Annotated in this window: 52 protein-coding genes and 1 pseudogene; 30 read left to right on the plus strand and 23 right to left on the minus strand. The window is 71.4% G+C overall.

The window, feature by feature from the left end:
* Positions 1-53 precede the first annotated feature (53 nt).
* Positions 54-854, minus strand: coding sequence for an MBL fold metallo-hydrolase (locus M8C13_RS36480; protein ID WP_252485360.1), 801 nt, complete (start codon positions 852-854; stop codon positions 54-56).
* Positions 855-927: 73 nt separating this feature from the next.
* Between M8C13_RS36480 and M8C13_RS36485 the strand changes: the two genes are divergently transcribed.
* A complete protein-coding gene (locus M8C13_RS36485) occupies positions 928-1,509 on the plus strand; it encodes a dihydrofolate reductase family protein (RefSeq protein WP_252485361.1) in 582 nt (193 codons plus the stop codon).
* Here M8C13_RS36485 and M8C13_RS45635 read toward each other — a convergent pair.
* Both M8C13_RS45635 and M8C13_RS36495 read right to left on the minus strand, forming a co-directional pair.
* Entirely contained in the window at positions 1,506-2,444 is a 939-nt protein-coding gene (locus M8C13_RS45635; protein ID WP_252485362.1) for an AEC family transporter, read from the minus strand. The two genes, M8C13_RS36485 and M8C13_RS45635, sit on opposite strands and share 4 nt — an antisense overlap.
* 79 nt (positions 2,445-2,523) lie before the next feature.
* Entirely contained in the window at positions 2,524-4,101 is a 1,578-nt protein-coding gene (locus M8C13_RS36495; RefSeq protein ID WP_252485363.1) for a S8 family peptidase, read from the minus strand.
* A gap of 407 nt (positions 4,102-4,508) precedes the next feature.
* Between M8C13_RS36495 and M8C13_RS36500 the strand changes: the two are divergent.
* A pseudogene (locus tag M8C13_RS36500) lies at positions 4,509-6,365 on the plus strand (glycoside hydrolase family 3 protein); the annotation flags it as partial.
* A gap of 27 nt (positions 6,366-6,392) precedes the next feature.
* Complete coding sequence (locus M8C13_RS36505; protein ID WP_308202895.1) at positions 6,393-6,782, plus strand: carbohydrate-binding protein; 390 nt, start codon at positions 6,393-6,395, stop codon at positions 6,780-6,782.
* Between the two features lie 50 nt (positions 6,783-6,832).
* Here the strand turns inward: M8C13_RS36505 and M8C13_RS36510 are convergent, their stop codons facing one another.
* Genes M8C13_RS36510 through M8C13_RS36520 form a run of 3 tightly spaced genes read right to left on the minus strand, consistent with a single transcriptional unit; the run spans position 6,833 to position 10,037 of the window.
* Entirely contained in the window at positions 6,833-7,282 is a 450-nt protein-coding gene (locus tag M8C13_RS36510; protein WP_252485364.1) for a response regulator, read from the minus strand.
* Positions 7,279-8,850 carry an ATP-binding protein gene (locus tag M8C13_RS36515; RefSeq protein WP_252485365.1) on the minus strand — a complete coding sequence of 524 codons (1,572 nt, stop codon included), beginning with the start codon at positions 8,848-8,850 and terminating at the stop codon, positions 7,279-7,281. The genes M8C13_RS36510 and M8C13_RS36515 overlap by 4 nt, the downstream gene beginning before the upstream one ends.
* Before the next feature lie 8 nt (positions 8,851-8,858).
* On the minus strand, positions 8,859-10,037 hold the full coding sequence (locus M8C13_RS36520) for a PP2C family protein-serine/threonine phosphatase (protein WP_252485366.1): 1,179 nt from the start codon (positions 10,035-10,037) through the stop codon (positions 8,859-8,861).
* Between the two features lie 123 nt (positions 10,038-10,160).
* Between M8C13_RS36520 and M8C13_RS36525 the strand changes: the two genes are divergently transcribed.
* Positions 10,161-10,418 (plus strand): hypothetical protein, encoded by a 258-nt coding sequence (locus tag M8C13_RS36525; RefSeq protein ID WP_252485367.1) that lies wholly within the window; start codon positions 10,161-10,163, stop codon positions 10,416-10,418.
* Positions 10,419-10,474: 56 nt separating this feature from the next.
* On the opposite strand, the gene M8C13_RS36530 is transcribed toward M8C13_RS36525, so the two are convergent.
* Positions 10,475-12,403, minus strand: a complete 1,929-nt coding sequence (locus M8C13_RS36530) for a SpoIIE family protein phosphatase (protein ID WP_252485368.1) — start codon at positions 12,401-12,403, stop codon at positions 10,475-10,477.
* Positions 12,404-12,540: 137 nt separating this feature from the next.
* On the opposite strand from M8C13_RS36530, the gene M8C13_RS36535 reads away from it, so the two are divergent.
* A complete protein-coding gene (locus M8C13_RS36535; RefSeq protein ID WP_252485369.1) occupies positions 12,541-12,930 on the plus strand; it encodes an STAS domain-containing protein in 390 nt (129 codons plus the stop codon).
* Positions 12,931-12,991: 61 nt separating this feature from the next.
* On the opposite strand, the gene M8C13_RS36540 is transcribed toward M8C13_RS36535, so the two are convergent.
* Positions 12,992-13,573, minus strand: coding sequence for a hemerythrin domain-containing protein (locus M8C13_RS36540; RefSeq protein WP_252485370.1), 582 nt, complete (start codon positions 13,571-13,573; stop codon positions 12,992-12,994).
* Positions 13,574-13,655: 82 nt separating this feature from the next.
* Here M8C13_RS36540 and M8C13_RS36545 point away from each other — a divergent pair, with 82 nt between their 5' ends.
* On the plus strand, positions 13,656-14,432 hold the full coding sequence (locus M8C13_RS36545) for a TetR/AcrR family transcriptional regulator (RefSeq protein WP_252485371.1): 777 nt from the start codon (positions 13,656-13,658) through the stop codon (positions 14,430-14,432).
* Here the strand turns inward: M8C13_RS36545 and M8C13_RS36550 are convergent.
* From M8C13_RS36550 to M8C13_RS36560, 3 genes are read right to left on the minus strand one after another with little or no spacing between them, the layout of a single operon-like run.
* The gene (locus M8C13_RS36550) at positions 14,429-14,749 is read right to left on the minus strand and encodes a DUF3817 domain-containing protein (protein WP_283660725.1); all 321 of its coding nucleotides are present in this window, start codon (positions 14,747-14,749) and stop codon (positions 14,429-14,431) included. The two genes, M8C13_RS36545 and M8C13_RS36550, sit on opposite strands and share 4 nt — an antisense overlap.
* Positions 14,734-15,138, minus strand: coding sequence for a hypothetical protein (locus M8C13_RS36555; RefSeq protein WP_252485372.1), 405 nt, complete (start codon positions 15,136-15,138; stop codon positions 14,734-14,736). The genes M8C13_RS36550 and M8C13_RS36555 overlap by 16 nt, the downstream gene beginning before the upstream one ends.
* 57 nt (positions 15,139-15,195) lie before the next feature.
* Positions 15,196-15,816, minus strand: a complete 621-nt coding sequence (locus tag M8C13_RS36560; protein ID WP_252485373.1) for a TetR/AcrR family transcriptional regulator — start codon at positions 15,814-15,816, stop codon at positions 15,196-15,198.
* 74 nt (positions 15,817-15,890) lie between these two features.
* Here M8C13_RS36560 and M8C13_RS36565 point away from each other — a divergent pair, with 74 nt between their 5' ends.
* Entirely contained in the window at positions 15,891-17,396 is a 1,506-nt protein-coding gene (locus tag M8C13_RS36565; RefSeq protein WP_252485374.1) for an NAD(P)/FAD-dependent oxidoreductase, read from the plus strand.
* A gap of 1 nt (position 17,397) precedes the next feature.
* Positions 17,398-18,216 (plus strand): SDR family oxidoreductase, encoded by an 819-nt coding sequence (locus M8C13_RS36570; RefSeq protein ID WP_252485375.1) that lies wholly within the window; start codon positions 17,398-17,400, stop codon positions 18,214-18,216.
* Between the two features lie 51 nt (positions 18,217-18,267).
* Here M8C13_RS36570 and M8C13_RS36575 read toward each other — a convergent pair whose 3' ends face one another.
* The 3 genes from M8C13_RS36575 to M8C13_RS36585 all read right to left on the minus strand — a co-directional run bounded on the left by M8C13_RS36575 (position 18,268) and on the right by M8C13_RS36585 (position 21,500).
* Positions 18,268-19,242 (minus strand): hypothetical protein, encoded by a 975-nt coding sequence (locus M8C13_RS36575; protein WP_252485376.1) that lies wholly within the window; start codon positions 19,240-19,242, stop codon positions 18,268-18,270.
* Between the two features lie 73 nt (positions 19,243-19,315).
* Positions 19,316-19,900: a GNAT family N-acetyltransferase gene (locus tag M8C13_RS36580; RefSeq protein WP_252485377.1), complete on the minus strand. Its 585-nt coding sequence runs from the start codon at positions 19,898-19,900 to the stop codon at positions 19,316-19,318.
* Between the two features lie 49 nt (positions 19,901-19,949).
* Positions 19,950-21,500, minus strand: coding sequence for a PucR family transcriptional regulator (locus tag M8C13_RS36585; protein ID WP_252485378.1), 1,551 nt, complete (start codon positions 21,498-21,500; stop codon positions 19,950-19,952).
* Between the two features lie 162 nt (positions 21,501-21,662).
* Between M8C13_RS36585 and uraD the strand changes: the two genes are divergently transcribed.
* From uraD to M8C13_RS36655, 14 genes are all read left to right on the plus strand, one after another.
* Positions 21,663-22,154, plus strand: a complete 492-nt coding sequence (gene uraD / locus M8C13_RS36590; protein ID WP_252485379.1) for a 2-oxo-4-hydroxy-4-carboxy-5-ureidoimidazoline decarboxylase — start codon at positions 21,663-21,665, stop codon at positions 22,152-22,154.
* Positions 22,151-22,477 carry a hydroxyisourate hydrolase gene (uraH, locus tag M8C13_RS36595; protein ID WP_252485450.1) on the plus strand — a complete coding sequence of 109 codons (327 nt, stop codon included), beginning with the start codon at positions 22,151-22,153 and terminating at the stop codon, positions 22,475-22,477. The genes uraD and uraH overlap by 4 nt, the downstream gene beginning before the upstream one ends.
* Before the next feature lie 2 nt (positions 22,478-22,479).
* On the plus strand, positions 22,480-23,352 hold the full coding sequence (pucL, locus tag M8C13_RS36600) for a factor-independent urate hydroxylase (protein ID WP_252485380.1): 873 nt from the start codon (positions 22,480-22,482) through the stop codon (positions 23,350-23,352).
* Between the two features lie 3 nt (positions 23,353-23,355).
* Positions 23,356-24,723 (plus strand): nucleobase:cation symporter-2 family protein, encoded by a 1,368-nt coding sequence (locus tag M8C13_RS36605; protein WP_252485381.1) that lies wholly within the window; start codon positions 23,356-23,358, stop codon positions 24,721-24,723.
* Positions 24,701-25,573: a xanthine dehydrogenase family protein subunit M gene (locus M8C13_RS36610; RefSeq protein ID WP_252485382.1), complete on the plus strand. Its 873-nt coding sequence runs from the start codon at positions 24,701-24,703 to the stop codon at positions 25,571-25,573. Before M8C13_RS36605 ends, M8C13_RS36610 begins: the two co-directional genes overlap by 23 nt.
* Positions 25,564-26,037 (plus strand): (2Fe-2S)-binding protein, encoded by a 474-nt coding sequence (locus tag M8C13_RS36615; protein WP_252485383.1) that lies wholly within the window; start codon positions 25,564-25,566, stop codon positions 26,035-26,037. The genes M8C13_RS36610 and M8C13_RS36615 overlap by 10 nt, the downstream gene beginning before the upstream one ends.
* Positions 26,034-27,401, plus strand: coding sequence for an 8-oxoguanine deaminase (locus tag M8C13_RS36620; RefSeq protein WP_252485384.1), 1,368 nt, complete (start codon positions 26,034-26,036; stop codon positions 27,399-27,401). The genes M8C13_RS36615 and M8C13_RS36620 overlap by 4 nt, the downstream gene beginning before the upstream one ends.
* Complete coding sequence (gene pucD / locus M8C13_RS36625) at positions 27,398-29,623, plus strand: xanthine dehydrogenase subunit D (protein ID WP_252485385.1); 2,226 nt, start codon at positions 27,398-27,400, stop codon at positions 29,621-29,623. Before M8C13_RS36620 ends, pucD begins: the two co-directional genes overlap by 4 nt.
* A 7-nt stretch (positions 29,624-29,630) precedes the next feature.
* Entirely contained in the window at positions 29,631-30,956 is a 1,326-nt protein-coding gene (allB, locus tag M8C13_RS36630) for an allantoinase AllB (RefSeq protein ID WP_252485386.1), read from the plus strand.
* A gap of 1 nt (position 30,957) precedes the next feature.
* Positions 30,958-32,088: an allantoicase gene (gene alc, locus M8C13_RS36635; protein ID WP_252485387.1), complete on the plus strand. Its 1,131-nt coding sequence runs from the start codon at positions 30,958-30,960 to the stop codon at positions 32,086-32,088.
* Between the two features lie 85 nt (positions 32,089-32,173).
* The gene (locus M8C13_RS36640; protein WP_252485388.1) at positions 32,174-32,602 is read left to right on the plus strand and encodes a DUF3592 domain-containing protein; all 429 of its coding nucleotides are present in this window, start codon (positions 32,174-32,176) and stop codon (positions 32,600-32,602) included.
* Between the two features lie 22 nt (positions 32,603-32,624).
* On the plus strand, positions 32,625-33,200 hold the full coding sequence (locus M8C13_RS36645) for an NTP transferase domain-containing protein (protein WP_252485389.1): 576 nt from the start codon (positions 32,625-32,627) through the stop codon (positions 33,198-33,200).
* A gap of 306 nt (positions 33,201-33,506) precedes the next feature.
* Complete coding sequence (locus M8C13_RS36650) at positions 33,507-35,504, plus strand: PEP/pyruvate-binding domain-containing protein (RefSeq protein ID WP_252485390.1); 1,998 nt, start codon at positions 33,507-33,509, stop codon at positions 35,502-35,504.
* Positions 35,505-35,518: 14 nt separating this feature from the next.
* A complete protein-coding gene (locus tag M8C13_RS36655; RefSeq protein WP_252485391.1) occupies positions 35,519-36,772 on the plus strand; it encodes an MFS transporter in 1,254 nt (417 codons plus the stop codon).
* Between the two features lie 343 nt (positions 36,773-37,115).
* On the opposite strand, the gene M8C13_RS36660 is transcribed toward M8C13_RS36655, so the two are convergent.
* Entirely contained in the window at positions 37,116-37,649 is a 534-nt protein-coding gene (locus tag M8C13_RS36660; protein WP_252485392.1) for a DUF1524 domain-containing protein, read from the minus strand.
* A gap of 377 nt (positions 37,650-38,026) precedes the next feature.
* On the opposite strand from M8C13_RS36660, the gene M8C13_RS36665 reads away from it, so the two are divergent.
* Complete coding sequence (locus tag M8C13_RS36665) at positions 38,027-38,326, plus strand: hypothetical protein (protein WP_252485393.1); 300 nt, start codon at positions 38,027-38,029, stop codon at positions 38,324-38,326.
* A gap of 1 nt (position 38,327) precedes the next feature.
* Here the strand turns inward: M8C13_RS36665 and M8C13_RS36670 are convergent, their stop codons facing one another.
* The 3 genes from M8C13_RS36670 to M8C13_RS36680 all read right to left on the minus strand — a co-directional run bounded on the left by M8C13_RS36670 (position 38,328) and on the right by M8C13_RS36680 (position 41,740).
* The gene (locus tag M8C13_RS36670; protein WP_252485394.1) at positions 38,328-38,909 is read right to left on the minus strand and encodes an alpha/beta hydrolase; all 582 of its coding nucleotides are present in this window, start codon (positions 38,907-38,909) and stop codon (positions 38,328-38,330) included.
* A 224-nt stretch (positions 38,910-39,133) separates the two neighbouring features.
* Positions 39,134-39,925, minus strand: a complete 792-nt coding sequence (locus tag M8C13_RS36675) for a response regulator transcription factor (RefSeq protein WP_252485395.1) — start codon at positions 39,923-39,925, stop codon at positions 39,134-39,136.
* A 486-nt stretch (positions 39,926-40,411) separates the two neighbouring features.
* On the minus strand, positions 40,412-41,740 hold the full coding sequence (locus M8C13_RS36680) for a helix-turn-helix transcriptional regulator (RefSeq protein ID WP_256510311.1): 1,329 nt from the start codon (positions 41,738-41,740) through the stop codon (positions 40,412-40,414).
* Between the two features lie 27 nt (positions 41,741-41,767).
* Between M8C13_RS36680 and M8C13_RS36685 the strand changes: the two genes are divergently transcribed.
* The 3 genes from M8C13_RS36685 to M8C13_RS36695 all read left to right on the plus strand — a co-directional run bounded on the left by M8C13_RS36685 (position 41,768) and on the right by M8C13_RS36695 (position 46,755).
* On the plus strand, positions 41,768-42,049 hold the full coding sequence (locus M8C13_RS36685) for a hypothetical protein (RefSeq protein WP_252485397.1): 282 nt from the start codon (positions 41,768-41,770) through the stop codon (positions 42,047-42,049).
* Positions 42,050-42,363: 314 nt separating this feature from the next.
* A complete protein-coding gene (locus M8C13_RS36690; RefSeq protein ID WP_252485451.1) occupies positions 42,364-43,587 on the plus strand; it encodes a nitric oxide synthase oxygenase in 1,224 nt (407 codons plus the stop codon).
* 54 nt (positions 43,588-43,641) lie between these two features.
* A complete protein-coding gene (locus tag M8C13_RS36695; protein WP_252485398.1) occupies positions 43,642-46,755 on the plus strand; it encodes a BTAD domain-containing putative transcriptional regulator in 3,114 nt (1,037 codons plus the stop codon).
* 10 nt (positions 46,756-46,765) lie between these two features.
* Here M8C13_RS36695 and M8C13_RS36700 read toward each other — a convergent pair whose 3' ends face one another.
* A complete protein-coding gene (locus M8C13_RS36700) occupies positions 46,766-47,422 on the minus strand; it encodes a DedA family protein (protein WP_252485399.1) in 657 nt (218 codons plus the stop codon).
* Positions 47,423-47,896: 474 nt separating this feature from the next.
* Between M8C13_RS36700 and M8C13_RS36705 the strand changes: the two genes are divergently transcribed.
* A complete protein-coding gene (locus M8C13_RS36705) occupies positions 47,897-50,212 on the plus strand; it encodes a SulP family inorganic anion transporter (RefSeq protein ID WP_252485400.1) in 2,316 nt (771 codons plus the stop codon).
* 271 nt (positions 50,213-50,483) lie between these two features.
* Positions 50,484-50,867, plus strand: a complete 384-nt coding sequence (locus M8C13_RS36710; RefSeq protein ID WP_252485401.1) for an STAS domain-containing protein — start codon at positions 50,484-50,486, stop codon at positions 50,865-50,867.
* On the opposite strand, the gene M8C13_RS36715 is transcribed toward M8C13_RS36710, so the two are convergent.
* Positions 50,868-51,926 (minus strand): glycosyltransferase, encoded by a 1,059-nt coding sequence (locus tag M8C13_RS36715; RefSeq protein ID WP_252485402.1) that lies wholly within the window; start codon positions 51,924-51,926, stop codon positions 50,868-50,870.
* A 190-nt stretch (positions 51,927-52,116) separates the two neighbouring features.
* On the opposite strand from M8C13_RS36715, the gene M8C13_RS36720 reads away from it, so the two are divergent.
* Positions 52,117-52,548 (plus strand): ATP-binding protein, encoded by a 432-nt coding sequence (locus tag M8C13_RS36720; protein WP_252485403.1) that lies wholly within the window; start codon positions 52,117-52,119, stop codon positions 52,546-52,548.
* Complete coding sequence (locus tag M8C13_RS36725; RefSeq protein WP_308202893.1) at positions 52,545-53,351, plus strand: SigB/SigF/SigG family RNA polymerase sigma factor; 807 nt, start codon at positions 52,545-52,547, stop codon at positions 53,349-53,351. Before M8C13_RS36720 ends, M8C13_RS36725 begins: the two co-directional genes overlap by 4 nt.
* On the opposite strand, the gene M8C13_RS36730 is transcribed toward M8C13_RS36725, so the two are convergent.
* From M8C13_RS36730 to M8C13_RS36740, 3 genes are all read right to left on the minus strand, one after another.
* Positions 53,348-54,022, minus strand: a complete 675-nt coding sequence (locus M8C13_RS36730) for a class I SAM-dependent methyltransferase (protein WP_252485404.1) — start codon at positions 54,020-54,022, stop codon at positions 53,348-53,350. The two genes, M8C13_RS36725 and M8C13_RS36730, sit on opposite strands and share 4 nt — an antisense overlap.
* Before the next feature lie 29 nt (positions 54,023-54,051).
* The gene (gene dacB, locus M8C13_RS36735; protein ID WP_252485405.1) at positions 54,052-55,632 is read right to left on the minus strand and encodes a D-alanyl-D-alanine carboxypeptidase/D-alanyl-D-alanine-endopeptidase; all 1,581 of its coding nucleotides are present in this window, start codon (positions 55,630-55,632) and stop codon (positions 54,052-54,054) included.
* Between the two features lie 76 nt (positions 55,633-55,708).
* Positions 55,709-56,572 carry a DUF4429 domain-containing protein gene (locus M8C13_RS36740; RefSeq protein WP_252485406.1) on the minus strand — a complete coding sequence of 288 codons (864 nt, stop codon included), beginning with the start codon at positions 56,570-56,572 and terminating at the stop codon, positions 55,709-55,711.
* Between the last annotated feature and the right edge of the window lie 31 nt (positions 56,573-56,603).

Consider the following 56,603-nt stretch of genomic DNA (forward strand, 5'->3'; position numbering starts at 1 on the left):
TCGGACAGGTTTTGAAAAGCCAACCCCCTGCGCCGCAACGTTTCCCGGTCCGTTCAGCTGTCGTCGCGCACATACTCCAAGTACCGCTTGGCCGAGCGCTGCACGATCTCGTGGCCGTTCTCCGGAATCGTCGAGTCCCACCAAGCCCCGTAGATCGCGTCAAAGTCCAAGTCCCGCAACAGTTCCTGCGCCCTGCGGACAACCGCCGGCCGCTCGGGAATCAGGTTCGGGTAGCTGTACATGAACGCCACGTGACTCCGGTCCGGGATGACCTGGACGATGTCGCCGGTGAGCAGGGCGCGGTTCCAGTGCAGCACCGTGCCGCCCGCGAAGTGCACGCCCAGGTTGACCAGGGTGAGGTTGTCGGCCAAGGGTTTGTGGGTGCCGGACCACAGCTGGATGGACGGGTCTGGGCGGCCGATCCACTCGGCGTCGTGCTCGTGCAGGTGGATGGGGACGTTGAAGGCGTGGGCCCATTCGACCATGGTGGTGTAGTAGTGCGGGTGGCTGATCGCGATGGCGGACAGGCCGCCCCGGTCCTGGACGGCGGTGATGATCTCGTCGGTCAGGTAGGCGGTGCAGTCCCAGAGGATGTTGCCGGTGGGGGCCTGGACCAGCAGGGCGCGCTGGCCGATGGCGAACCTCGGTTCGGTGCCGATGCCGGTGAGGCCGGGGCCCTCCTCCTGGATGCGGGGCTTGAGCTCCGGGTTGGCGCGCAGCGCGTCGAAGTCGGTCCAGCGCTGGCCGGCCGCGGGCACGTACTGGCGCTCATCGGTGCAGATGGGACAGTCCGCGCGGGGGGCCGCGTACTGGGTGCCACAGGTCAGGCAGATGGGTCTGGTGCTCGGGGCCATAAGGTTTCCTCCCAGTGCGCCGGGGACTTCTCCGGCGTGCGGACACGCTAACCGGCGCTGGTGGGGAGATGGTGTGGGACGGGTCATCGCGGAGATCACCGTGTCGGTGGACGGGTTCGTCGCCGGGCCGGAGGTGAGCGCCGCGCAACCCATGGGGCTGCACGGGTTGCGGCTGCACCACTGGCTCGGGTTCGGGGACACGCCACCGGGTGAGGCGGATCTGGCGGTGGCGGGCCGCATGTTCGCCAACACCGGGGCGTTTGTGCTGGGGCGGCGGCTCTTCGACGTCGGGATCGGCAAGTGGGGCGGGGACGGGGCCTGGCAGCGGCCCTGTTTTGTGCTCACCAACCGGGACCGGCCCGACCACATCCAGGGCGTCACTCGGTTCACCTTCGTCACCGACGGGGTGCGGCGGGCGGTGGACCGGGCGCGGGCGGCGGCTGGGGAGCGGGATGTGGTGGTGGCCGGTGGAGCCCAGGTGATCCGGGCGGCCATGCACGCGGGGCTGGTGCAGGAGCTGCGGTTGCACGTGGCTCCGGTGCTGCTGGGGGCGGGCACGCCGCTGTTCGACCAGGGGCCGCGGATGGAGCTGGAGCCGGTGCTGGTGGAGCACTCGCCCATGGTCACCCACGTCACCTACCGGGTGGCGGGCTAGCTCAGCAGGTAGGTGATCAGGGTCAGGCTGGCCATGGACAGCAGGGTGGTCAGCAGGATCGAGTCGCGGGCCAGCGCGCCCGCGCGGAGCTGGTACTGGCTGGCGAAGACGAAGGCGTTCTGCGCGGTGGGCAGGGCCGCGAACAGCACCGCGGCCAGCAGCGCCGGACCGTCGAGGCCGAGGGCGAAGCGGCCGATGAGGAAGCACACCAGGGGTTGCAGCACGATCTTGAGCGTGACCACCACCAGCACCTCGCTGCGGCGGGGCAGGTCGGCGGACTCGGCGCGGCCGAACAGGGACATGCCCAGCACCAGCAGGGCCAGCGGCACGCCCGCGCCGCCGAGCAGGTCCAGTGGCTGGGCGAGCAGCGGCGGGAGCTTCCAGCCCAGGGCGGCGATGGCCAGACCGCCCGCGGCGCCCAGGATCACCGGGTTGCGGACCGGGAGCAGCAGGACCCGGCGGATCGCGGCGTAGCGGCCGCCGCCACCGGCGTTGAGGTCGGTGTCGATCAGGGTCAGCACCGTGGGCATGACCACCAGCAGCTGGAACATCAGCGCGGCCACCACAAAACTCGGGTCGCCGAGCACGGTGATGGCCACCGGGATGCCCAGGTTGGCCGCGTTCACATACGCCGAGGACATGCCGCCGATGGCCTGGTCGGCCAGCCTGCGGCGGAACAGCCAGCGGCTGGCGGCCAGGCCGAGCGCGCCGACCAGCACCGTGCTCGCGGCGAAGGCCAGGATCGAGCCGCTGGCCAGGCCGTCCAGGGAGACCCGGCTCAGCGTGGTGAACAGCACCGCGGGCATCGCCAGGTAGAAGACCACCCTGGTCAGCGCGCGCTCGGCGGCCAGGCCGAACAGGTTGGTGCGCCGCACCAGGTAGCCCACCCCGGTCAGCGCCCAGATCGGCACAAAACCAGCGACAACGGTGGGCACCCGGTGAAGCTAACCCGGTGCGCGCCGGTGTGGCGGCGGTTGAGACCGAGTCAACAACCGCCGCCACACCGGGATCAGCTCAGAGCTTGATGGTCCAGCTCAGGATGGTGCCGGTGTCGGAACGGGCCACGTCCTGCACCCGCAGCTTCCACACGCCGTTCTTCACCTTGCCTGCCGCGTTGACGGTGAACGAGCCCACCACGTCGTCCGCGCTGTCGGAGCCACTGGAGCCCTTCAGGCGGAACGGGGTGCCGTCGGGCGCGAGCAGGTCGACCACCAGGTCACCGCGCCAGGTGTGCTTGATGTTGACGTCCACGGTCACGGTGGCCGCGTTGCCCGCGCAGTCGGCCACGGTCACCGGGCTCTCCACGGTGGCCAGGTCGGGCACCGGGATGTCGTTGTCGTTGGTCAGGGTGCAGCTCGGCGGCGGCGTGGTGCCGCCCTCGCCGACGAAGAGCAGCTTGTTCGGCGAGCCGGTGCCGGGGTTGACCACCTTGTCCGGGGTGGCCGCGTTCACCATGGCGTCCCGCACCTGCTGCGGGGTGAAGGCCGGGTTGGCCTGCAGCACCAGGGCCGCCGCGCCCGCGACGTGCGGGGCCGCCATCGAGGTGCCGGAGATGGTGCGGGTGATGGTGTCGTTGTCCTTCCACGCCGAGGTGATGTTCACCCCTGGCGCGAAGATGTCGACGCAGGTGCCGAAGTTAGAGAAGGTCGCCTTGTTGTCGTTGGTGTCGGTGGCGCCGACGGTGATGGCCTCCTGGGTCCGGGCCGGGGACACCGTGCAGGCGTCCTGCGGACGGCCGAAGATGTCACCGTTGCCGGCGGCCAGCGCGAAGGTGACGCCCTTGGTGATGGCGCCGCGCACGGCCGCGTCCACCGCGTCGCTGGCCCCGCCGCCGAGGCTCATGTTGGCGGCGGCGGGCTTGACCGCGTTGTTGGCCACCCAGTTGATACCGGCGATGACCTGCTCGTACGTGCCGGAGCCCTGGCAGTTCAGCACCCGGACGCCGTGCACCTTGGCGCCCTTGGCCACGCCGTGCGCGGTACCGGCCACGGTGCCCGCGACGTGCGTGCCGTGACCCTGGCAGTCATCGGCGTTGGTGTCGTTGTCGATGAAGTCGTAGCCGGAGACCGCGCGGCCGCCGAAGTCCTGGTGCGTCACCCGGATACCGGTGTCCACGACGTAGACGTTCACTCCGGTGCCGTCATTCGGATACGTGTAGGACTGGTTCAGCGGGAGCGCCCGCTGGTCGATTCGGTCAAGTCCCCAGGATGGCGGATTAGGTTGGGTCCCGGAAATACGCACCGTGCGGTTCTGTTCCACAAATGCGACCTGAGGGTCGGCGGCCAGACGCCGCGCCTGCGATTCCCCGACGGTCACCGAGAAACCACGAATGGCGGTGTCATAGGTTCGTCCGACCTTCGCGCCATAGGTGGCCGCGAGATTGCTCGCGACCGTGGCGACCGAGGCTGCCCTGACCTCGGCGCTGTCCTTCAGCACGACGATGAAGCTGTTGGGCACGGCGCCCTCACCACCCGTGTTGCGGATGGCGGCCTCCGGCGCGGCGGTGGCCGGCAGGGCGGCGAGGGCGGTGGTGGCGGCGGCCAGCAGCGTCACCGCTGCGGCTTTGCCCCGCCAGTCCCGGGTTCGACTCATCAACATTGTCCTCTCCCGCAGAGCTGCCGGATGGCACCTGTTGGCACCACCGGGCAGGGTTGGCTCTTGTGCAGAACGGAAGTGAGGCACGCTCGCGCGAACGTAAGGGCGGACTCTAATTCACTGTTTGCCCTCACGTACAGACGTGGACAGGGAACACGAAAGTACGCTAGGAAAGAGAGTTCACCGTTCGCGCTTCTCACGGAAACGCAATCGTAGGAAATGGAAGAAAAGCGTAGCTTCATTTCCCTCAGGGGTCGATAAGCCGAACAGGGATATTTTCTAGACTGCTCGGTTCAGCCCGAAAGTAGGCACCCGATTGGTCTAGACCTAAAGCGGGGCTGGCCGGTTACGGTCAGGGGGCCGCCTTGTTGTGAGTCGCAACGAATTCCCCGAAAGGCCCTGCCATGCCTCTTCCACGACGACGTGAGAGCGCTCGCAAACGGTCCCTCGCGAGACTGACCACCGGCGCGCTCACCCTCGCCCTGCTGGGATCCGCCCTGGTCACGGGCCCGGCCGCGGCGGCCGACCCGATCTACAAGGACCCGGCCCAGCCGGTGCCCGCCAGGGTCGCCGACCTGCTGTCCCGGATGTCCCTTGACGAGAAGATCGGCCAGATGACCCAGGCCGAGCGCGCCTCGGTCACTGCCGCCGACCTGACCACCTACCGGATCGGCTCGCTGCTCTCCGGCGGCGGCTCGGCGCCCAGCCCGAACACCGCCACCGCCTGGGCCGACATGTACGACAACTTCCAGCGGGCCTCGCTGGCCACCCCGCTGAACATCCCGCTGATCTACGGCGTGGACGCGGTGCACGGGCACAACAACGTGCGCGGCGCGACCCTGTTCCCGCACAACATCGGCCTGGGCGCGACCCGCGACCCGGAGCTGGTGCGGCGGATCGGCGAGGCCACCGCCAAGGAGGTCTCCGGCACCGGCATCGACTGGGACTTCGCGCCCTGCCTGTGCGTGGCCCGCAACGACCGCTGGGGCCGAACCTACGAGTCCTTCGGCGAGCACCCCGAGATCGCCACCTCGATGACCACGCTGGTCACCGGCCTGCAGGGCAGCGCGCTGAACCGGCCCGGCGCGGTGCTGGCCACCGCCAAGCACTGGATCGGCGACGGCGGCACCACTGGCGGCAAGGACCAGGGCGACACCCAGATCTCCGAGGCCGAGCTGCGCTCGATCCACCTGCCGCCCTTCCGCGAGGCCATCGCGCGCCAGGTCGGCTCGGTGATGATCAGCTACAGCAGCTGGCAGGGCGCCAAGCTGCACGGCCACCGGTACCTGATCACCGACCTGCTCAAGACCGAGCTGGGCTTCACCGGCCTGGTGGTCTCCGACTACAACGCCATCGACCAGATCGACGGCCAGCCCGGCTTCACCGCCGCCGAGGTGCGGCAGTCGATCAACGCGGGCATCGACATGGTGATGGTGCCCTCGGAGTGGCGGAAGTTCATCGACCTGCTGCGCGCCGAGGTGCAGGCCGGCCGGGTGCCGATGTCCCGGGTGGACGACGCGAACCGGCGCATCCTGACCAAGAAGTTCGAGCTGGGCCTGTTCGAGAAGCCGTTCACCGACCGGTCCTTCACCGCCACCGTGGGCAGCCCGGCGCACCGAGCGCTGGCCCGGGAGGCGGTGCGCAAGTCCCAGGTGCTGCTGAAGAACCAGCACGGGGTGCTGCCGCTGCCCAAGACCGCGAGCAAGATCTTCGTGGCCGGCAAGAACGCCGACGACATCGGCAACCAGAGCGGCGGCTGGTCGATCAGCTGGCAGGGCAGCAGCGGCGGCATCACGCCGGGAACCACCGTGCTGCAAGGGATCCGGGCCGCGGTGTCCCCGCAGACCACGGTCACCTACGACCGCGGCGGCAACGGGATCAACGACAGCTACCAGGCCGCGATCGCGGTCCTCGGCGAGACCCCGTACGCGGAGTACAGCGGCGACCGCCCCGGCGGCATGGGCCTGGACGCGGAGGACCTGGCCACGCTGAACCGCCTGAAGGCCGCCGGGGTGCCGGTGGTCACGGTGCTGGTCTCCGGCCGCCCGCTGGACATCGCCGCGCAGCTGCCGGACTGGAGCGCGCTGGTGGCCGCCTGGCTGCCCGGCACCGAGGGCAACGGCGTGGCCGACGTGCTCTTCGGCGACCACAAGCCCACCGCCACCCTGCCGGTGAGCTGGATGACCAGTGCCGCCCAGCAGCCGGTCAACGTCGGCGACGGCAAGACCCCGCTGTTCGGCTACGGCGCGGGCGAGCGGTTCCCGGCCACGCAGAGCCCGTACAACGTCATCGGCGCGGCCTACTACGACGAGCAGCGCGGCACCGACGTGCAGCGGTGCACCGACGCCGGCTGCGGCCGCAACGTGGGCTGGCTCGCCGCGGGCGACTACCTCGGTTACGCCGACGTGGACTTCGGCGCGACCGCACCGCGCACGGTCACCGCCCGCCTGGCCTCCGGCGCGAGCACCAACGGGACCCTGGAGTTCCGGCTGGGCTCACCGGCCGGGCCGGTGGTCGCGACCGTGCCCGCGGCGAGCACCGGCGGCTGGCAGAGCTGGGCCAGCCGCAGCGCGAACGTGAGCGGATCGGCGACCGGGGTGCAGCGGTTGTACGTGGTGGCCGCCGGCGGCGGGGGCGCGAACTTCGCCAACCTGAACTGGTTCCAGTTCGCCAGGTGAGGCGGGGTGTGGCGGCGGGACCCTGACCTGCCGCCACCGCATTCCGCGTCCTACTGAACCCTGGGCAGCCGCACCACGGTCAGGAAGAAGTCGTCCACCTGGCGGACCACCTTGACGAACTGCTCGAAGTCCACCGGCTTGGTGACGTAGGCGTTGGCGTGCAGCTGGTAGCTGCGCAGCACGTCCTCCTCCGCCTCCGAGGTCGTCAGGATCACCACCGGGATGCGGCGCAGCTGCGGATCGCCCTTGATCGCGGTCAGCACCTCCCGCCCGTCCATCTTGGGCAGGTTGAGGTCCAGCAGCACCAGGTCCGGGCGGGGCGCGTCGGCGTACTTGCCCTCCCGGCGCAGGAACGCCATCGCCTCCACGCCGTCGCTGACCACGTGCAGCCGGTTGCCGACCTTGTTCTCCTCGAAGGCCTCGGTGGTCATCAGCACGTCACCGGGGTCGTCCTCGACCAGGAGGACCTCGATGGGGCGGATGTCTGAGGGTTCGATCACTCGTGCTCCTCGGCGAGAACCGGCAGGGTCCAGCACACGGTAGTGCCTCGGCTGATCTCGGTGTCGAGCCAGATCCGGCCGCCGTGGTGTTCGATGATCTTGCGGCACAGCGCCAGGCCGATGCCGGTGCCGGTGTAGTCCTCTTTGGCGTGCAGGCGCTGGAACATCACGAAGATCTTCTCCGCGTACTGCGGCTCGATGCCGATCCCGTTGTCCGCGCAGCGGAACAGCCACTCCTCGGCGTGCCGTTCGGCGGTGATCCGGATGTGCGGCACGGCCTCGCCGCGGAACTTGATCGCGTTGCCCACCAGGTTCTGCAGCACCTGGGCCAGCAGGGTGGCGTTGCCGCGCACCGTGGGCAGCGGGTCCGCCTCGACCACCGCGCCGGTCTCCTCGCGGGCGGCGCTCAGGCTGGTCAGCGCCCGCCTCAGCACCTCGTCCAGCTCGACCTCGGTGAACCCGCCGGTGGTCCGGCCCACCCTGGAGAAGGCCAGCATGTCGTTGATCAGCTGCTGCATCCGCTTGGCGCCGTCCACCGCGAACTCGATGTACTGGTCGGCGCGCGCGTCCAGCTGGCCGCTGTACCGGCGTTGCAGCATCTGGCAGAAGCTGGCCACCTTGCGCAGCGGCTCCTGCAGGTCGTGCGAGGCCACGTAGGCGAACTGCTCCAGCTCGGCGTTGGAGCGGCGCAGGTCCTCGGCCGACTCGTTGAGCTGTTCGGCCTGCTCCCGCAGCGTCTCCTGCACCCGGACCGCGGTCATCAGCGCGGTGAACATCTGCACCCGCATGGCCTCGATGTCCGCGGCCAGCGCGGCGATCTCCAGCGGCCCGTCGCTGCCGACCTGCCGGGACAGGTCGCCCTGGGCCACCCTGGTGGTCTCCTCGCTGAGCCTGCCCAGCGGCGCGGTCACCCAGCGGCGCAGCGCCAGCCACAGCGCCGCCGCGCACACCAGCGCGAAGGCCACGAACCCGATGCCCAGCCCGGTCAGCGTCCACAGCGCCCGCTCCATCGCGGCCCTGCTGACCAGCCGTTGCTGGCCGATCGCGGTGTCCAGATCCTTCAGCGCGTCCTGCAGCGCGACGAACCTGGGCTCGGTGTAGTCCAGGCCGCCCAGCAGCGCGCCGCTGGCCCCGCTGGCCTTCACCCGCGCGATGGCCGGTTCGGCCAGCTCGCGCTGCCAGGTGCCGGCCGCCGCCTGCACGACGTCCACCTTGGCCCTCAGCTCGGGCCTGCCCGCGAGCAGCTCGCGCAGCCTGGCCAGGGTGGCGAACTCCTCGGTGCGCTCGGACTGGTAGCGCTCCAGCCGGTTCTCGGTGCCGCTGAGCACGTAGTCGCGCACGGCCAGCTGCTGGTCACCGTAGGTCTGGCCGAGCATGGCCGAGCGGATCCGGGCCGGGGACACGTCGTCCACCACGTCCGTGCTGGCGGCGAAGAGCCTGGTCGCGGACAGCACCCCGGCCAGCACGCCGATCGCCAGCAGCCCGCCGAGCACGCCGAAGGCGACCGCGAGCCGCCGCCGCAGCGACCAGCGCACCCGTCCCTCCACAGTGGACAGACTATCGGCCACTCCGGCGCTCACTCCGCGCCGGCGCGGAAGGACAGCTGCAGCAACGCCACGTCGTCGGTGAGCGGGCCGCCGTTGAGCTGCTGCACCTCGTTGATCAGCTCGTCCAGCCAGTCCGGCTCGGTGACGGCGTCGCCGGGGTGGGCGCGCAGCAGCCGCACCAGGCCGTCCTCGCCGAGCCGTTCCCGGCCGCGGCCGGTCTTGCCCTCGAACAGCCCGTCGGTGTACAGCATCAGCGTCCACTCCGGCGGCAGCTCCAGCCGCTGGGCCGGCCACTCCGCGCTCTCGAAGATGCCCAGCGCGGGACCGCTGGGCTGCTCCGGCAGCTGCCGGGTGTCCGGGCCGGCCAGCGTGATCGGCGGCGGGTGCCCGGCCAGGTACTGGTGCACCACCTTGCGGTCGGGGGAGAAGACCAGCATGCAGACGGTGGCGAAGACCATCCGCGGGTACGGGTGCCGGATGATCTTGCGGTTGAGCGCGGGCAGCATCCGCTCCGGCGAGGTCTCGGCCAGCACCAGGGTCCGCCAGCCCGCGCGCAGGCACACGCCCAGCGCGGCCTCGTCCGGCCCGTGCCCGGACACGTCGCCGATCAGCGTGTACAGCGTGCCGTCCTCGGCCTCGACCAGGTCGTAGAAGTCGCCGCCGACCAGGCTCTGGCTGCGGCCGGGCCGGTAGCGGGAGCGGTAGCCGATGCGCGGGTCGGCCAGCAGCGGGGTGGGCAGCAGGCCGCGTTCCAGCCGGGAGTTCTCCTGGGCGACCAGCGCGGCCTCGCGCAGCTTGCGCAGTCCTTCGTCGACCCGCTTGCGCTCCACCGAGAAGCGGATCGCCTTGGCCAGCAGGCCGCCGTCGACCTGCCCCTTGACCAGGTAGTCCTGCGCGCCCGCGGCCACCGCCTGCACGCCGCGGTGCTCGTCGGCGTGCCCGGTGAGCACCAGGATGGCCGCGCCGGGCACCCGCTCCAGCACGGTGTGCAGGGCCTGGAAGCCCTCGGCGTCGGGCAGGTTGAGGTCCAGCAGCACGCAGTGCACCCCTGGCCGCAGGTGCGCCCGCGCGTCCGCCACCGTGCGCGCCCAGTGCAGCTCGACGTTCAGCCCTGCCTCGGCCAGCAGCTCCTCGACCAGGAACGCGTCCCCCCGGTCGTCCTCGACCAGCACGATCGAGTAGCGCTCGCCACCCGCTGGGTCACCCACCTCCGGCCCGCCTTCCTGCTCCACCGGAGAATACGCAGCGGGTGACGCGAACGCCGGGGCGGAGTGCGTGGTTCCGGCCATAGGGGGTACCCGATCCATGTCAGTCGTCGAAGGAGGAGCCGGATGGACAGCGTCAAGGCCAGGTCCACTGTGGACAAGCTCGAGATGGCCCAGGGGGGTCTGAAGCTGGCCTTCGCCGCGGTGTCGGCGATCAACACGGTCCGCTTGCTCATGCGGCTGGTGCGGGAGAAGAACATCGTCAGCCTGAAGGGCGCGATCGCGGTCGGTCAGGCGGTCGCCGCGGTGTTCGCGGCCAAGCAGGCCATCAGCGACTTCCGGGCCAGCACCATCCCCGGCGACCAGACCTTCGACAAGGACTGAGTCCCCGGGCCGGGGCACGGGCACACTGGACGCGGCGCCTCGTGGGGGTGTCGCGTTCAGTTGGTCCTCACCTCCACGTAGGCGTCCAGCCCGGTCAGCCTGGCCACGTAGCTGGCCGAGGTGCCCTCCGGCGCGCACAGCACCAGCCGTCCGCCCGCGGCCTCGGCCTCGGCGGCCAGCTCGAAGAACATCCGCACCCCGGCGCTGGCCAGGTAGCTGACCTCGGAAAGGTCCACGGTCAGCGCCAGCGCGCCGCCCCTGCTGGTCCGGCGCAGCACCGGTTGCACCAGGTCCACCGTGGTGGAGTCGATCGCGCCGTGCAGCCGGACCACCGGCCCGTGCTCGCCGTGCCCGATGTCCATGCCCAGCTCGTCGGGACTGGGCTCGACCTCCCGGCCGGGCCCCGCGCCCAGCCGTCGGCGCAGGTCGATGGTGGTGCCGTCCTCGGTGTGCCGGACCCGCACCGAGTCCATCGCGGCCTGCATCAGCAGCAGTCCCCTCCCCCGCCCCTGCGGGTCCTCCGATGGCGGTCGCCAGTTGCCGGAGTCGGTGACCGTCAGCCGCAGCGTGCCGGTCTGGTCCAGGTCGGCGGTCAGCGTGACCGGGCCGGGTGCCAGGTCGGCGTAGGCGTGCTCGACCGCGTTCGCGGTGGCCTCGCCGACCGCGATCTGCGCGGCCAGCGCGTCCTCGCCGTCGATCTCCCGCTCGGCCAGCCAGTCGCGCAGGTCCCTGCGCAGCCCGCCAAGCTGGTCGGAGCGGCCTGGCACGGTGCGGTGCAGCCCGGCCAAGGGCTCCTGGATCCGGAGCAGCAGCAACGCGATGTCGTCCTCCGGGGGGCCTGAGCTGAGCAGCCCGGCCAGCAGCCGGTCGCAGCGGGAGTCCACGCTGGTGTCCTGCTCCGCGGCCACCTCGGCCGCGCAGGCCAGCAGGCCGGCCGCGCTGCGGTGCGGGGACTGGCCGTTGCGGTCCACCGCGCCGTCGGAGTAGAAGACCAGCAGGTCGTCGGCGGCCACCTCGGCCTTGCGCACCTCGAACTCGCCCGCGCCGAGCGCGAGCGGGGTGCCCGCCGCCCTGGGCAGGTACTCCGCCTTCCTGCCGGGCCTGGCCCGGACGATCGGCGGGTGCGCGGCGCTGGTGTAGGTCAGTTCGCCGCGCGCCGGGTCCAGCACCGCCACGCAGGCGGTGGCCCCGGCGGCCTGCGGGGTCTGCCGGGCGAACTCGCCCAGCCGGGTGATCACCTCGGCCAGGTCCATGCCGGCCAGCAGGTAGGCGGTGAGCGCGCTGCGCAGCTGGCCCATCACCGCGGCCGCGCCCGGCCCGCTGCCGACCACGTCGCCGACGCTGATCGCGAGCCTGCCGTCGCCGAGGCTGATCGCGTCGTACCAGTCGCCACCCGCGCTCAGCGCCGAGCCCGCGGTGGCGTAGCGGGCGGCCAGCCGGGCGCCGGGCAGCACCGGCAGCGCGGTGGGCAGCAGGCTGTCCTGCAACGCCCGCACGATGTGGTGCTCCTCGTCACGTAGCTCGCTCATCCGCTGCTCACCGGCTTGGGCGGCCAGTCGGCCACGCACACTGCCGGTGGCGTCGGTGACCAGGGCGAGCAGGCCGATGACCGCTCCGCCCGCGGCCAGCCTGGGCACCAGGGAGAAGGAGACGTAGCCCTCCTCGGCCTTGCCGTCGCCGTTGACATCGATCAACACCCGCCGTTCCTCGCCACGCATGGGCTTACCGGTCCGGTAAACCTCGTCGAGCAGCGGGAAGATGTGCTGGCCGGCCGCCTCCGGCATCACCTCGCGGATCGGCCTGCCCAGCACCTCGCGCCGGTTGCCGATGCTGGCCCGCGCCGCCCGGTTGGCCGCGACCACCACGTGCCGGGGTCCGGCGAAGGCCCAGACGATCGCGGGCAGGTCCTCGAACGCCGCGATCCGCTCCTGGTTCCCCTCGGACTCCCCGGGTTCGCCGCTGCCCGTGCGCTCGCTTGCCAACATCCGGCCCTCCTGTGCGTCGGTCCGCCCTCCGACCGCGCCGGTGTCGTGCGCCCCGGCTATGTTGTGCCTTACCCAGTACCTGCCTACGGTAAAAGTGAAACGCCTGTTCAGTTGCGCAAGCTTCAGTGGAGGACCCTGTGTCGACGGCCGATGAGTTCGCGGAGGACCAGACGCGCGCGGCTGCGCTGATCGACCTCGACGCGGCGGCCTCGACCGAGCTAGCCGGGGTGCTCAAGGTCGGCGGCGAGGTCGACCTGCTCACCACGCCGCTGCTCAAGACCGGCATCGAGGAGCAGCTCGCGCGCAGCCGCCCGCTGCTGGTCATCGACCTGACCGGGGTCTCGTTCCTGGGTTCCAGCGGCCTGGCCGCGCTGGTCGAGGCCAGGGAGGCCGCGCAGGACAAGGGCACCGCGCTGCGCCTGGTGGCCGGCAACCGTTCGGTGTTCCGGCCGCTGGCCACCACCGGCCTGAGCACGCTGTTCGACCTGCGGGAGACCTTGGAGGAGGCGCTGGCCGCGCCGATCTGAGTCCGCCGGGGCTCGTCGCTGAGTCCCATGCCGACCCGGCCGGCGCCTCCGCCCGCCGCGGTCAGGCCTTGCGCACTGCCTCGGCGAGCTGGTCCTTGGTCATGCTCGACCGCCCGGGGATGTCGGCGGCCTTGGCCTGCTCGTACAGCTCCTCCTTGGTGGGCTCGCCGCTCTTGTCACCCTGTGCGGGCACCTCGGCGGTGATCCCGGCCTCGGCCAGGTGCTGCTTGCGCGCCTTGTCGAACTGCTCGCCGAGGCGGCGCAGCTCATCGGCGGAGACGGCCTTGCGCAGGGCGGGCAGGAGGTCGGTCTCCTCCTCCTCGATGTGGTGCTGGACCGCGTCGACGAACTTCTGGAACTTGCCGCTGAAGTTGAGCGTGCTCTCCTTGGCCTTGGTCAGCAGCTCCTCGGCCTCCAGGTGCTCCTCCGCGCCGTGGTGCACCTCGCCGCGCTCGTCAGGGTCGGCCGCGATCAGGGCGGGGTAGACGTGCTCCTCCTCGGCCCTGCTGTGCGCGTTCAACCGCGCCTCGACCTCGTGCACCAGCCGCGCCCTCTGCTCCGGGTCAGCCTGCTTGACCTGCTCGAACAACCGCTCCAGCACCCGGTGGTCGGCCTTGATGAGCGAAACGGCGTCGCGAGTCATGGGGTCCTCCTCGTGGTGGGTACGGTCAGCCGAATACCCGGCCCGAGACGCCTCAACCACACCCGTTTAGGCTGATCCGGCCATGTCGACTATCGAGTTCAGCGGCCACGGGGACCCGGCCCGCAGCCTCGCCCTGTTGTGGCGCACCAGTGAACGGGCCAGCCGCAAGGGCAAGCCCGAGCTGAACGTGGACCGGATCGTGCGCGCCGCGATCGCCATCGCCGACGCCGAGGGCCTGGGCGCGCTGTCCATGCGCAGGGTGGCCGAGGAGCTGGGCGTGGGCACCATGTCGCTCTACACCTATGTGCCGGGCAAGGGCGAGCTGATCGACGTCATGCTGGACACCGTCTTCGGCGAGATCACCAGGGAGCACCCGCCGGGCGGCTGGCGGGACCGGCTGGAGCACGTGGCGCGGCAGAACAAGGAGCTGTACCAGCGGCACAACTGGCTGCCCTACGTGCTGATGAGCCGTCCGGTGCTGGGCCCGAACGTGACCGCCAAGTACGACCACGAGCTCAGCGCGATCGACGGCATCGGCCTGTCCGACGTGGAGATGGACTCGGTGCTGTGGCTGGTGCTGGACTTCACGCACAGCGCGGTGCGCGGCGCGGTGGAGTCGGAGGTGGCCGCCGCGCGCAGCGGGGTCACCGACGAGCAGTGGTGGCAGGCGCACGCGCCGCTGCTGGGCAAGGTGCTGGACCCGGCGCGCTACCCGGTGGCCAGCCGGGTCGGCCAGGCCGCCGGCATGGAGCACGGCGGCGCGACCGATCCGGCGCACAACTTCGAGTTCGGGCTGGCCAGGGTGCTCGACGGCATCGAGGTGCTGGTCAAGCAGCGCGCTTCCGGCTCAGCCGACTAGATCCGCTCGCCTGCCTGCACCTTGCGGGTGACCCAGCGCTCGGCCACGAAGGACAGGAACGGCACCGTCCCGGCCAGCAGCACCAGCAGGGTGCCGCCGATGGACCACTTGCTCTTGATCGCCAGGTCGAAGGCGAGCACCAGGTAGATGGCGTAGAGGAAACCGTGGATCGGGCCGATGACCGCGACCGGGCCCGGCATGTCGGCCAGGTACTTCAGCGGCATGGCCACCACGACCAGCAGCAGCAGGCCGACGCCGACGATGTAGGCCATGATCCGGAACCGGGACAGCGTGCCCGGCTTCACCTTTGTTGCCACTGTTCCGCCTTCTGCTTGAGGTAGCGGTTGTACTCCGCCAGCTCGGGGTCGATGTCCGCGTCCTGGGCCGCGGGCCGGGGCCGCCCCGGCAGCCACTTCTCCGCCACCGGCTCGGCCGGCTGCGCGGGCACCACGGGTTCGGCGGCCTCGGGGGTCTCGCCGTCCTCCTCGTCGCGGGTGGCCTCCATGCGCAGGAACCGGATCCAGGCGACGACGCCGAAGACGCCGAACAGCGGCCACTGCAACGCGTAGCCCAGGTTCAGCCCGCTGCCGGTGGAGGACAGCGCCCGCTCCAGCTGCCACCAGCCGAGCCAGCCGCAGACGAGCGCGCACAACAGCACCAGGACATGCCCGGCCAGCCATCCAGGGCTGAGGTACCGGCTGCGCACGGCATTGACGGTAGCACCGCGACTCATCCGACCGGATGAGCGGTCCCGCTGCCCGAATCAGGACGGATCGGGCAGGTACGGCGACACCGCGTCCGCGCCGACGGCCACCATGGCCAGCTGGAAGAAGCCGCGTTCCAGCAGGTCCAGCAGGGCGTCCCGGTCGATCCGCGGCTCGCGCAGCCAGCTGATGGTGACCTCCTCGGCGAAGGCGACCCAGCCGCGCACGGTCATCACCAGCGCCGGGGTGGACTCGATGCCCAGCTCGCGCACGTTGTCGAGCACGATGTCCGCGATCGCGGTCCTGGTCTCCTCGAACAGCGCCCGCATGGCCTCATCGCCGGTGGCCGCGCCGCGCACCAGCGAGGTGTAGGCGTCCCGGTTCTGGCTGACGTAGTCGACGAAGCCGCGCAGGCTCTGCCGCATCCGCGGCGCGGGCTCCAGCGTCTTGTCCGGGGCCAGGAACTCCAGCAGCTGGGCGGCCGCGGCCCTGGCCACGGCCAGGTGGAACTCGCGCTTGGAGCCGAAGTAGTGGAAGAGCAGGCCGGTGGAGATACCGGCCTCGGCGGCCAGGTCCTCGATGGAGAGCTCGTCCAGGGTGCGGGTGGAGAGCAGCTCCACACCGAGCTTGAGCAGCTGAGCCCGCCGGAGCTCGGGGCTGAGACGCGTGCGCTGGGTCACAACGAACAGCTTATTGACTCCGGCTCAACAGCGCCACTAGCTTATTGAATATCAGTCAATAAGGAGGCCAGCTCATGCACGAGGTGCACGTAGCCGTCATCGGCACCGGATTCGCCGGCCTCGCCATGGCCATCCGGATGAAACAGCGCGGCATCACCGACTTCGTCCTGCTGGAGCGCGCCCAGGAGGTCGGCGGCACCTGGCGGGACAACACCTACCCCGGCGCGGCCTGCGACGTGCCCTCGCACCTGTACTCCTTCTCCTTCGCGCCCAACCCGGACTGGACCCGCTCGTTCTCCCCGCAGCCGGAGATCTGGCGCTACCTGCGCCGCACCGCGCGCGAGCACGGCGTGTACCCGCACATCCGCTTCGGCCACGACGTCGAGCGCGCGGACTGGGACGAGGAGCGCGGCCGGTGGATCGTGCGCACCAGCCAGGAGACCTTCGCGGCCAAGGTGCTGGTCTCCGGCATGGGCCCGCTGTGCGAGCCGCAGCTGCCCGACATCAAGGGCCTGGACACCTTCCAGGGCCACGCCTTCCACTCCGCGCGCTGGGACCACGACTACGACCTGACCGGCAAGAAGGTCGCGGTGATCGGCACCGGCGCCTCGGCCATCCAGTTCGTGCCGCAGATCCAGCCGAAGGTGGAGCGGCTGCGGCTGTTCCAGCGCACCGCGCCCTGGGTGATGCCGCGCAGGGACCGGCCGATCACCGCCGTCGAGCGCACCCTGTTCCGGTGGTTCCCGCCGTTGCAGCGGCTGGTGCGCGCGGCCATCTACTGGGGCCGGGAGACCTACGTCATCGGCTTCACCCGGCAGCCCAAGATGCTGCGCCTGGGCGAGCGCTGGGCCAAGAAGAACCTCTTCCGCGCGGTGAAGGACAAGGAACTGCGCAAGAAGTTGTTACCCACCTTCGCCATGGGCTGCAAGCGGATCCTCATCTCCAACGACTACTACCCCGCCGTCGCGCAGTCCAATGTGGACGTGGTCACCGACCGGATCACCGAGGTGCGGGCGAACTCCGTGGTCACCGCGGACGGCACCGAGCACCCGGTGGACACCATCATCTTCGGCACCGGCTTCCACGCCACCGACCCGCCCTCGCTGGAGAAGGTCTACGGCCGCGGCGGGGTCCGCCTCGGCGAGGCCTGGCGGGACGGCATGGAGGCCTACAAGGGCACCACCATCGCCGGGTTCCCCAACCTGTTCATGCTGGTCGGCCCGAACACCGGCCTCGGCCACAACTCGATCGTGTTCATGATCGAGTCGCAGGTGAACTACGTGATGGACGCGCTGAAGGTGCTGGGGCGCAAGGAGGTCGTCGAGCTGGACCCGAGGGTGGACCGGGTGCACGCCTTCAACGAGCGGGTGCAGAAGCAGATGCGGGGCACGGTCTGGCTGACCGGCGGCTGCGAGAGCTGGTACCTGGATGCCAAGGGGCGCAACACCACGCTGTGGCCTACCTTTACCTGGAGCTACCGGCAGCTCACCCGCAAGTTCGACGCGCAGGCCTACTCGATCCGGCTGCGCGCCACCGAGGAGGTCGCCGCGGTGACCAAGGCCGACGAGGCGGTGCACTGACATGCGGGAGTTCCGCGGCAGGGTAGCGGTGATCACCGGAGCCGGCTCCGGCATCGGCCGGGCGCTGGCCCTGGACCTGGCGCGCCGGGGCGCGCAGCTGGCGCTGTCCGATGTGGACGACTACGGGCTGGCCGAGACGGTGCGCCAGGCCGAGCGGATCGGCGCCCGGGCCAAGGGCTACCACCTGGACGTGGCCGACCGGGCCGCGGTGCTGGCGCACGCCGATGAGGTGGTCGGCGACTTCGGCCGGGCCGAGCTGGTGGTCAACAACGCCGGGGTGACCGCGACCTCCAGCTTCACCGAGACCGACATCGCCGACTTCGACTGGGTGATGAACATCGACTTCGGTGGCGTGCTCAACGGCACCAAGGCGTTCCTGCCGCACCTGATCGCCTCCGGGGACGGCTACCTGGTCAACATCTCCAGCCTGTTCGGCCTGATGACCGTGCCGAGGCAGACCGCCTACCACGCGGCCAAGTACGCGGTGCGCGGCTTCACCGAGTCGCTGCGCCAGGAGCTGCGCATCGACGGGCACCCGGTGGGCGTGAGCTGCGTGCACCCCGGCGGGATCAAGACCAACATCGTGAACAACGCCCGGCACAGCACGCCGGAGTACGGCAAGTCGCTGAGCACGGCCTTCGACCGCATCGCGGGCACCAGCGCGCCGGCCGCGGCCCGGACCATCATCCGCGGCATCCAGCGCGACCAGGCGCGCATCCTGATCGGCCCGGACGCACACGCGCTCAACGTGCTCCAGGCCCTGCTGGGCAGCCGGTTCGCCTGGTTCACCGAGAAGATCAGCCGCCGCGCGATGTACTGAGCTCACTCCAGGGGGCGGCCCCACCACCGCCGTCCCCTGGAGTGGGGCTGCTCAGAGGTCCACGTGCCAGTGCACGCCGAGCGTGCCGCGCCGCGGCTCCCGGTGCTGGGCCTCGATGCCCACCCAGCCGCGGAACTTGCCCGCGTCGTCGATCACCTGCAACTGCGGCTTGCGGTGCGAGCCGCCGGTGTAGCAAGGCGTGCTGCCGCCCTGCACCAGGCAGGTGCAGAAGTGCTCGTAGAAGTTCTTCCGCCCGCCCTCGGACGCCAGGTAGTACCGGATCTTGCCCGGCTTGCCGTCCGGGCAGGCGGTGCAGGCGTTGGGACCGGCGTCGAACAGACCGCTCAGGCAGTCGCCGTTGCACTGCTTCCAGCCGTCCAGCGCCAGGTCGATCTTGGACGCGCCGGTGCCGGAGGACAGCTTGCCGGTGGACTGGACGAAGAAGTTGTGCGCGAAGCGGCCCCGGTAGGCCTTCTTGGGCACCTCGTTCATCGGGACGGCCAGGTCGTTGCTGGCGTTGCTGCCATAGCCCTGGCCCACGTTCGCGCCGTAGCTGGACCCGGTCAGCGAGATCGCGCTGATCCCCGGCTCCGGCGTGGCCACGGCCCACTTCTCGGTGACCCCGCCCTGCCAGGTGATGCTGAGCTGGTTCCCGCTGGTGGTGTACGTCCCTTCCAGCGACTTGACCTCGGCCCCGGTCTGGAAGCCACCGGCGGTGTGGATCTTGCAGTTGTCACAGCCCGCCGAGGTGGTGCGGATCGGCACCCCCGGGTAGCCCTGGTTCCAGTTCCAGTACCAGAACCCCTCCCGCACGGTGCCGTTGCCGCTGAAGTAGTACATGGCCAGCCGGGAGAACTCGTTCCCGGTCGGCGTCGTGCCGACCGGCGCCACCTGGCCGATGGTGACCGCGTAGATCCGCTTGCCGCCCGGCAGGTCCACCGCCAGTGCGGTGCCGGGCAGCAGTGCCCCGGTCAGCGCGAGGGTGCCCAGCACGACCAGCCACAACCGCGTGAACGTGCGCTTCAACGTCGTCCTCCCCAGCCCGTTTCCAACGTTGCACAAAAACGTAGCACCGTGTTCAGGCGGTCACTAGCCGCAGTCACTCGGCCGGGCGCCACATGGGGTGGCAGTCCGGGCCGCCCGCCAGCCGGATCGGCTCGCCGAGCGGCACGAACCCGTGCCGGGCGTAGAGCGCGACGCCGCGTCCGGTGCTGGCCTCCAGGTAGGCGGGCAGCCTGGTCCGGGCCAGGCGGTGGCGCAGCAGCAGGCTGCCGTGGCCCTGGCCGCGGGCCTCCGGCAGCACGCCGATCAGCGGCAGGTACAGGTGCCGCTCGCCGTGCGGGTGCCGCCGGGTGAACTCGCCGCCGAGCTCGGCCAGGCGGTGCGCGGCCGGGCCGAAGGAGGCGTGCAGAGCGGTCAGCTCGTCGGCGGTCAGGCCGGTGAACTCGCCGTTGGCCTCCACGGTCAGCCACAGCGCGACCGCGGCCCCCTCCGCCGTGGTCTCCAGCTCGGCCTCGCCCGCGGCCAGCAGGAACCGGATGAAGCCGCGCTGGAAGCGCAGCCTGCTGGTCGGTTCCGGGAACAGCCAGCTCACCAGCGGATCGTCGAGGTAGGCCACGGCCAGGGTTTCCACCGCGGCGTCGAAGGCGTCCCCGCGCGGACGGACCACCGGCTCCGGAGTCATACCCCCGACAGTGCCACAACTCCCCGACGAATGATCTTGACGGGCCCGGTCAGCCGGGGTCCAGGTTCAGCCCGAGGTACAGGTCCACCCGATCGGGGAAGCAGCTCAGGTCGCGGCCGGTCAGCTCCTCGATCCTGGCGATCCGGTAGCGCAGCGTGTTGACGTGCACGTGCAGCTTGGCCGCGGTCTTGGTGGGCGAGCCCGCGCAGTCCAGGAAGACCCGCAGGGTGGTCACCAGGTCGGAGCCGTGCTCCCGGTCGTAGTCGCGCAGCGGCCCGAGCAGCCGGTGCGCGAAGGAGCGGCGCAGCTCCTCCGGCACGGTGGCCAGCAGCAGCAAATGGGAGGCGATCTCCTCGGCGGCCACCACCGCGGTCCTGGCGTCCCGGTGCTCGGCCAGGGTGCGCGCGTGCCGCGCCTCCTCCACCGCGCCGGCCAGCCCGGAGGCGCTGGTCACCCCGCTGATCCCGATCACCAGCCGGGCCGAGCCGAGCCCCGGTTCGACCACCTCCACCGCGGCGCGCAGCTCGCGCAGGGCGCCGGTCAGCGACTCCGGGTCGCCGGAGAGCACCGCGCAGGCCTCCTCGCCCAGGGTGCCCAGCAGCACCCGGTTGGCGCGTTCGGCGGCCAGTTCGCCGAGCACCAGCGCGGCCAGTCCCGGCCCGCCGCCGACGGTGGCCGCCGACAGCGCGCACACCGCGTCCCCCGGCGCCAGTCCGGCCGCGGCCAGCCGGGACTCGATCTCCCCCGGCCCGGCCCGGCCGGTGGTCAGCGCGTGCAGCAGCGGCGCGAACGAGCGGTTCTCCACCCGCCGCCGCTCCTCCAGCCGGGAGCGGTCCAGCGAGACCAGGGTGGCCAGCTCCCCGGCCACCTCCCGCTGACCCTGGTCCCACTGCTCCTGGTCGCCGTCGACCACCAGGAACCAGCTGGCCATCCGCTGCCCGCCGCGGCCCGGCACCGGCAGCAGGGTGCACGGCGGGCTGTCCCGGTACCGCACCGTGCGCGGCAGCCGGTCGGCCTGCAGGAACTGCCGGACCAGCAGCTCCCGCTTGCCCGGTGAGGGCGGCCGGGTGCTGCCCGCGACCACCCGGCCGGTGGGCGAGAGCACCCAGCAGTGCGCGCCGATCCCGGTGGAGCCCAGCTCCAGCAGGGTGGCCAGGCCGGCGCCCTCGGCCACCGCCTCGACCAGGCGGCGGTGCCGGTCCAGCGCCACCGCGGCGTGGTCCGGCCGGTCCGCGGCCAGCGCCAGCACGATCCGCTCGGTGATGGTGGCGAAGGAGACGTCGATGGGCACCTCGAACAGCGGCACCCCGTGCCGGGCGCAGGCTTCGACCAGGTCAGGGGGCACCGAGCCGAACTCGGCGTCGCCCGCGGCCAGTCCGGCCACCCCGGCGGCGGCGATCGCGGAGACGAAGGCCTCCGCGTCCTCCGGCCCGCGCCGCCAGACCATGCCGGTGAGCACCAGCTCGCCGCCGGAGAGGTAGCGGCTGGGGTCGCGCTGGTCGGTGGTGTACACCCAGCGCACCGGCCGGTCCAGGTGCTGCGCGCCGGTCAGCAGGACCAGCTTCAGCTCCGAGACCGCCAGCAGTGTGCGCAACCGCATCCGCGTCGCCTCCACCTCAGCTCACCGCATTGGAGGAAGCCACAAAAGACCGGTCCGCACAAGACGGCGTTTTCATGCTTCTCATACCTAGTCGCAGCCTGCCGAACCTGGATGTACTGGCCGACACCACCTGGTGAGCACCGTGTAACGGGGGTCCGGGAGTTGCTGGAGGAGTTCAACGCGCTGCCCGAGTCCAGGGCGGTCGAGCTGTTGCGCGCGTGCTGCGCGAGCCCGGCGTGGATCCGCCGGGTGCTGGCCGGACGCCCCTACCGCGACCTGCGCGCCCTGCAGACCGCCGGGGCGGACGCGCTCAAGGCGCTGGACTGGACCCAGCTGCGGCAGGCCCTGGACGCGCACCCGCGGATCGGGCAGCGCGCCGCGGGCGGCGGTCAGGAGGCCCGCTGGTCGCGCGGCGAGCAGGCCGCGGCCAAGACCGTGGACGCCGATGTGCAGCGGCAGCTGGTGGAGGGCAACCAGCGCTACGAGGCCAGGTTCGGGCACGTGTTCCTGATCTGCGCGACCGGCAAGACCGCAGGGGAGATCCTCTCCGCGCTGCGGCACCGGCTGGGCAACGAGCCCTTCGCCGAACGTGAGGTGGTCAAGGCCGAGCTGGCCGGGATCGTCCGACTGCGACTGACCAAGATGGTGGGCTGATGGCGATCTCCACGCACGTGCTGGACGCGGCGCTGGGCCGACCGGCGACCGGGGTGCGGGTGCACCTGGAACACCTGGACAACGCGGTGTGGACACAGGTCGCCGAGGGGGTCACCGACGCCGACGGCAGACTGCGCGACCTGCCCATCGCCGAGGGCGCGCACCGGCTGTTCTTCCACACCGGGCCGTATCTGGCGGCCACCGGCAGGCCGGTGTTCTACCCGGAGGTGGTGATCAGCTTCCTGGTCGCCGACCCGGCCGAGCACCACCACGTGCCGCTGCTGCTGAGCCCGTTCGCGTACTCGACCTACCGGGGGAGCTGACCGTGGGCATCGTGTTGGGCGACAACCAGTACGGCAAGGCCGAGGTCCGGCTGGTGCGGATCGACCGGGGCGCGGCCGGGCACCACATCACGGATCTGAATGTCAGCATCGCCCTGTCGGGGGAGCTGGCCGAGACCCATCTGACCGGTGACAACGCCAAGGTGCTGCCCACCGACAGCCAGAAGAACACCGTCTACGCCTTCGCCCGCGACGGGGTCGGCGAGATCGAGGACTTCGCGCTGCGGCTGGCCCGGCACTTCGTGGACAGCCAGCCCGCGATCCACCGGGCTCGGGTGGCCATCGAGCAGTACGGCTGGGCCCGCACGCTGGTGGACGGCCAGCCCGCCTCGCACTCCTTCCACCGCACCGGCGACGGCACCCGGACCACCACGGTCACCTACGACGGGGACACCGCGTGGGTGGTCTCCGGGGTCACCGAGCTGACCGTGCTGAACTCCACCGGCTCGGAGTTCTGGGGCTACGTCAAGGACGAGTACACCACCCTGCCCGAGGCCACCGACCGCATCCTGGCCACTGCGGTGGACGCCCGCTGGCGACACCGCGACGCCGGGGAGCGGGACTGGGCGCAGTCGCACCGGCAGGCCAAGGCGGCGCTGCTGGCCGCGTTCGCGGACACGCACAGCTTCTCCCTGCAACAGACCCTGCACGCGATGGGCTCCAGGGTGCTCACCGGCCAGCCGGACGTCGTGGAGGTCCGGCTGGCCCTGCCGAACAAGCACCACTTCCTGGTCGACCTGTCGCCCTTCGGGCTGGACAACCCCGGTGAGGTGTTCTTCGCCGCGGACCGGCCGTACGGGCTGATCGAGGGTTCGGCGCTGCGCGAGGACGCGCCCCCGCCGGGTGGGGCATGGTGAGCCATGCCATTCCGCACCACACGCGCCACCGGGAGCCCAGCGCACCCGGTCGATGAGGTCCTGCCCGCCGGGCGGCTGCTCGCCTTCGGGCTGCAACACGTGCTGGCCATGTACGCCGGCGCGGTCGCCGTGCCGCTGATCGTGGGCGGGGCGATGAAGCTGCCCGCCGCCGACATCGCCTACCTGATCAACGCCGACCTGCTGGTCTGCGGCATCGCCACCCTGATCCAGTGCGTCGGGGTGTGGCGCTTCGGCGTGCGGCTGCCGCTGATGCAGGGCTGCACCTTCGCCGCGGTCAGCCCGATGGTGCTGATCGGCACCCAGGGCGGCGGACTGCCCGCGATCTACGGCGCGGTGATCGTGGCCGGGCTGGCCATGACGCTGGCCGCGCCCTGGTTCAGCCGCCTGCTGCGGTTCTTCCCGCCGGTGGTGACCGGCACGGTGATCCTGGTGATCGGGCTGTCCCTGCTGCCGGTGGCGGTCAACTGGGCCGCCGGCGGGGTCGGCGCGCCGGACTTCGCCGCGCCGGGCAACCTGGCGCTGGCCCTGGGCGTGCTGCTGGTCATCCTGGCCGCGCAGCGGTTCCTGCCCGGCCTGTGGTCCCGGATCGCGGTGCTGCTCGGCATCGTCATCGGGACCCTGGTGGCGATCCCGTTGGGGCGGACCAACTTCGCCGCCGTCGGCGAGGCCCCGTTACTGGGCATCAGCACCCCGTTCCACTTCGGGCTGCCGACCTTCGAGGTCTCCGCGATCACCGCGATGCTGATCGTGATGGCGGTGACCATGATCGAGACCAGCGGCAGCATCGTGGCCATCGGCGAGCTGGTGGACAAGCCGGTGGACCGGCGCACACTGGCCGACGGGCTGCGTGCCGACGGCGCGTCCACCGTGCTCGGCGGTGTGCTGAACACCTTTCCCTACACCGCTTTCGGCCAGAACATCGGCCTGGTCGCGCTCACCGGGGTGCGCAGCAGGTGGGTGGTGGCCACCGCGGGCGGCATCCTGGTGCTGCTCGGCCTGGTGCCCGCGCTGGGCGCGGTGGTGGCCGCGATCCCGCTGCCGGTGCTGGGCGGGGCGGGCATCGCCATGTTCGGCACGGTGGCCGCGGGCGGGGTGCGCACGCTGTCCCGGGTCTCGTTCTCGGGCAACCACAACCTCACCGTGGTCGCGGTGTCCCTGGGCATCGGGCTGATCCCGGTCGGCGTGCCCGGGATCTACGAGGCGTTCCCGGTGTGGTTCAAGACCGTCATGCAGTCCGGCATCAGCGCCGGGTGCCTGGCGGCGGTCCTGCTCAACCTGTTGTTCAACCACGGCGTCCGGCGGGAACCGGCGCGGGAGGAGGCGGTGGATGGAGTTCCTCCGACCGGCTAGCTGGCCGGAAGCCCTGTCGCTGAAGGCCGAGCACCCGGAGGCGGTGCCGATCGCCGGTGGCACCGACCTGATGGTCGAGCTGAACTTCGACAAGCGGCGGCCACCGGCGATCCTGGACCTGGGCCGGATCACCGAGCTGACCGAGTGGTCCGAAGTGGACGGTTCGGTGTGGCTGGGCGCGGCCGTGCCGTACCAGCGGATCATCACCGAGCTGGCGGACCGGCTGCCGGGCCTGGCGATGGCATCGCGCACGGTGGGCTCACCGCAGATCCGCAACCGGGGCACCGTCGGCGGCAACCTCGGCTCGGCCTCCCCCGCCGGGGACGCGCACCCGCCGCTGCTGGCCGCGGACGCGGTGGTCGAGGTGGCCTCGGTGCGCGGCGCCAGGACCATCCCGGTCAGCGAGTTCTTCCTCGGCGTCAAGCGCGCCGCACTGGCCGAGGACGAGCTGATCCGCGCGGTGCGGCAGCCGGTGGCCGATGGGCCGCAACAGTTCTCGAAGGTGGGCACGCGCAACGCGATGGTGATCGCGGTGTGCTCCTTCGCCCTCGCCCTGCACCCGGCCCGCGGCACCGTGGGCACCGGCATCGGCTCGGCCGCGCCCACCCCGCGCCGCGCGCCTGAGGCCGAGGCGCTGCTGGCCGATGAGCTGGACTGGCACCAGCCACAACCCTTGTCAGAAGGCCTGTTGATCCGGTTCGGCGAGCTGGTGGCCGCCGCGGCCGCGCCCATCGACGACGTGCGCGGCAGCGCGGCCTACCGGCGGCACGCGCTGGCCGTGCTGGCCCGCCGCACCCTCGCCTGGACCTGGCAGGACTACCGCTCCGGAAGGTGGTCGCGATGCGCGTGAACCTCACCGTCAACGGCGAGCCGAGGCAGGCCGACGACGTCTGGCCCGGCGAGAGCCTGCTCTACGTGCTGCGCGAGCGGCTCGGCCTGCCCGGGTCCAAGAACGCTTGTGAACAAGGCGAATGCGGGTCCTGCACGGTGTACCTGGACGACACCCCGGTGTGCGCCTGCCTGGTCGCCGCCGGGCAGGCCGAGGGCCGCGCGGTGCGCACCGTGGAGGGCCTGGCCGGCGAGGAGGACCTCGATCCGGTGCAGCAGGCCTTCGTGGAGGCGGGGGCCGTGCAGTGCGGTTTCTGCACCCCCGGCCTGATCGTGGCCACGCACGACCTGGTGCGCCGCAACGCCAAGCCGACCGACCCGGAGATCCGCGAGGCGCTGGCCGGGAACCTGTGCCGCTGCACCGGCTACGAGAAGATCCTGGACGCGGTGCGGCTGGCCGCGGCCCGGCGGGAGGAAGCCCGATGAGCCGTATCGTGATCGACAACGCCGCTGTGTCCACTGTGGACGGCAACGGCACCGAGTACGCTAACGGGCACGTGGTGGTGGAGAACGGCGTCATCACCGCGGTCGGCGCGGGCCCGGCCCCGCTGGCCGAGCACACCTCCGAGTACATCGACGCGCACGGCTGCCTGGTCACCCCCGGCCTGGTCAACACCCACCACCACCTCTACCAGTGGGCCACCCGCGGCCTGGCGCAGCAGGAGAACCTGTTCGGCTGGCTGGTCGAGCTGTACCCGATCTGGGCCCGGCTGGACGCCTCGGTCACGCACGCCGCGGCCAGCGCGGGCCTGGCCTGGCTGGCCCGCACCGGCTGCACCACCGCCGCCGACCACCACTACGTCTACCCGCGCACCGGCGGCGACCAGCTGGACGCGGTGATCTCCGCGGCCAGGCGGATCGGGGTTCGGCTGCACGCGGTGCGCGGCTCGATGGACCGCGGCGAGTCCCAGGGCGGACTGCCGCCGGATCACATCGTGGAGGACACCGACGCCGCGCTGGCCGCCACCGAGGCCGCCATCGACACCTACCACGACACCTCCTTCGACGCCCAGGTCCGGATCGCGGTCGGCCCCTGCTCGCCGTTCTCGGTGAGCGAGCGGCTGATGCGCGAGGCCGCGGAACTGGCCCGGCACAAGGGCGTCCGGCTGCACACCCACCTGGCCGAGACGGTGGAAGAGGAGCAGAAGTGCCTGGCTGAGCTGGGCTGCACGCCGCTGGAGTACGCCGAATCGCTCGGCTGGCTCGGCGAGGACGTGTGGTTCGCGCACGGCATCCACTTCTCCGACAAGGAGATCGCGCGGCTCGGCGCGTCCGGCACCGGGGTGGCGCACTGCCCCAGCTCCAACGCCAGGGTCGGCGCGGGCACCTGCCGGGTCATCGACCTGCTCGGCGCGGGCGCGCCGGTGGGGCTGGGCGCGGACGGCGCGGCCTCCAACGAGGGCGGCGGCCTCGGTGACGAGCTGCGCCAGGCGCTGTACCAGGCCCGGCAGCGCGGCGGCCCGGCCGCGCTGACCGCCCGGCAGTCGCTGTGGCTGGGCACCATGGGCGGGGCGCGCTGCCTCGGCCGGGCGCACGAGATCGGCTCCATCGAAGTGGGCAAGCTGGCCGACCTGGCGGTGTGGCGGATCGACGGGCTCGCCCACGCCGGGATCGCCGATCCCGTTGCCGCGCTGGTGTTCGCCTCACTGCCGCCGCTGGCCCGGCTGCTGGTCGGCGGCCGCAGCGTGGTGGTCGACGGCGAGCTGCGCACCGCGGAGGAGGCCGAGCTGGCCGGTGACCTGCGCTCGGCCAGCCGCCAGCTGCGCGCGCACCTGGAGGTGGCCCGATGACCAGGAGCGAGGTCTCCGTCACCGGCGGCATCGGCCAGTCGCCGCCGCGACCGGACGGGAACCTGAAGGTCAAGGGCGAGTTCGCCTACTCCTCCGACCTGTGGGCCGCCGACATGCTGTGGGGCGCCACCCTGCGCAGCCCGCACGCGCACGCCCGGATCACCGGCGTGGACATCGCCGCGGCCCTCGCGGTGCCCGGCGTGCACGCCGTGCTCACCCACGCCGATGTGCCCGGCCGCAACGCTTTTGGCCTGGAGCACGTGGACCAGCCGGTGCTCGCGGTGGACCGGGTGCGCTACCAGGGCGAGGCGATCGCGATCGTGGCCGCCGACCACCCGGAGACCGCGCGCCGGGCGATGGACCGGATCGCGGTCGAGTACGAGGTCCTGGAACCGGTGGTCGACGCCGAGCTGGCCGCGCACGAACCCCAGCGGAACCCGTTGCACGAGAACGGGAACCTGGTCCGGCACGTGCCGATCCGGCGCGGCGATCCCGAGGCCGAAGCCGAGGTCGTGGTCTCCGGGGTCTACCAGGTGGGCATGCAGGACCAGGCCTTCCTCGGCCCGGAGTCCGGGCTCGCGGTGCCCGCCGAGGACGGCGGGGTCGAGCTGTACGTGGCCACCCAGTGGCTGCACGTGGACCAGGGCCAGGTGGCGCAAGCCCTCGGCCTGCCAACGGATCGGGTGCGCATCACGCTGGCCGGGGTGGGCGGCGCGTTCGGCGCCCGCGAGGACCTGTCCATGCAGGTGCACGCCTGCCTGCTGGCGCTGCACACCGGCCGCCCGGTGAAGATGGTCTACAACCGCGAGGAGAGCTTCTTCGGCCACGTGCACCGGCACCCGGCCCGGATGCACTACGAGCACGGCGCGACCAGGGACGGCAAGCTGGTCTACGTCAAGGCCAGGCTCTACCTCGACGGCGGCGCCTACGCCTCCACCACCGCCGCGGTGGTGGCCAACGCGACCACCCTGGGCGTCGGCCCGTACGAGGTGCCCAACGTGGTGCTGGACGGCTACGGCGTCTACACCAACAACCCGCCCTGCGGCGCGATGCGCGGCTTCGGCGCGGTGCAGGCCTGCTTCGGCTACGAGTCCCAGATGGACAAGCTGGCCGCCGCGCTGGAGATGGACCCGGTGGAGCTGCGCATCCGCAACGCGGTGGCCGAGGGCAGCGTGATGCCCACCGGCCAGGTCATCGACTCCGCCGCCCCGGTCGCCGAACTGCTCCGCCTGGTCAAGGAAAAACCACTGCCCACAGTGGACGGTGTCAGGGACATCCTGGACCTGCCCGGCGGCGCGGCCAACACCACCCACGGCGAGGGCGTGCGGCGCGGGGTCGGCTACGGCGTCGGGGTCAAGAACGTCTGCTTCTCCGAGGGCTTCGACGACTACTCCACCGCCAGGGTCCGGCTCTCCGTGCTCGGCGGCGAACCGGTCGCGCTGGTGCACACCGCCGCCGCCGAGGTCGGCCAGGGCCTGGTCACCCTGCTCGGCCAGATCGCCCGCACCGAGCTCGGCGTCCAGCAGGTCACCATCGCACCCGCGGACACCTCCATCGGCAGCGCGGGCTCCACCTCGGCCTCCCGGCAGAGCTACGTCACCGGCGGCGCGACCAAGGCCGCCTGCGAGGCGGTCCGGGCGAAACTGCTGGCACTGAGCGGAAACCGGTGGCCGCTGACACCCGGGGAGATCACCGAGGTGCTCGGCCAGGCGGTGATCGAGGAGACCGTGGAGTGGCGGCACCGGCCCACCGAGACCCTGGACCCGTTGAGCGGCCAGGGCAACGCGCACGTGCAGTACGCCTTCGCCGCGCACCGGGCGGTGGTCGACGTGGACGTGGAGCTGGGCCTGGTCAAGGTGGTCGAGCTGGCCTGCGCCCAGGACGTGGGCAAGGCGCTCAACCCGGACGCGGTGCTCGGCCAGATCCAGGGCGGCTCCGCGCAGGGCCTCGGCCTCGCGGTGATGGAGGAGATCCAGACCCAGGACGGCCTGATCCGCAACCCCTCCTTCACCGACTACCTCATCCCGACCATCCTGGACATGCCGCCGATGGTGATCGACGTCCTGGAACTCGCCGACCCACACGCCCCCTACGGCCTGCGCGGCGTCGGCGAGCCACCGACCATCTCGGTCACCCCGGCCATCGCCGCCGCCATCCGCGCCGCCAGCGGCCTGCCCCTGGACCGCGTCCCCATCCGCCCCGAACACCTCACCGGCACCTAGGAGCCCCGTGTACGACCTAGTACTGCGCTCCCGGCGAACCTGCTTACCCGACGGCGAACGACCCGCCGCGATCGCGGTCCACAATGGACGGATCGCGGCGGTCGCACCGCACGAGGCCGACCTGCCCGCGCACACCGACACCGACCTCGGCGAGCTCGCCCTGCTACCCGGCCTGGTGGACACGCACGTGCACGTCAACGAGCCCGGCCGGACCGAGTGGGAGGGCTTCGCCACCGCGACCGCCGCCGCCGCGGCCGGCGGCGTCACCACCATCATCGACATGCCGCTGAACTCGCTGCCACCCACCGTGGACGTGGCCGCGCTGAACGTCAAACGCCAAGCGGCGCAAGGCCGCTGCTTCGTCGACGTCGGCTTCTGGGGCGGCGCGATCCCCGGCAAGCTGCACGAGCTGCCCGCGCTGCACGCCGAGGGCGTGTTCGGCTTCAAGTGCTTCACCGTCGACTCCGGCGTGCCCGAGTTCCCGCCGCTGTCCTGGCCGGAGATCGACCAGGCCCTGCACCAGCTGGTCGAGCTGGACGCGCTGCTGGTGGTGCACGCCGAGGACAGCGAGGAGCTGGCCGCCGCACCGGCCGCCGAAGGCAAGGGCTACCAGGGTTTCCTGGCCTCCCGGCCGACCAGCGCGGAGAACACCGCCATCGCCCGGCTGGCCGCCATCGCGGCCGGCCTCGGCGCCAGGGCGCACGTGCTGCACCTGTCCTCGGCCGAGGCACTGTCCATTGTGGCCGAAGCCAAGGCGGCAGGGGTCCGGCTGAGCGCGGAGACCTGCCCGCACTACCTGACCCTGACCGCCGAGTCGGTGCCCGACGGCGCCACCGAGTTCAAGTGCTGCCCGCCGATCCGGGACGCGGCCAACCAGGACCAGCTGTGGGCAGGCCTGGCCGATGGGGTGATCGACTGCGTCGTCTCCGACCACTCCCCCTGCACCCCCGACCTGAAGAGCCGGGGCGACGGCGACTTCGGCCAGGCCTGGGGCGGGGTGTCCTCGCTCCAGCTCGGCCTGCCGGTGCTGTGGACCGCGGCCCGCGCCCGCGGCCGCCAGCTGACCGAGGTGGTGCGCTGGCTGGCCGAACGCCCCGCCGACCTGGTCGGCCTGTCCTGCAAGGGCCGCATCGCGGTGGGCGGTGACGCCGACCTGGTCGCCTTCGCCGCCGACGAGCGGTTCACCGTGACACCGGCGGAACTGCGCCACCGGCACCCGATCACCCCGTACGCCGGACGGGAGCTGACCGGCGTGGTGCGCCGGACCTGGTTGCGCGGCAAGGAGATCGGCGCACAACCACACGGCGAGCTGCTGCGGCGCGACGGAGGCTGACATGGACACCGCCCTGCCCGACCTGGCCGCCCGCAACCTGGGCGGCTCGGTGCTGGCCGCCAACGACGAGTTCTTCGCCGAGAAGGAGAACCTGATCAAGCCGGAGCCACCGGTGTTCCGGCCGCACACCTTCACCCCCAAGGGCCAGGAGTACGACGGCTGGGAGACCAGGCGGCGGCGCGGCGTGCCCGGCGAGGACTGGGTGGTCATCCGCCTCGGCGTGCCCGGCATCCCGCGCTCGGTCACCGTGGACACCAGCTTCTTCAAGGGCAACTTCCCGGAACAGGCCACCGTGCACGGTGCGGCCCTGGACGGCTACCCCGGCCCCGCCGAGCTGGCCGCCGCCGAGTGGGTCGAGCTGGTGCCGCGCAGCCCGCTGCTGGGCCACACCCAGAACACCTTCCCGGTGGCCACCCCGCTGCGCATCACGCACGTCCGGCTGACCATCCACCCCGACGGCGGCGTGGCCCGGCTGCGCGTGCACGGCGAGCCGCTGCCCGACCCGCGCGAGCTGATCGGCGTGCCGCTGGACCTGGCCGCGCTGGTCAACGGCGGCCGCACGGTCGAGGCCAGCGACGGCTTCTTCTCCCCACCGGACAACATGCTGCAACCCGGCGAGTCCCGGTTCATGAGCGACGGCTGGGAGACCGCCCGCCGCCGCGGCCCCGGCCACGACTGGGCGGTGGTCCGGCTGACCGCCGAGGCGCTGCCCAGGGTGGTCGACCTGAGCACCCTGCACTACAAGGGCAACAGCCCCGGCCGCGCCGCGCTCTGGGGCCGCGTCCCCGGCGGCGAGTGGGCACCGCTGCTGCCGGAGACCCCGCTGCTGCCCGACACCGGCCACCGCTTCCGCCTCGCCGAACCCCGCCCGGTCACCGAGGTCCGGCTGGACATCCACCCCGACGGCGGCGTGGGCAGGCTGCGCGTCTGGGGCCCGCTGACCACCACCGGCCGCCGCGAGCTGGCCCTGCGCTGGTTCAACGCGCTCACCCCCGCCGCGGCCGAGGCCCTGCTCGCCGCGCACGGCCTGTCAGAGAACGATTGCCGAACGCTGACCGAGGCCCGCCCTGCCGCCGAACTGCCCGCTGAGCTGCGTGAACTCGGCGCGGACACCTTCATCACGCCGTCCTGACAAATATTCCAGCCCGGCAAGCAACCCGTCACGGAGTCATCACACGCCGTTGACCGGCCTGCCCGCCCCGACGATGCTTCCGCGCATGACACCGGGCGACTTGCACTGGGAGTGGCTACCCGGCGCCCTGATCCTCCTGGTCAGCGTGGTGCTGGCGGTCCTGCTGCTGCGCACGCTGCACTGGCGCACCCAGGGCGTGAACGCCAGCGCCACCGTGCTGAGCAGCCGCACCCAGCTGTACGAGGACCGCAACCCCGGCGTCGGCCCCGAATGGGTGACCAGGGTCGAGCACTACGCCACGGTCGCCTACCAGGACGGGCGCGGCGTCGAACACGTCACCGAGATCCGCGGCGACCACAGCGTCGGCGAGTCGGTCCCGGTGCTCTACCTGCCCGAGGCCCCCGACCGCGCCGTCTCGGCCCGCTCGGTCTCGCTGGGCGCGCTGCTGGTCGGCGCCACCGTCCTGCTGGCCTGGCTGGCTTTCATGCTCTACCTCGCCGAGCGCACCGTCTGAAGCCCGGCGGTAGGGTCCGGCCATGGCCGCTCCGCCGCCCAGGGTCGCCGGGCTTGTGCTCGCCGCGGGCGCGGGCCGCCGCTACGGCGGGCCCAAGGCCCTCGCCGAGCTCGACGGCACGCTGTTCGTCGACCGCGCCACCGCCGTGCTCGCCGAAGCGGGCTGCCAACCGGTGCTCGCCGTGCTCGGCGCCGCCGCGGACGAAGTGCTGGCCCGGGCCCGCCTCACCGGCGTCACCCCGGTCCACAACCCCGACTGGCCCACCGGCATGGGCTCCTCGCTGCGGGCCGGACTCGCCGCGCTGCCCGCCGAGGTGGACGCCGTGGTGGTGCTCCCGGTCGACATGCCCGGTATCACCGCCGAGGCCGTGCGCCGGGTGCTCGCGCACGCCTCGCCGACCGCGCTGGTCGCCGCCACCTTCCACGGCCGCCGCGGCCACCCGGTGCTGCTCGGTCGCGCGCACTGGGCCGGGGCCGCCGCCTCGGCCACCGGCGACACCGGGGCCAGGGCCTACCTCGCCGCACACCCGCCGCTGCCCATACCATGTGAGGACGTGGCCGAAGGGTCCGATGTGGACACTCGAAATCCGTTGGGCTGAACGGGTGTTGTCCCGCGCACTGTGTCCAACAGCACTCAGCGACAGGACCGGGTCGCGCCCAAGATCAGCCTCTCAGTGACTGGGAGTGCCGAACAGCCGGACTCCGTCGCAGCCAGGGAAAGCACCCGCCGTTCCCACATGGCAGGAATGGTATGACGATTGCCGAGGTCATCCGAATGACCTACCAGAGGGCCATCCGGGCTACCTGACCGGTTTGTCAGAACCTGCTAGCTTCACCCGCTGTTCTCCCCTGTCTCGCTGCCGCCGCCCCGGCACGCCCTGAATCCCCCGGAAAGAAGAGGACCCGTGCACGCGGCCCCGACCGACTCGGACCTGGTTCACGCCATCATCGGCGAGAAGCTGTCCCTGGCGGCTTTCGACCAGCTCTCCGGCATGCTCGCCGGTCAGCCGTTCGTCAAGCTCGTGGTCGACCGGGAACAGGGCGTCATCCACTTCATCAACAACGCGCACCGGGAGTTCCACGTCCAGTACGTCGGCCTGGACATCCTGGGCATGGACTTCGACGAGCTGGCGGCCAACGTCAACTCCTTCAACGACAGCGTCTACCACGACCCGGACCGCCGCTTCTACCTCGGCATCCTGGCCCTGCACCAGCGCTCCGGCCACGACGGCGGCGGCGAGCGCCGGTTCATCTCGCTGGAGACCGTCGAGGTGGACACCATGTCCGCGGAGATGATCCGCTTCTTCTACGGCTTCGTCCGGGAATGGGTCGACCCCTCGGTGCCGCTGGTGTTCAAGCCGGCCACGCACCTCCAGGAACGCTTCTTGGACGGCATTCCGCCCGCCGAGCTGCCCAGGGTGACCGCGCACGAGCTGTTCGCCTCCACCCGTTTTGTGCCGCTGAACCCGGGTTCGGCCACCGGCCGCCTGCGCGCCTTCGCCACGGACCAGGACTACGCCGCCGCGGCGAAGACCCTGGAGTGGTTCGACATCATCGTGATGGACCGGGTGCCCGACGACATCCCCCGGCTGGCCGGGATCATCAACGCCCAGCACACCACTCCGTTGTCGCACACCAACATGCTCGCCTCCGGCTGGAAGATCCCCAACGCCATCCAGCTCGGCGTGCTGGAGCACATCGAGGCGGAAGGCCTTGACGGGCAATGGGTCGAGTACCGGGTGGAGTCCGGCGGCAGCGAGATCTCGTTGTCCCGCACCGAGGCCCCGGCCGACCTGGCCGCGCCGCCTGCCTGGCGCGCGCAGCAGATCACCCTGGAGGAGCCGGAGACCGAGCGCACGCCGATCGTGGACATGCACAAGCTGCGCGCCACCGACCGGCACCGCTACGGCACCAAGGCGGCCAACCTCGGCGAGTTGCGGCACGTGCTGGACCACGGCTCGGACCGGCTGCTCGGCTTCTACCAGGTGCCGCGCCCGCCCCGGCCGAACCTGCTCAGCTACCTGGCCCGCAACCTGGACGTGCCGGCCGACGACAAGCTCGCCACCGCCGCCTGGCGGTTCCTGCGGGAGAACCTGCGCATCCCGCGCGGCATCGCGATCCCGTTCGCCGTGCAGCAGCGGTTCCTGGAGTCCTCCGCGCCCATCCAGCAGACCATCGGCAAGCTGAAGATGGCCCTGGAGCTGGACGCGCCCGAGGTCGAACCACTGAGCCTGGCGCTGCAGAAGCTGATCCGCGGCACCCGCCTGCCCGCCGACATCCGGCAGGAGATCGACTCCGCGATCGTGGAACAGCTCGGCGGCGTGCGCACCTTCGTGGTCCGCAGCTCCTCCAACGCCGAGGACCTGGACGGCTTCTCCGCCGCCGGCATCTACGAGTCGGTCAACCACGTCAGCACCGCCGAGGCGATCTTCGACAGCATCAAGCTGGTCTGGGCCTCGCTGGTCTCCCCGCGCAGCGTCCGGTTGCGCCAGCAGGCCGGCATCTCGCTGGACGACTGCTACATGGGCGTGATCGTGCAGGAGCAGGTGGACGCCCCGGCCGGCGGCGTGCTGGTCACCACCAACCCGATGGCGCGCAACGACTTCCGCAACGTCTACGTCAACGTCTCACCGCAGGTCACCGACGTGGTCTCGGGCACGGCGCTGCCGATGCAGTACCTGTACAGCACGGTCGAGGGCGGCGGCCGCACGCTGTCCCTTGGCGATGCTGAGCAAGACCTGCCCGAGCCCATCCAGGCCATGCTGCAGAAGCTCGCGCTGGCGGGCAGGCTGCTCCAGTCGCACTTCTGTCCGGACTACACCTTCGCCGCGCCGGTGGACATCGAGTGGGTCACCAGCGCCGACCGCGTGCACATCCTCCAACTGCGCCCCTACTCGGTCTGAGCGCGGGAAAACCCATGCCACTGCTGCTCTCCCGCGCGCCGAAGACACCGGTGTCCGCCGCCGCCAAGCGGGTCATCCGGCTGTCCATCGGCTTCCAGTTCTTCTTCACGCTGCTGCTGTGGACGCCGATCTTCTACGAGTACCAGCGCCGCTTCGGCCTGTCCGCGGCCGAGATCCTGGGCATCCAGAGCATCTACTACGTGGCGTTCTGCCTGCTGGCCGTGCCCACCGGGATGATCTCCGACCGCCTCGGCTACCGGAACTCGATGCTGGCAGGCTCGGCGATCCTGGTGGCCAGCAACCTGTTGGTGGTCGCCGCCCCGTCCTACTGGGGCTTCCTGGCGCACTTCCTGCTGATCGCGGTGGCCCGCTCGCTGACCATCGTGGCCACCAGCGCCTACCTGTACACCTTCCTGCAGCGCACCGGCGACAGCGCCGCGTACAAGCAGTCCGAGGGCAGCGCCCGGTTCTACAGCCTGATCGGCCGGATCGCCGCCTGGCCCGCGGTCGGCCTGCTGATGGCCTGGCACCTGCCCTCGCCGTACTGGATCACCGCGATCAGCGCCGCGGTCGCCGTGCTGATCGCCTGCCGGCTGCCCGCCCTGCCACCGTCCACTGTGGACGCGGAACCGGTCGCGCACTCGCCACTGGCCACCATGCGCAAGGCGCTGTCCGTGCTGCGCGCCGCCCCGGTGCTCCAGCTGCTGATCGTGCAGGGCGTGGCCATCTTCACCCTGGTCCGCATCTGCCAGGTCAACCTGTTCCAGCCCATCCTGCTGGACAAACAACTTCCGGTGATCTCCCACGGCGCGGTGCTCGCCGCGATGACCGCCTTCGAGGCCCTCGGCTCGCTGCGCCCCGGCGTGCTGCGCCGCTTCCTCAGCGACACCAAGGCCGTCTTCCTGATCACCATCGTGATGGCCCTGACCCTGGCCGCCACCGTCTTCGCCGGCATCCCCGGCACCATCGCCCTGCTCTGCGTCTTCGCACTGGCCGGCGGGTTCGCCTTCCCGATCCAGCGCCAGCTCATCAACGACGCCATCCCGGAAACGCCCTACCGCGCCACCCTGCTGTCCATCGAGTCCATCATCGACCGCGCCGTCTGCGCCGTGGTCGCCCTGGTACTGGGCAGCTTCCTCAACCGGGGCGCGCTGGGCGAGTTCCTCCTGTACTCCGCGGCGGGTTCGCTGGCACTCATGGCCGTCCTGGCCGTGCTGGTGCCGGTGACCCGTCGCCGCCTGAACGCGGGAACGGGCAGCATCGGCTGACCGGGCTCGCGACAGGGGAAGCCGCGTTCGCCGCGCAGGGGCGGTGAACGCGGCTTCCCTGTCACATTGGCGTGCTCCGCACGCGGGATTTTTTCGCTCCTGAGTCGCACGTTCGTGACCCCGGCACACGCGAAGCAAGCTTCCGAGTGCCGGGGTCACGAACGTGCGACGCGAAAAAATCAAACCCACCGCTGGGTTCAGAGCCCGGCGTGTCGCTGGCGCGCCACGCCTCTTTCGCGAGCCGTTGCCGCTGGCGGGATTTCGCGAGCCGTGCCCTGGTCCCGCCCTGTCCCGGCCGTGTCCCGCTCTGCTTGCCCTTCCCTGCTTGCCCTTTCCCGCTTCGCTACTTCGGGCAGTGGCCGAGCATGTCGGTCAGCGCGCCTCGTTCTGCCTCGGTCACGCCGAGGGCGTAGACCGCCTTGACCCGGATCCAGTGCACCGCGTAGGTGCACCAGACGCCCTGGGCCGGGGGCTTCCACTGGGAGGGGTCCTGGTCGCCCTTGGAGCGGTTGCTGGTGGCGGAGACCGCGATCAGCTGGGGGTTGCGGGTGTCGTTGGCGAACTCCGAGCGGCGCTCGTCGGTCCAGTCCGCCGCGCCGGTGCGCCAGGCGTTGGCCAGCGGCACGGTGTGGTCGATGTCCAGCTGCTCCGGGCCGGTCATCACCTTGTCGTCGTAGACGCTGCGCCAGCGGCCGGAGATGACCTTGCACGCCTTGTCCGTCTTGACGTCCTCGCCCTCGCGGCGGAGCACGAACTCCCTGGTGTCACAGGACTCGCCCTGGGTGGTCCAGTGCTTGAAGCGCTCCCGCGAGTAGCCCTTCATCGGCGCCCAGGCGATCACCTTGAGCGTGCCCAGCTCGGTGCGCGCCCGGGCCACCTCCGCGGCGGCGGGCTGCGCGCCGCCCGGCTGCGGTGCGGAGGTCGCCGGTGGTGGCGCCCCGGTCGGAGATTTGGCCGTACAACCTGCTGTGAATGCCAGTCCCGCCGCCATCGCGACCAGGAACCAACGCCGCATTCCGCACCCCATCCGAACGTGACCTAGCGCACTTTCGAGACTCAAGTACCGACATTCGGGGTCGACAACTAGCCCAAAGGCACTAAAGTCAACCCGTAAAAGCAACAATGCGACAACGTTTGTTGACGCAACCACAGGGTGATTGAGGAAACGACGGTCCGGTGAACGCAGCGCCACCCCGCCCCAGCGGTCCTGACGAAGGTACCGCTCTGCTCGAGCCGAGCCCGGCACGTGACCGCGTGCGTGTCGAACTCCAGTGGCGCCCGGTCCGGCGGCTCCGCCGCACCGCGACCGTGCCGTTCACGCACCCGCCCCGCCCGGCCGTGCGGCCCCGGCGGGCCCACGTGCCCCGCCCCGCGCCGGCCACCCGGTCCTGGCACCCGCGACGGCACGCGCTCGCGCTGGTCATGGTGCTGGTGGCCGCGCTCGCCGTGCTCGCGGCCAGCGCCGAGGCCTTCGACATGGCGATCGTGCTCGCGGTCGGCTTCAGCATGCAGCTGCTCTGCCTGTGGACCTGCGCGAAGGACAGCTCCCGCTAGGTCAGGCCGGTAGCCGGGTGGCCACGTGCGCGGCGCGCAGGGTGCGGGCCAGCTCGATCCGCCAGGGCAGTGCCGCGAAGGAGTCCGGCCCGAGCCGGTGCAGCGTGCTGGGCACCCCGGCCTTGGTGAGCCGCCGGGCATAGCGTTCCGCGGCGGCGCGACCGCTGTCCGCCTCACCCACCGCGATCAGCGCGGGCGGCAGTCCGGCCAGGTCCGCGCCCGGCTCCGGGGTCAGCGTCGGCAGTTCCAGGACCTGCAGGCTGATCGCGGGCCCACCACGTTCCTTGATCAGCAACGGTAGGGCCGCGGCCAGGTCGGCACCCTCGCGCGCGCCGCCGACGGCGAGCCGGGTGGCGTCCAGTTCGAGCAGGGCCGCGTTGTCCAGCAGCCACATCAGCGCCGAGTAGCAGTCCTCGAGGGCGACCGGGAACGGGTGCCCGAAGCCGAGGCGGTGCTCGACCGAGACGATCGCGCAGCCGGCCTCGGTGGCCAGGTCGGAGAGTTCGCCGTGGCTGTCATATCCGCTGGGCAGGTGCAGGTAACAGGGCAGCGGTCCCAGCCAGACCGGCCGGTGAACCACCACCTCGATCGCTCCGCCATCGACAGCGACCTGATACCGCATCGGTGCCCCCACCTCAAACAGAACAGTTCTGTTTGCTTCAACGACACCAGTGTGCCCGAAGTTCCTGCCGGACGGGCAGCCCACCGGCGCGGCCAACTGGGTGAGTGTGGCGGCGGCTCACCCGCCAAACGCCAGTCAGCGCGACGCATCCGCGCCGCGCTGACTCCAAGGCTTGGTGATGCCGGTCAGGAACCGCCGACCGCCTGCTGGCGCAGCGGCATGACCGCGACGTTGTGCGGGCGGAAGGAGTAGACCTGGCCGCCGAAGCCGTCCGGTCCCGCCACCAGGAGCCCGGTGGCCAGCGCGGTGGCCACGGCCGCGGCGCGGTCGCTGACGTGCAGCTTGGCGAAGATCCGCTGGAGGTGGGTCTTGACCGTGGTCTCGGCGACGAACAGGCGCCTGCCGATCTCCGCGTTCGTGTGACCTTCGGCGACGAGTCGCAGCACGTCCAGTTCCCGCCCGGACAGCACGGAACGTATCTGGGCCCGGGGCAGCGGCGTGACTGTCAGCGGTGACAACTGTGGAGACATCGACGTGACACCGCTGCGCGCCTGCCGGATCGCCGCGATGACCTCATCCCCCGTCGCGGACTTCAGCACGAAGCCCATGGCGCCGGCCTGAAGAGCGGCGCCGACCCGGGAACGCTGGTCGGAGAAGACCACGGCCACGATGGGCAGCCGGGTGCGCAGCACCGCCTTGACCACCTCGAGCCCGTCCACCTCACCGAGGTCCAGATCGACGAGGACGACGTCGGGACGGCGGGCGGTCACCTCGTCCACGATGTGCTCCGCGTCCTGGAGCGCACCGGCGAACTCGATGTCGGAGTGCTGGGCGAAACAGGCGCGCAGCCCGTCCGCGACGATCGGGTGCCGGTCGACGACCAGGACCTTGATTGCCTGCGCGCGCGGTTCTCCCTCACGCGGAGACTGCCCGAAGCTCCCCGGTCGCACCGCGCCTGGACGCTGGCTCAGCGACATGACACACCCCTGCTCAGACGGCCCCAGTCATGACTGGCAAATGCTGATCATCGAGTTGACAACTGATGACAACAGCATGGTACCGACCCCCTGACTGATGGTCAATTAACTAGTCAACAACCCGCGACGACCAGACCCGTTCAGATCACCCATAGATGTCACAACCAACCTTCGTCGGAACCCCTGACCCCCGGCCAACCGCCACCCACAGTCACCAATCCCCCCGATCGAAGGATTGCCAACCAGTTGACACACCCGCCAACCCAGCCCTGTCACGTTGACGCAGCACGAACGGGACTCTTACCCTCGCCTCATAACCACCGTGGGTGAACACCACGGCCGCTACGACACTCACCAGAGGCACAGCATGCAGATCCGCGTCGACACCCGTTTGGGCTAGACATGACTGTGCGTGGAAAGTGCCGCACCGCCGCGCGCGCAAACGTCCGCACGGCGGCCCCAGCCGTGCCGGTCACGTTGGAGACGTCAGGAGCGCCCGTGGTGGTTGCGCAAAGTCCGCACGGACAGCGCAGCCACTTCCTTGAGCAAAGCGGGCCGCACCTCCTCCGGATCCGCGGTGTCCAGGTGCTGGAGCAACTCGTCAAGAGCGGAAAGTCGCCTCTCCTCCAGTCCCATGTCAGTGCTGACCTTCACCACCGTCATGAGGGTCCTGATCCGGTCGCCGGTGCCCAGCACTCCGGAGTCGAGCGCGGCCTGAGCACTGTGCAGCGCGCCGGGCGGGTCGTTGGCACGCAGAGCCAGCTCCGCACGCAGGATGAGCACCTGGGCGTCGAGCTGGCCACCTGCGCTGCGCCGGGTCTCCGTCACCTGGTTCAGCAGCGCCTCGGCCTGCTCCGCCACCACGTCGTACTCCAGGAAGATGCCGACGTAGCCGACCCGCACGCGGCACCACAGCTCCGCGCCGATGGACTCCTCGTCCGGCTGCAAAGCCAGCTCGAAGTGCTTCGCGGAGGTGTCGAGATCCCCAGTGCGGGTGAGCGCGACGGCGAGCATCCAGTGGCTGACCACCAGAAGCTCATCGGCGAGTCGCTTGTCCTCCGCGCCGCAGACCTCAGCGAAGGCGGCGGTGATGTGGACGGCCTCCTGGGCGATGTCGACGGCCTCCGTCAGCCTGCCGGACACACCGAACACCGCGGCCAGGGTGGTTCGCGCCTTCACCCGGAGCAGAGCTGCCTGGTCAGCGGGGAAGTCATCGGTTCCGATCAGCGCGTCGGACTCGGCGACGGCCCGCTGCCCGAACTCCACCGCCTCGCGGTTACGGCCCAGCTCACGTGCGGCCAGAGTCTGCAGGGTCGAGGTCAGCGTCCTGGCGGAGGTCGGCAGGCCCCGGTACATCGGCTCGATCGTGGCAAGACGGTCAGCAACGTCCTGGGTGCGGCCGAGCCTACTGGCGCAGGACGCGGCAGCGTACTCGCACAACCACCTCGCCTGCGGCTCGCGCACGTCGTGCCGGATGGTGTCAAGAACATCCAGCGCCTCGGAGATCCGACCCGCGAGCAGGTGGTCGAAGACTCGCGCGGCCCCGGCCAGGAACACGCCACCGCTCGGACGGCTGCCGTTGCCGAGCCCGGCGAAGGACTCCGCCGCGACACCAAGCCTGGCCGCGAGCTGTTCGACGACCTTCGGGGTGGGCATGCGTTGACCGGACTCAAGCCGGGAGAGGTAGCTACTGGACAGGCCCTCACCAGCAAGATCACGCTGGGTCAGGCCGCGAGCCACGCGAAGCGCACGCAGCCTCTCACCGAACGTCGCCGCAAGCTCACGTTCGGTGCTGACACGCTCGGCAGAACTCATGACAGATAACTACCCAAGGAGGCAGGCATGTTCGTTGCCCTTCTGATGACACTTTACGCGGGAATTGTTCCACTCGCGGACAGCACGACTCAATCCACCGATATCTATTCGTCGCCTACGGGCTCCGGCCAGACCGTCGTCACCGCTGACTGGCAAGCGTCGACGACAGATCTGACGCACCCCTTCGGGCCGACACGGGGGATGTTGACCGACCTGACACACCCTGTCTCACCGGGTGCGACGGCCAACGATCTCACGCATCCCAACACCCCAGGTTGCGACCAGAAGGACGACCTGACGCATCCGTGACCAGGAGGGCGACGCACGGGGTCTGGCTATCTGACATGTGCGAAACGGGTTGTCTCGGCGGCGGCGAGACAACCCGTTTCTCGTGTCCAGACCCACCTGACACCACTCTGCCGGGTCCTCAAGCCACTCCCCGCACCGGTCAAGTACCGCACCCTCCGTAACTAGATTCCTCGATAGTGTGCACCGCTAAACCGCAGCTCGTGGCCCGTCTGGCGGTCACCGGTGACATGTTTGCCGGGTTAAGTTTCCGCGCCGTGACTACCCTCAGCGAGCGACCGATGGCCCCCATGGCCTGCCCAGTCGCCCACGGGGCGATGCCCCTGGAGTCGGGGGTGCGGGCGGGTGGCGAGGGTGTCGACGTCGACGAGGCGGAGGACTTCCTCCGGCTCTTCCACGCCGAGAATCCCCAGGCCGGACCGGTGGAGCCCCGACTCTCCGCGGTCCGGGCCGAGATCGCCCTTCGCGGCACCTACCTGCACACTCCCGACGAACTCGTCTTCGGCGCGCGGGTCGCCTGGCGCAACAGCGCCCGGTGCATCGGGCGCCTGTACTGGCGCAGCCTGGTCGTGCGCGACCTGCGGCAGGTCACCAACGCCGCGGACATCGCCGCCGAGTGCGTCGAGCACCTGCGCCTTGCCACCAACGCCGGCCGCGTCCGGCCCATGATGACCGTGTTCGCGCCGGACACCCCCGAGCAGCCCGGCCCGTGCATCTGGAACGAGCAGCTGGTCCGCTACGCGGGCTATCGGGACGCCTTCGGCAACGTGGTCGGCGATCCGCGCTACGCCGGGTTCACCGAGGCGGTGACCGAGCTGGGCTGGCGGCCGCCGACGCAGCGCAGTCCGTTCGACCTGCTGCCGCTGGCGGTGGAGACCGCGCACGAGGGGGTGCGGCTGTTCCCGGTGCCCAGGGACGTGGTCATGGAGGTGCCGCTGGAGCATCCCGACCTGCCCTGGTTCACCGACCTGAGCCTGCGCTGGCACGCGGTCCCGGCGATCAGCAACATGCGGCTGTCCATCGGCGGCGTCTCCTACCCGGCCGCCCCGTTCAACGGCTGGTACATGGGCACCGAGATCGGCGCGCGCAACCTCGCCGACGCCGACCGCTACGACATGCTGCCGGAGATCGGCGAGCGCCTCGGCCTGGACACCAGCTCGGAGGCCACGCTGTGGCGGGACCGGGCGCTGGTGGAGATCAACCGGGCGGTGCTGCACTCCTACGCCTCGGCCGGGGTCACCATCACCGACCACCACACCGAGTCCGAGCGCTTCCTCACCCACCTCAAGAAGGAGGAGAAGGCGGGGCGGACCTGCCCCGCGGACTGGAGCTGGATCGTCCCCCCGATGTCCGGCTCGCTGACCCCGGTTTTCCACCGCTACTACGAGACCGAGCACCTGCGCCCGGAGTTCGTGCTCGACCCCGACGCGGCGCACCGGGGCCAGCACGGCGCCCCGCACCGCTTCCCGGCCGCGCCTGATGTGGCGGCCGCGGCCAGGCGTGGGTTGTTTGCCGCTTTCCGGCGACGGTTGAGCGGCTGACCAGCTAGTCTGCCTCCGGGGTGTGGTCCGAAAGGACTACAGAGGGGGGCAACAATGGCTGGTCGCGGCGTGGAGTTCCGGCTGCTCGGACCGGTGGAGATCGTCCTGTCCGGACGGTCCGCGCCGGTGGAGGCAGCGAAGCATCGAACCCTCTTGGCGTGCCTGGTGTTGCGGGCCGGGCAACGGGTCGAGGTCACGGAGCTGGTCGGTTACCTGTGGGATGACGAGGACCGTCCCGCACATCCGCGTGGAGCCCTGCACACCTATGTGCGCAGGCTGCGACATCTGCTCGGCGCGGGGCTGATCAGCACCGTGGCCGGCGGCTACCAGCTGGAGGCCGAGCCGGAGGCCGCCGACGCGCACCGCTTCCGGCAGCTGCTGCACACCGCGCGGCAGACCGCGGACCCGGCCGAACGCGCCGCCGTCCTGCACTCCGCGCTGGCCCTGTGGCGCGGGCCGGCGCTGGCCGACATCACCTCGGCCGCGCTGCGCCGCGACTACGGCGACCCGCTGGACGCCGAACGCCTGGACGCCCTGGCGCTGCGCTTCGACACCGAGCTGGCCTTGGGCAGGCACGAGTCACTGGTGCCGGACCTGTGGAAGGCGACCGCCGAACACCCGCTGCGCGAGGAATTCTGGCACCAGCTGATGCTCGCCCTGTACCGCACCCAGCGCCAGGCCGAGGCGCTGGAGACCTACCAGCGGGCCGCGGACGTGCTGCGCCAGGAGCTCGGCGTCGAACCCAGCGCCCGCCTGCGCGACCTGCGCCAGTCGGTGCTGACCAACGACCCGGCCCTGGCCCCGCCCGCCCCGTTGACAACCGCGGTCGCCGCCTGGCAGCCCGTCTGTCAACTCCCGCCGGACATCGGTGACTTCGTCGGCAGGGAGCGCCTCGGCCACCGCATCGCCGAGGAGCTGCGCCGCGGCGGCCCGGTGCTCGTGTCCGGTCCACCGGGGGTGGGCAAGACCGCGCTCGCGGTCCGGGTCGGCCACCGGCTGCGCGCGGACTTCCCGGACGGCCAGCTGCACGTGAACCTGCACGGCTACGCCACCGAGGCCGCCCTGCGCCCCACCGACGTGCTGGCCCGGTTCCTGCGCGGGCTGGGCGTGCCGCCCGCGCAGATCCCGCTGGAGCAGGAGCAGCAGGCGGAGCTGTTCCGCTCGGTGCTGCGCGGCCGGCGGGTGCTGGTGCTGCTGGACAACGCCTCGGCGGCGGATCAGGTGCTGCCGCTGCTCCCGGCCGAACCGGGCTGCGCGGCCCTGATCACCAGCCGCAACCAGCTGCCCGGCCTCGGCCTGACGATCACCCTGGACGCGCTGCGGCACGAGGACGCCTTGGAACTGCTGGCCCAGACGCTGGGCTCGGACGAGCCGGAGGCGCTGGACGAACTCGCCGAGTTGTGCGCGCACCTGCCGCTGGCGCTGCGGATCGCCGCGGCGAACCTGGCCGGGCAATACGGGCTGACCCAGCAGGTCCGGCAGATCCGCCGGGGCAACCGGCTGGCCGCGCTGGCCATCGAGGGCGATCACGACGCCGCGGTGCAAAACGCCTTCGAACGCTCGTACCGCATGCTCTCCGCCGACCACAGGCGCCTGTTCCGATACCTGAGCCTGATCCCGGGGCCGGACATGACCCCGGCGTCGGTCGGCGAGCTGATCGACGTCCCGGAGTGGCGGGCCGCCCGCATGCTGACCGAACTGGCCGACGCGAACCTGTTGCTGCGCCAAGACGAGGGCCGCTACCAGCTGCACGACCTGATCCGGCTCTACGCCGATTTCCGTTGCCGCGCCGAGGATTCGGTCGAGGGCCGCAAGCAGGCGCTGCACCGCTGGCTGGACTACTACCACCGGCACGCCGACCACGCGATCGGTCTGCTGTACCCAGAGGTCGACCGAGTGGAGCTGCCGCCCGCGACCCGGCCGATCGCCGAGTTCGCGAGTCTGCGCAAGGCCAAGGAATGGCTGGACGCGGAACGAGCGAACCTGGTTGCCGCCGTGTTGCACGCGGCCGACCAACGCCTGGACGGCGTGGCCTGGCGGCTGGCCGACACGTTGCGCGCATACTTCCAAAACAACCGGATCCTCAACGACTGGCTGACGGTCGGCACCACAGGTCTGAAATGCGCCCAACGGGAAGACAGTGAGACGGCGATCGCCTATCTCCACCACGCGTTCGGCATCGTGCACTGGTTCCTCGGGCAACCGGACACCGCCATCGACCATCTGACGCAGGCGCGGGACGGTCTCCACAGCGAGGCTGACCGCGGACGCCTCGCCAACGTGCTGTCCAACCTCGGTATGAACCACATGGACCGCAGTGAACTCGCCACCGCGGTCGACCTGTATTCGAGAGCCGAGGCGATCCTGCTTGAGCTGGGCAATGATCAGCGGCTGATACCGGTGCTGGGCAACCTGGGCATCACGCTGCGCCGGATGGGCCGGCTGCACGAGGCTCTCGCCCGCTACACCGAGGCGCTCCGCCTGATCACAACGACCGGACGGGTCAGCGGTGAGCCGACCGTGTTGAACAACCTCGGCTACGTCCAACACGAACTGGGTGACCTGAACGCGGCGCTCGACAATTTGAACCGTTCACTGGCGACTATTGACCGGATGGGCGGCCGATACGGCGAGACCAACACGCTGATCGGACTCGCCGCCGTGCACGCCGACCTGGGCGACCTGGAACGCGCCAACGAACTGGTGGCCAACGCGGTGGCCAAGGACGAGACCGCGGTGGATCGCAAGGAACTCGCCCAGGGCTACAACGTGCTCGGTGTCGTGTTGAGCAAACGTGGGCGTTTTCACCAGGCGGTCCCGCACCACCACCGCGCGCTGGAACTGAGCCGGGCCATCGGTCTCACGCTATTCGAGGTCGAGGCGTTGCTCGGACTCGCCGACACCCACCAGGCCATGGGCGAGACGCAGATCGCGCTCGACCACGCGCTGGCCGCACTGGCGCTGGCCGCCGAGGTCGGTTACGGCGTCCGGATCGGGCAGGCGCACACCTCGCTCGCCCGGATCCACCTCGACCTCGGCGACCTCGCCACCGCCCGCGCTCACGCGACCAAAGCCCTTGCCAGCCACCGGAAAACCGGGCACCGCCCCGGCGAGGAGCGCACCGTGGAGGTGCTGGCCCGGATCGCCGAGGCGGAGCGGAAGAGCTAGCGAAACAGGGTCAGCTCGCGGTTTCCAGCTGGGGTTCTGCCTTCGCGGCGGCCTCGGCCTTGGACTTGGCGCGTTTGCGGAGGACCACGATGGTGACCACGACGGCGAGGACGGCCAGCAGGACCCAGCTGGCGGTGCCCAGTACGCCCTCGACGCGCTTGGCCGCTTCGCCCAGGCCAGCGCCGATGCCGATGTGCAGCAGGGACCACAGGGTGGCGCCGATGATGCTGGCGGGGAGGAACTTGCGGTAGGCCAGGCCTGAGGTGCCCGCGGCGGCTGGGGTCAGGGTCCTGACGACGGGGAGGAAGCGGGCGAAGAAGACGGCCCAGGCGCCGCGGCGGCGGATGAGGTCTGTTGCCTTGTCCCAGTTCTCGGCGCCCATCTTGGCCACCAGCTTGGTGTTTCTGAGCTTGACGCCGAACTTGCGGCCGAGCAGGTAGCCGACCGAGTCGCCGGCGGCGGCGCAGATGGTCATGACCACCCACATGGTCAGGAAGAACGGGACCGTCTTGACCGTGGTCGCGGCGACCAGCAGGCCGGTGTCGCCGGGGACGATGAAGCCCAGGCCGATGGCGCACTCGCCGAAGGTCAGCAGGCCGGTCGCGATGAGCACGGCGGGCTTGGGCAGGCCGGCGATCGACTCCAGCGCCTCGGTGATGAACCCCATGACTACGTGTCCCCCTCGGGTGGTGTGACTGACCGGCAAGTCTTTCAGAAACGGACAGTTCGGCGTCCCGGACTTCCGGTTATCGGGTCCCTGACTTTCGTCTAGGGGTTGTGACCAGGGGTTCGGGGGTTGTCCCCGAGGGGTGTGAACTTGGCTGCCCGACTGGTTGACGGGTCTACAAGAAGATCACTAGGCATGTGACGATGACCACAGCGGCGGAAAAGTGCCACGAGTTCGCCGTGGTGGTCATCAGCAGTCGGAGGTCGCGCATGACAGGGACTCGGTGCGCCGAGCCGTTATCCGCGCCTGCCCGGCCTTGGCGAACCCGCCGCTGATGTTCCCCGCGCGTGCGCGCTGACGCGCCCGCCGTCCCGTCTCCCCTTCACCGCCGGGCCGCCGTGCCCGGGGCTGACGCGCGTGCCGCCGCCCTCGGTGACACGCGAGACCGCACATCCATCGGAGGTTCACCGCGCCATGATCAGCGCACCCCGTCCCCGGCACCGCAGCAGCGAGCACACCACCTCCAGCCGGCCACCCGTGCACTCCCCGCCCGGTGTGAACAGCGGAAACCGACTGCTCAGCCTGCTCCGCCACGACCTGCCCGCGTCCCTGGTCGTGTTGCTCACCGCCGTTCCGCTCTCCCTCGGCATCGCCGCGGCCTCCGGCGCCCCGCTGATGGCAGGCCTGATCGCCGCCGTCGTCGGCGGTGTGGTCGCCGGGTCGCTCAGCGGGTCCCCGCTCCAGATCAGCGGGGCCGCCACCGGACTGACCGTCATCGTCGCCGGGCTGGTGCAGCAGTACGGGTTCGCCGCCACCGCCGGGATCACCGTCGCGGCCGGGCTGCTGCAACTGCTGCTGGGCCTGTCCAGGATCGGCCGGGCCGCGCTGTCCCTCTCCCCCGCCGTGGTGCACGGCCTGCTCGCCGGGATCGGCGTGGTCATCGCGATCAGCCAGCTGCACGTGGTGCTCGGCGGGCAGCCGCAGACCTCGGTGCTGGCCAACCTGCGCGACCTGCCAGCCCAGCTCGCCGCGCACCACGACGCGGCCTTCCTGATCGGCCTGATCGCCATCGCCGTGCTGCTGCTGTGGCCGCGCCTGCCCAAGGTGCGCCTGGTGCCCGCGGCGCTGGTCGCGGTCGCGCTGGCCACCGCGGTGGCCTGGATCTTCCGCCTCGATCTGCCCAGGGTGGACCTGCCCGAGCAGCCGCTGGCCGCCTTCACCCTGCCCGTGCTGCCCGAGGGCACGCCCAGCGGGATCGCGCTGTCCGTGCTGCTGGTCGCCGCGGTGGCCAGCGTGGAGTCGCTGCTGTCCGCGGTCGCGGTGGACCGGCTGCACACCGGCCCGCGCGCCGACCTGGACCGCGAGCTGGTCGCCCAGGGCGTGGCCAACATGGCCTCCGGCGCGCTCGGCGGACTGCCCATCGCCGGTGGCATCGTGCGCTCCTCCACCAACGTCGCCGCCGGGGCCCGCAGCCGCGCCTCGACCATCCTGCACGGGCTGTGGGTGGCCGCCTTCGTGCTGCTCCTGGCCGGTCTGCTGGAGCGCATCCCGCTGGCCGCGCTGGCCGCGGTGCTGGTGGTCTCCGGGGTGCAACTGGTCCGGCTGAGCCACATGCGCGAGCTGTGGCGGCACCGCGAGTTCCCGGTGTACGCGGTCACCTTCGCCGGGGTGGTCTTCCTGGACCTGGTCCAGGGCGTAACCCTGGGCATCCTGCTGGCCCTCGCGCTGTCCCTCTACCGGCTGACCCACGCCACGATCCGGGTGAACCCGCCCGCCGAGGGTGAGGACACCTGGTCGGTGAGCGTGCGCGGCTCGCTGGTCTTCCTCGGCGTGGCCCGGCTGACCGGCGAGCTGCACCGGGTGCCGGAACGGACGAAGGTGCTGCTCAACCTGCACGTGGACTACCTGGACCACGCCGCCTACGAGGCCATCCACGGCTGGTGCCGCACGCACGAGCGGCTCGGCGGCGCGGTGACCGTCAGCGAGGACCACGGCGACACCTGGTTCCACCGCGACCGGCACAGCCGCGCCGAACAGCGCCGCTCGCTGCCCGGCCCGCTGCTGCGCTGGTTCGCGCCCTGGTCGGTGTGGCAGCACCGGGACGGCGACTCGGCCGCCGCCGCGCTGATCCCCCGGCCGCGCGCGGAGGCCGGCGCGCTGGATGACTCGATGCTGCTGGGCGTGCACGAGTTCGAGCGCAGCTGCGCGCCGCTGGCCCGGCCGTTCTTCGCCGAGCTGGCCAACGGGCAGAGCCCCCGGCAACTCTTCGTGACCTGCGCGGACTCCAGGGTGGTGCCCAACCTGATCACCACCAGCGGACCGGGTGACCTGTTCACCCTGCGCAACATCGGCAACCTGGTGCCCCGGCACGACGAGGGACCGGCGGACGCCTCGGTGGGCGCCACGGTGGAGTACGCGGTGGACGTGCTGAAGGTGGCGGCCATCGTGGTCTGCGGGCACTCCGACTGCGGCGCGATGAAGGCCGGCCTCTCCGGCGCGGTGCGCACCGGTTCCCGGCTGGCGGAGTGGCTGCGGCACATCCAGCCCAGCCTGATCCGCTTCCACGCCGTCGAGGAGGACACCGGGCTGGCCGCGCACGACCGGCTCAGCGTGGCCAACGTGGTGCAGCAGCTGGACAACCTGATGACCTTCCCGGTGGTCAGGGAGGCGGTGCTGGCCGGGCGGCTGAACCTCGTCGGCATGTTCTTCGACATCGCGGGCCCGCGCGTGTACCTGGTGGACCAGCAGACCGGCAGGCTGGCCCCGGTCACCTCCGGCGCGGCCACCTGATCCCCGGCTGATCGCGGAGGGTGACGTGACTCGCGAAATCCGCGCCCACGGCGCCCTCCGCAGGTCAGCGTGGGGTTCACGGCCCAGACACGCAGGGTCACCACCGTCGGGTGGTTGTCTGGGGCCGGGCGCGTCTCTACGGTGGGGGTGGTTACGGCCGAATGGCCGTGTCGGCGCGCGGGCCCAGCCCGGTCGCCGGGTTCCGCACTACAACGCCTTGCCGATGCGGCTCGACGCAGAGATTCACGCGAGTAGGGCAGGAGGAGGCGCCGTGACCGAGCACATCCAGCAGGCTCACCCCATCGACCTGCCAGGGGAAGAGGTGGCCGACACCACCGCCTCGCACCGGCCGGGCGGCATCGTGGTGATCACCGTGGTCGGCGAGCTGGACATGTCCTCCACCCCGGCCTTCCAGGAGCTCCTCGGCGCCGAGGTGGACGAGAGCTGCCGCAGGCTGGTGGTGGACCTCACCGGGGTCAGCTTCCTCGGCTCCAGCGGGCTGGCCGCGCTGGTGGAGGCCCGCCAGGTGGTGCAGCGGCAGGACGCCGAGCTGCGCCTGGTCTGCGCCACCCACGCGGTGACCCGCCCGCTGCACGCCACCGGCCTCGGCGAGGTCTTCGACATCCACCAGACCCTCGACGGCGCGCTGGCCTGATCAGCGGCCGCGCCGCTGGGCCGGGACGGCCTCGTCGGCCAGCACCCGCTCGTAGACCCGGTCGGTGTCGGCGACCACCCGGTCCCAGGAGTAGCGGGCGCTGACCCGGTCCCGTCCGGCCACCCCGCAGGACTCGATCATCGCCGGGTCGGCCAGGAAACCGCGCAGCGCCTTGGCCAGTCCGCGCGGGTCTTCCGGGCGCACGTGCAGCCCGGTCACGCCGTGCACCACGGTGTCGGCCAGCTCGCCCTCGCCGGTGGCGATCACCGCGGTGCCGCAGGCCATCGCGGCCAGCGGCATCGTTCCGCAGGAACCCTTGCGGGGCAAGCACATCAGCGCGTCCGCCGAGCGCAGCAGCGGCGGCAGCGCGCGGGCGGTGACCATGCCGAGCAGGTGCACCCGGTCGGCCACACCCCTGGCCTGGGCCAGCTGCTTGATCCGGCGCAGCTCGTCACCGTCCACTGTGGACCTGCTGTTGGGGGTGGCCAGCACCAGCTCGGTGTCCGGCACCGCGGGCAGCACCTCGATGATCCGGTCGAAACCGTGGCCGGGCACCACCGGGCCCAGGCCCAGCAGCCGGTGCCGGGCTCCCCGGGTGGCCACCTCGCCCTCGGGGTGGAAGCGGTTCAGGTCGATGCCGCAGGGCACCACGCAGATCCGGCCGCGCGGCACGCCCATGCGCACCAGGCGGTCCCGTTCGTCGTTGTCCCCGGCCAGCACCAGCCGGGCTTTGCGGCCCAGCATCCGTTCGATCGTGTGCCGGTCGCTCTGCCCGGCGCCGAGGCCGTGGTAGGTCTGCACCAGCGGGGCGCCCGCGTCGGCCGCGGCCATCAGCGCGGCCAGTCCGGCCGTCCAGCAGTGCGCGTGCACCAGGTCCGGCGGCCGCTGCCGGAACCGCCGGGCGAGGAATTCGGTGAACTCCCCCATGGGCAGCGACTCCCGGTCCGACCGGGTGTACACGGTCACCCGGTGGCCCGCGCCGGTCAGCCCGGCGGCCAGTCTGGTCACCTGTGGGTCCTGGTCGGAGACGGTCGGGTCGGACACCATCGCGATCCTCATCAGAGCACCTCCTCCCTGGGGGTTCTCCGAACCGCCGAAGCGCTAAACCGGGTGGCCGGGCGCCCCGTCGTCTGAGGGTTGGCCCCCGAATCGCCGGGGTATGTCCATCCTTGTCCGGCCAGCTGAGGTGATGATGTCCAGGTGTCGTAGCGTGATCGCGCAAGCACACCGCAATTTCCGAGATGTCGAGGTGACCGTGTCGCAGCCCGATTCGACTTCCGAACCGGCCATTCCCCCGGTGGAGGTGCGCATCGCCGCCACCGCACTGCAGATCTCCTCGGTGCGCGCGGTCGCCGCGGACCTCGCCATGCGCGAGGACTTCGACCTGGACGCGATCGCCGACCTCAAGCTGGCCGTGGACGAGGTGTGCTCGACCCTGGTCCGGCTGGCCGCGCCGGGAGTGGTGCTCAGCTGTGAGTTCCGGCCGGCCGCCGGGGAGATCACGGTGCGCGCGGGCGTGCTGTCGGCCGGCGACGCGCTGCCCCGCAAGGACTCCTTCGGCTGGCAGGTGCTCACCACCCTCACCGACTCGGTGCAGGCCACCGTGGAACCGGCGCAGGACGGTTTCCACCTGGTCCGCATCGAGCTGGCGAAGAGGAGCAACTCGGTGGTGGGCGGGTGACCCAGGCCGACCACACGGCCGAGCCGCAGTCCGGCGACTCCGGCCGATACGACCACCTGAAGCCGCTGTTCAGCGAGTTCGCCGCGCTGGCAGCGGATGACCCTCGCCGGTCCCAGCTGCGCGACGCGCTGGTCACCGGGCACCTGCCGGTGGCCAAGCACATCGCGCGCCGGTTCAGCCAGCGCGGCGAGCCGCAGGAGGACCTGATCCAGGTCGCCACGCTCGGCCTGATCAACGCGGTGGACCGGTTCGACCCGGAGCGCGGGGTGGACTTCCTGTCCTTCGCGGTGCCCACCGTGATGGGCGAGGTGCGCAGGCACTTCCGGGACGCCAGCTGGGCGGTCCGGGTGCCCAGGCGGCTCAAGGAGCTGCACCTGTCGATCAGCGCGGCCACCAGCGAGCTGTCCCAGCGGCTCGGTCGCGCGCCGACGCCCAGCGAGATCGCCACCCACCTCCAGCTCACCCGCGAGGAGGTCTACGAGGGTCTGGAGGCCACCAACGCCTACCGCAGCGCCTCCCTGGACGACCTGCTCATCGCCGATGACGACTCGGTCTCCCTGGGCGACGCGCTCGGCGAGGAGGACTCCGGGCTGGCCGAGGTGGAGTACCGCGAGTCGCTGCAACCGCTGCTGGCCCAGCTGCCGGAGCGGGAGCGGACCATCGTGGTGCTGCGGTTCTTCGGCAACATGACGCAGACCCAGATCGCGGACCGGGTCGGCATCTCGCAGATGCACGTCTCCCGGCTGCTCGGCCGCACGCTGGCCACGCTGCGGGAGAAGCTGATGGACGAGGAGTCCGGCTAACGGGCCAGGATCAGCGCGCCCCGTTTGGTGACGGTCATCGGGACCTCGACCCAGCGCGCGCTGATCTCGGCCTCGGCCGGGGGCATCAGCCTGGCCACCAGGTAGTCCCGCACGGCCGGCGGGTCGGGCAGGTGGACCATGGGCGCGTCCCACGTCCGCACCTCGACCCGGTCGAACACCGTGCGCACCAGGCCGGGCGCGTCCTCGGCGTCGAAGGCGGTGCGCGGGGCCCGCCAGACCGGGGCCAGCTCCGGTGAGTCGCTGTGCGCGATGGTGGCGGCCAGGAACAGGCCGCCCTCGGCCAGCACCCGGCGGGCCTCGCGCAGCGCGGGGCGCGGATCAGCCAGGTGGCAGAAGGAGTTGGCGGCCACCACCACGTCGAAGGCGCCGTCGGCGAAGGGCAGCGCGGTCGCGCAGGCGCGCACGGCGGGGCCGGGGTGGGCGCGCAGCATGGTGGCCGAGCGGTCCAGGCCGACGAGCAGCCGCGGCCGGGGGCCACCGGCGGTCACCGCGCGGCTGAGCACGCCCTCGGCGCAGCCCACGTCCAGCACCGCGCCACCCTCGGGCAGCTCGGCGGCGAGCACCGCGTACAGGTCCGGCGCGCCCGGCGAGGCGGTCATGCCGCGCCGGTAGCGGTCCGGGTTGTCGTCGTAGTCGCGCGGGATGGCCATGCCTCCGAGTGTGGACCTCTTTGCCGCGCTCAGCAGGCTTTGCGCCAGGAGCATTCGGTCCACGGGTCCGCCTCGGCCGGGGACTCCGGGATCGCGGCGCGGGCGGCGGGGCCGGGGTGGGCGGCCAGGCGCACCGCGATCCGGTCCTCCAGGTCCTTGGTGCCGCTGAGCGTGTTGTTGGTGACCACCGCGAACACCAGGTCCCGGCCGTCGCGGCCGGCGACGTAGCCGGACAGCGCGCTCACCCCGGTCAGCGACCCGGTCTTGGCCCGCACCTTGCCCTCGGCCGGGGTGCCGCGCAGCCGGTTGCGCAGGGTGCCGCCGACCAGGCGGTCGGCCTTGCCCGCCACCGGCAGCGAGTGGTGCCAGACCGGGTACCAGGGGCGGGTGCGGGCGGCGGCCAGCAGCGCGGTGAGCTGGTCCGCGGTGACCATGTCCATTCTGGACAGTCCGGAGCCGTCGACCAGGCGGTGCGCGGCGGCGGGCACGCCAAGCGCGGCCAGTTTCGGGGCCATCGCGCGGATGCCGTCGGCCCAGGTGCCCTTGCCGTGCACGGCCTTGCCCATGGCCTTGACCAGGATCTCGGCGTGGCCGTTGTTGGACAGCTTCATGAACGGCACCAGCAGCTCCGCCAGCGGCATCGAGCGGTGCGCGGCCAGCTCGGCGAAGTGCGGCGGGGTGACGCCGGTGCCCGGCTTGGCATCCAGCACCCGGACGCCACGGCGCAGCAGCGCGGCCTGGAAGACGTCGGCGGCGTAGCGGGCCGGATCGTCCACAGTGGAGAAATGCGCGCTCGCGGATCCGTTGGCGGGCGCGGATCCGGTGACCAGCACGGTGTTGGTGCCGTGCTGCCGCTCCACCGCGATGGTGCTCGCCGAACCGGGCGCGCCGGTGGTGGCCCGGTTGTCGATGGTGATCACCGAGGTCGGCGGGGTCAGCTCCACGGCAGGCCGCTGACCGGCCGCGGCCGGGTGGACCCTGACGATCACGGTGCCCGCGTCGTAGTCGGTGTCCGGGGCCACCGACAGCGCGCCGACCTGCGCGGAGTAGTAGAACGGCTCGTCGTCCCAGGCCCAGCTCGGACCGAGCCGGACCGGGTCGAAGGCGGAGTCGTCGGCCACCACCCGCCCGGTGACCACCTGGAGGCCGGTGTCGGCGACCCGCTGCGCCAGCGCGTCGTAGTCGGCGGCCAGGGTGGTCGGGTCGCCGGTGCCGCGCAGGTAGAGGTCGCCGTGGAGGACCTTGCCGCGCAACGAGCTGTCGGCCAGCACGCTGGTGGTGAAGCGGTGGTCCGGGCCGAGCACCTCCAGCGCGGCGGCGGAGGTGAGCAGCTTGGCGTTGGAGGCCGGCAGCAGCCGGTCCGCGCCGCCCCTGCGGTAGAGCACCTTGCCGGTGTCTACCGAAGACCTGCTTGCAGGGTCGAGCATCGGCACAGTGCGGACGACCACGCCGGTGCCCGCCCCGGCCAGGCGGGGGTCGGCCAGGATCTGGTCCAGGTCCGCGGTCAGCGAGAGGGTGCTCGGGTCGTCGCCGGCGGCGGCACTGCCGGTGACGAGCCCACCGAGCAGCGCGGTGGCGCACAGGACGGCGAGCAGGCGTGGTCGTGGCATGCGCTGAACCTGGCCCGGGACGGCCCGCGCGGGCAATGGCTCTGGCCGGTTTTCCGCCGAACGGCTGCTGGTGCTGCTACAGGCGGCCGAGCAGCTCGGTCTTCTTCGCGGCGAACTCCGCCTCGGTGAGCAGGCCGGCCTCGCGCAGCTCGCCGAGCTTGCGGATCGCGGCGACCACCTCGTCAGTGGTGGCGGCCAGCGTGCTCGGCAGCGCCGGGGCGTCGGCCTGGCCGCGCTGGATGGCCACCAGCAGCGCGGCGGCGAAGGGCAGCGACTCAGCGGTGACGCCCGCGCCGAAGCCGAAGGTGACCGTGTGCGGGTCGATCTTGGGGCTGAGCGTGGTGTGCGGCGCGTCGGCGGTGCGCAGCCGCAGGTGACCGCCGCCGCTGGCCGGGGTGGCCCAGTCCAGGCCGAGCACCCGCTCGATCGGCACGGTCCGTGCTCCGGCGGCCCGCTTCTCCGGGTGCGCCTCGTCCCGGACCGGCTCGAACAGAACGGTGCGGCCGTCGAAGCCGACCACGCTGTCGTAGCCGACCAGGCGGCAGGGCGGCGCGGGGGCGGTGAGCAGGAACTCCGGGGCCGGGCGGTCGGCGTCCGGGTTGAGCGAGACCCGGCCGCGGATATCCCCGGCGTAGTGCTCGGCCAGGGCGCGGTTGTTGGCAGGCACCACCAGTCGGTAGGGATCGCCGCGGTCGGGGAGCTGGCCACCCGCGGCCTCCAGGAAGGGGCAGGCGCCCGGTCGCAGCAGCAGGCGCAGGGTGGCGCTCCTGCGGTCGTCGCTCAGCCGCACCCCGGCGATCGCGGTGTCCGGCACGGTCCGCTCGCCCAGCTTCTTGAGCAGTCCGCTGGCGCGCAGGCCGCCGCGGTAGACGATGCGGATGCTGCCCGTCTCGAAGAACCAGGTGGCGTTGTCCCCCGCCAGCTCCAACCCGAAAGTCACCAGGCGAATCTAACCCGGGGTGGGGCGGCCG

Source organism: Crossiella sp. SN42 (assembly GCF_023897065.1).
In the GTDB taxonomy this organism is placed as follows: domain Bacteria; phylum Actinomycetota; class Actinomycetes; order Mycobacteriales; family Pseudonocardiaceae; genus Crossiella.

Bases quoted from the DNA above. Each gene is read 5' to 3' on its own strand.
- alc (WP_252485387.1), top strand. From the start codon at position 30,958: ATGGACACCGCCCTGCCCGACCTGGCCGCCCGCAACCTGGGCGGCTCG.
- M8C13_RS36585 (WP_252485378.1), bottom strand. From the start codon at position 21,500: ATGCGGTTGCGCACACTGCTGGCGGTCTCGGAGCTGAAGCTGGTCCTG.
- M8C13_RS36580 (WP_252485377.1), bottom strand. From the start codon at position 19,900: ATGACTCCGGAGCCGGTGGTCCGTCCGCGCGGGGACGCCTTCGACGCC.
- M8C13_RS36705 (WP_252485400.1), top strand. From the start codon at position 47,897: ATGATCAGCGCACCCCGTCCCCGGCACCGCAGCAGCGAGCACACCACC.
- M8C13_RS36615 (WP_252485383.1), top strand. From the start codon at position 25,564: ATGCGCGTGAACCTCACCGTCAACGGCGAGCCGAGGCAGGCCGACGAC.
- M8C13_RS36620 (WP_252485384.1), top strand. From the start codon at position 26,034: ATGAGCCGTATCGTGATCGACAACGCCGCTGTGTCCACTGTGGACGGC.
- M8C13_RS36690 (WP_252485451.1), top strand. From the start codon at position 42,364: ATGCCCCTGGAGTCGGGGGTGCGGGCGGGTGGCGAGGGTGTCGACGTC.
- M8C13_RS36525 (WP_252485367.1), top strand. From the start codon at position 10,161: ATGGACAGCGTCAAGGCCAGGTCCACTGTGGACAAGCTCGAGATGGCC.
- M8C13_RS36700 (WP_252485399.1), bottom strand. From the start codon at position 47,422: ATGGGGTTCATCACCGAGGCGCTGGAGTCGATCGCCGGCCTGCCCAAG.
- M8C13_RS36605 (WP_252485381.1), top strand. From the start codon at position 23,356: ATGCCATTCCGCACCACACGCGCCACCGGGAGCCCAGCGCACCCGGTC.
- M8C13_RS36540 (WP_252485370.1), bottom strand. From the start codon at position 13,573: ATGACTCGCGACGCCGTTTCGCTCATCAAGGCCGACCACCGGGTGCTG.
- M8C13_RS36655 (WP_252485391.1), top strand. From the start codon at position 35,519: ATGCCACTGCTGCTCTCCCGCGCGCCGAAGACACCGGTGTCCGCCGCC.
- M8C13_RS36695 (WP_252485398.1), top strand. From the start codon at position 43,642: ATGGCTGGTCGCGGCGTGGAGTTCCGGCTGCTCGGACCGGTGGAGATC.
- dacB (WP_252485405.1), bottom strand. From the start codon at position 55,632: ATGCCACGACCACGCCTGCTCGCCGTCCTGTGCGCCACCGCGCTGCTC.
- M8C13_RS36680 (WP_256510311.1), bottom strand. From the start codon at position 41,740: ATGAGTTCTGCCGAGCGTGTCAGCACCGAACGTGAGCTTGCGGCGACG.
- M8C13_RS36545 (WP_252485371.1), top strand. From the start codon at position 13,656: ATGTCGACTATCGAGTTCAGCGGCCACGGGGACCCGGCCCGCAGCCTC.
- pucD (WP_252485385.1), top strand. From the start codon at position 27,398: ATGACCAGGAGCGAGGTCTCCGTCACCGGCGGCATCGGCCAGTCGCCG.
- M8C13_RS36530 (WP_252485368.1), bottom strand. From the start codon at position 12,403: ATGTTGGCAAGCGAGCGCACGGGCAGCGGCGAACCCGGGGAGTCCGAG.
- M8C13_RS36495 (WP_252485363.1), bottom strand. From the start codon at position 4,101: ATGAGTCGAACCCGGGACTGGCGGGGCAAAGCCGCAGCGGTGACGCTG.
- M8C13_RS36480 (WP_252485360.1), bottom strand. From the start codon at position 854: ATGGCCCCGAGCACCAGACCCATCTGCCTGACCTGTGGCACCCAGTAC.
- M8C13_RS36570 (WP_252485375.1), top strand. From the start codon at position 17,398: ATGCGGGAGTTCCGCGGCAGGGTAGCGGTGATCACCGGAGCCGGCTCC.
- M8C13_RS36685 (WP_252485397.1), top strand. From the start codon at position 41,768: ATGTTCGTTGCCCTTCTGATGACACTTTACGCGGGAATTGTTCCACTC.
- M8C13_RS36640 (WP_252485388.1), top strand. From the start codon at position 32,174: ATGACACCGGGCGACTTGCACTGGGAGTGGCTACCCGGCGCCCTGATC.
- M8C13_RS36645 (WP_252485389.1), top strand. From the start codon at position 32,625: ATGGCCGCTCCGCCGCCCAGGGTCGCCGGGCTTGTGCTCGCCGCGGGC.
- M8C13_RS36675 (WP_252485395.1), bottom strand. From the start codon at position 39,925: ATGTCGCTGAGCCAGCGTCCAGGCGCGGTGCGACCGGGGAGCTTCGGG.
- M8C13_RS36715 (WP_252485402.1), bottom strand. From the start codon at position 51,926: ATGAGGATCGCGATGGTGTCCGACCCGACCGTCTCCGACCAGGACCCA.
- M8C13_RS36730 (WP_252485404.1), bottom strand. From the start codon at position 54,022: ATGGCCATCCCGCGCGACTACGACGACAACCCGGACCGCTACCGGCGC.
- M8C13_RS36610 (WP_252485382.1), top strand. From the start codon at position 24,701: ATGGAGTTCCTCCGACCGGCTAGCTGGCCGGAAGCCCTGTCGCTGAAG.
- M8C13_RS36565 (WP_252485374.1), top strand. From the start codon at position 15,891: ATGCACGAGGTGCACGTAGCCGTCATCGGCACCGGATTCGCCGGCCTC.